Consider the following 57,671-nt stretch of genomic DNA (forward strand, 5'->3'; position numbering starts at 1 on the left):
CGCCGTGCTGATCGAGCTGGCGCTGGACCGCTGGCGCGGCTGGGGTCTGTACCGGCTGAACGACGCCATTGGCAGCCTCGGTGCCGGCATCCTGAGCCGCATCCTGGGGCTGGTGAAAGTCGGCATCCTGATGCTGCTGTATATCCCGCTGTATCAGTGGCTGGAACCCACTTACCAGAGCCTCGGCATCAACTGGTCCCTGGACAATCCCTGGCACCTGCTGCTGGCGGTAATCGCCTATGACTTCTGCTACTACTGGAAGCACCGCATCTGCCACGAGATCAATATCTTCTGGGCGGAACATCTGGTGCACCACCAGAGCGAGGACTACAACCTCACCACCGCCCTGCGCCAGTCCAGCGACCTGGTGCCCCTGGGCTGGATTTTCTATCTGCCGCTGCTGCTGATCGGCATGCCCCCTGAAGTGCTGATTACCGCCGGCGCCATCGACCTGATTTACCAGTTCTGGGTACACACGCAGAAATTCCCCAAGGTCCGCTGGATGGAGTGGATCCTGGTCACCCCCTCCAACCACCGGGTGCACCACGCCCAGAACAAGGTGTACGTGGACCGCAACTACGGCGGTGTGCTGATCATCTGGGACCGGCTGTTCGGCACCTATCAGGAGGAGCTGGACGAGGAACCCTGTATCTACGGCGTGCGCAAACCCCTGAATACCTTCGACCCCCTAGCCGCCAACCTGCAGCACTTCAAACGCATGTGGCTGGACGCGGTGTACACCAAAAGCTGGAAGGATAAGTTCACCCTCTGGTTCCGCGCCACCGGTTACCGCCCGGCGGATGCGGAAGCGGCGATGCCGGTTCCCAGTGGCGACCTCGATAATTTCCACCGCTTCGACCCCCGTATCACCCGCGGCCTGCGCTGGTACGCCCTGGTCCAGCACCTGACCTATTCCGTAGCAACCCTGGCGTTACTGCAATTCAGCAAAGAGCTCGGCTATGGGCTCACCGCTCTGATGGTGCTGATGCTGGTGATCGGCCTGGTCATCAACGGTCGTATCCTCGACGGCGAGCCCCGCACCCGCGGGTGGGAAATCGGCCGGCTGGCACTGCTCGGCGCCACCACGCCCCTATTGCCCGAGGCCATCTGGGCCGCGGTTGCCGGGTACTGTCTGGCAAGCGGAACTGTCTGGTGGGTGTTGGTTTTTACCAACAAAGACGATACAGTCACCTCCGTTAGTCATTAACGCTAGGAATCCGCAGTATCCTCGGGGCTTCCCCAAAGTTCCGCAGGTTGAGATTCCGCAGGCACCCCCGACCGGGTTCGGAAAACCTGCCTCCCCGTGGCAGGCTGACCGGAAAAGCCCAACACTTTGCCCCCAGCACCGGTCGGGGTCGCCTGTATTGCGTTCGCACCCTGCCATCCGCATTCGTTATACTCCCCGCCCAACAAGCCCCACTCCATTCATTTATTTGCAGCAAGGTTCGCCGTGTCCACAGGTACTCTCTATACGGTCTCCGCGCCCTCCGGCGCCGGCAAAACCAGCCTGGTAAAGGCGCTCATCGAGGCCGACACCCAGGTCACCGTATCCGTATCCCACACCACCCGGCCCATGCGCCCCGGTGAAATCGACGGCATCAACTATCATTTTGTGGATCGCGACGGCTTCATCGCCATGCTCGGCGAGAACGCTTTTCTGGAACACGCCCAGGTTTTCGAGAATTTCTACGGCACTTCCAAGGCGTGGGTCGAAGAAACCCTCGCCAGCGGCCGCGATGTGATTCTGGAAATCGACTGGCAGGGCGCGGAACAGGTGCGCAAGCTGATGCCGGAAACGGTGGGCATTTTTATCCTGCCCCCGTCCCAGCAGGCCCTGCTGGAGCGCCTGACCGGCCGCGGCCAGGACGACCAGGCGGTGATCGACAAGCGCATGGCCCAGGCAATCGATGAGATGTCCCACTACGTGGCCACCGATTACCTGGTCATCAACGACGATTTCACCACCGCCCTGAACGAACTGCGATCTATTATGGTGGCGGAGCGCCAGCGGCTGGTGCGACAGCAGGAGCGTCACTCCAGCTTGCTGCAGTCGTTGCTGCGCAGTCAGTAGAGCTCTAAACAGATTTCGTGGCGGTGACGCTGCCGGGTATGGGTTTGCCAGACGCGCCGTGAACCCATCCATGGGGGCTCTTCTGCGAGGTCCCTCTCGCAGAAGGTCTGGCAAACCCATACCCGGCATCGCCACCTTCGCATCGTACTTTTGGTGCACTTACAGGCACTGTTCGATTTGCGTACACCGCGCGGTCCGGTAGAATAGTCAACCCCGTCCGTGCTGGCGCTGACCGCACAGACAACAGAATTCGTCAATTTTGCCCAGCCGGGCGAACTTACACACTGGAACAGAAGATTTATGGCACGTATTACCGTTGAAGATTGCCTCGACCACGTAGACAACCGCTTTGAGCTGGTGATTGTCGGCAGCAAGCGCGCCCGTCAGATCGCCACCGGCGGCCGTGACCCGCATGTGCCGGAAGAAAACGACAAGCCCACCGTAATCGCCCTGCGCGAAATCGAAGAAGGCTTCGTTGACGCCAGCATCCTGGACGAGCCGGAAGAAGAGCCAGTGCAGCACGCCGCGCCGGCGCCGGTCTTCCTGTCCGAGCAGGACCTGTAATCCTATTTACGACGTATTGATGCAGGATTTGCAGGTAATTTAAGAGGCGATCGCGGCTTTGCACACTATCGACAGTCTGGCCCATCGCCTCTCGTCCTATCTACCCCCCGACCAGATCCAGTTCGTCCGCCGCGCCTACTTCTACGCGGAGCAGGCCCATGAGGGCCAGAAGCGACGTTCCGGAGAACCCTACATTACCCACCCCCTCGCGGTAGCCACTATTCTGGCCGGCATGCATATGGATGCCCAGAGCCTGGCGGCGGCGATGCTGCACGATGTCATCGAAGACACCGGCATCCCCAAGGCGGCTCTGGCGGAGCAGTTTGGGGAGGAAATTGCGGATCTGGTGGACGGCGTCTCCAAGCTGACCCAGTTCGAGACCGACAGCCCTGCGGAAAAGCAGGCGGAAAATTTCCAGAAAATGGCCCTGGCCATGGCGCGGGATATCCGCGTGATTCTGGTAAAGCTCGCCGACCGCCTGCACAACATGCGCACCCTCGGCTCGCTCAAGCCGGAAAAGCGCGCGCGCATCGCCCGTGAGACCCTCGAGATCTACGCTCCCATTGCCAACCGCCTGGGCATGAACGATGTGCGGATCGAGTTTGAAGACCGCTCCTTCTTTGCCATCTATCCACTGCGCGCCAGTCGCCTGCGCGCAGCGCTGGTGGCCGCCCGCGGCAACCGCAAAGAGCTGCTGGAAAAAATCCAGAACGCTATCGAGCTGCGCCTGGAGCGGGAGAATATCGACGCGCTGGTGATCGGCCGCGAAAAGCACCTGTACAGCATTTACCAGAAAATGCGCTCGAAGAAGAAGTCGTTCAAGGAAATCATGGACGTCTACGCCTTCCGCATCATCGTCGACAGTGTCGATACCTGTTACCGGACCTTTGGGGTTATCCACAACCTCTACAAGCCGGTGATCAGCGAATTCAAAGACTATATCGCCATCCCCAAATCCAACGGTTACCAGTCGCTGCACACCGTGCTACTCGGTATGCACGGGGTGCCCATCGAGGTGCAGATCCGCACCAAGGAAATGGACGAGATGGCGAACAGCGGTATTGCCGCGCACTGGCTGTACAAGTCCTCTGGCGATGAGGTACTGAATACCGGCGGTACCAGCCAGGTGCGTGCGCGCCGCTGGGTGCAGGGCCTGCTGGAGATGCAGCAGCGCGCCGGCGATTCCCTGGAATTTATCGAAAACGTAAAAATCGATCTGTTCCCGGACGAGGTTTACGTGTTTACCCCGAAGGGCAAGATTATCGATCTGCCGGCCGGTGCCACGGCGGTGGACTTCGCCTATTCGGTGCACACGGATATTGGCAATTCCTGTGTGGCGGTGCGCATCAATCAGCGCCTGGCACCGCTGTCGCAACCGCTGGAGAGTGGGCAGAAGGTCGAGATCCTGACCAGCAAGAATGTGCAGCCGAATCCCAACTGGCTTAACTTTGTGGTAACCGCGAAGGCGCGCAGTGCGATTCGCCACTACCTGAAGCATCAGCGTCACCACGATTCCATTGAGCTGGGGCGCCGCCTGCTGGAGAAGGCGCTGACCAAGTTCCATCTGAAAATTACCGACCTGGAAGAGGAGCAGATCAAGCGCGGGGTGAAAGAGGCCAGGTGCGACACCTTTGACAATCTTCTCGAGGAGATTGGTCTGGGTAACCGCGCGGCGTTTTCTGCAGCAAAACTGCTGGTGCCGCCGGGCACCACGGAGACCGAGGCGAGCAACATTTCCTCGCCGCTGACCATCGATGCCCAGGAGGGCATGCTGATCAGTTTTGCCCGCTGCTGTCGTCCGATTCCGGGGGATACGATCATGGGGCACATCAGTTCCGGTAAGGGAGTGGTGGTGCACCGGGATACGTGCCGCAATGCAGCGGAGTTGCGGGAGCATCCGGAGAATATTATGGCGGTGGCCTGGTCGCCGGATGTGAAGGGTGAGTTCCTGGGGGATGTGCGGGTTGAGGTGGAGTCGGAGCGCGGCATTATTGCCCGTTTGGCGACGCGCATAACCGAGGAGGGTGCGAGTATTGAGCAGATCCATGTGGATGAGAAAGATGCTCAGCACAGTGTGATTGCTTTGACTCTGGAAGTTGCTAACCGGGTGCATCTGGCTCAGGTTATGAAGCGGCTTCGCAACCTGCCTGCGGTTATTAAAATCGCTCGTCCTTAATTCTTGCCTTTTCTTTCACTTCGCCCTGTTCGTCCGTCTGCTCTGAACAGGGCCGGGCCGCCTTCGGTGCTCCTGTCAGGTCCGGCCCAGTGCCGGGGTCTACCCGCCAAACAACCTCATCGGCAATCGTTTGTCGGATAGACCCCGGCACTGGGCCTTCTTGGATGCTGCGGCTTTTTTTGTTCTTGCGGATGGTTGTTGCGACCTTGTTGTGAAAGTTGGTGGGGTTTTGCTCGAAAATTCCTGGAATGTGGACAGGTTCCGCATCTGGGGATTTGGACCTTTCCGCTGCTCCCCAAGGCTTTCAAACCGCGCTATATTCTCCCGCTTTCTTTTTCAGCTAAGTGGCCCCGTTCGGGCCGGGAGAGGTCATCCATGCCCAATCGTGCAGTGATAAAAACGGATAAAGCACCGGCGGCTATCGGCAGTTATTCACAGGCTGTGAAGGTAGATAACACGATCTATCTGTCTGGTCAGATCCCGCTGGTTCCGGAGACGATGGAGCTGGTTTCCGACGATTTCCGTGAGCAGGCGGTGCAGGTGTTCAAGAATCTGCAGGCGGTGTGTGAGGCGGCGAACGGTTCGCTGGATGATCTGGTGAAGTTGAATCTGTATCTCACGGACCTCGCCAATTTTGCCACGGTGAATGAGGTGATGGAGGAGATGTTTACCAAGCCGTTTCCGGCGCGCGCTGCGGTGGGTGTGAGCCAGCTGCCGAAGGGTGCGCAGTTTGAGGCGGAAGGGATTCTGGTTATCTGAGGATATTCTCGGATTTAGTCCGAGGAATTAGCCCGAGAACCGCCATGCGCCGCTCGCGATTGATCGATCAAGGGCGGCGCACTTCGTTTAGGCTTTTCTTTTTGAGCTATTTTGCGGCTCAGTCATTTTCCAGCAGGGTGCGGTAGCCGGCGCGATAGTCGGGATAGAGCATTTCATAGCCGCTATCCAGCATGCGTTTGTTGCTCATTTTCTTGGAGCGCCGTTCGCTGGTGGCCACTTCTTCACGCAGGTGGGCGCTGGTGTAGCCCATGGATTTCGCCAGCCAGCTCTGCAGCTCGTACATGGGGACCGGGGTACAGTCGGCGCCGATGTAGAGTTTTTCCAGCGGCATGCCTTTTTTCTGGCCCTCGATCAGGTGGGCGAGGAAGCCGACGGCGTCGTCCACGTGAATGCGGTTGCTGAACTGGGGTGGTGACGGCGGGGCGCAGCGGCCGGCGCGGACCTGGGACAGGAGTCGGTCGCGACCCGGGCCATAGATGCCGGCAAAGCGCACAACGCAGGTGTCGACGTCACTCTGCTGGGCAATTTTTTCTGCGGCGAGCAGGGCTTCGCCCTGATAGCTGCCGGGCAGGGGCTGTGAGCGCTCGTCGAGCCACTGGTCGCCGCTCTGGCCGTAGACACGGGTGGAGGAGACCCACAGCAGCAGGCGCGGGGGCTTTTCCATATCCGCGAGGGCCTGGCGCAGGCAGGTGGCGGTTTCGACGTAGGCGCGTTGATAGGCTTGCGGGGTGCTGGCGCCGGGGGTGAAGGTGGCGATGACCACGTCGGCACCGTTACTCAGATGGCGGTGGATATCTTCTGCTTTTGTAGCGTCGCCGCGACGCCAGTTGACCACGTCCGCTCGACGCTTGCGGGCCAGCGCCTGCAGCGGATTTCGTCGCACGCCAAATACATCGTAGGCCTTGCGATCCAGCTTCAGTGCCAGACGGGTCCCCAGATCCCCGCAACCGAAGATCCAGACTTTTTCCTTTGCCATAACCGCTCGATTAAACCCCCGGGTATCGAATTCCGACCCCAATAGTTGCCACGCCACATTCTACCGGGCGCCGCTTAGAATAGTTGGTTGAGTGTAATCTGTGAATTACTGTGAGTATGCAGTCTATTGGCTCTTTATAGCCAATTTAGACCGCTAAGTCTGTGAACCGGGCCCACAGTTCACTGCGAGCCCGGCACCGGGGTACTGCCGCGTTGCGGTCAGCCCCGGGATTTCACCAGCCGATAGATAAACAGCAAGATCACGGCACCGACTACCGCGGTAATAATGCTACCCAGTGACAGACCACCGGTGGTGCCCAGGCCGACAAAACTGCCCACCCAGCCGCCAATAAAGGCGCCGACAATACCGATGATCATGGTCACGATCCAACCACCCGGATCTGGGCCGGGCATGATCCATTTGGCCAGCGCACCGGCGATCAGACCAAGAATTATCCAAGACAAGATTCCCATAGCGATTCTCCGCTTTGTGTGTTTCGAACACTTGCCTACCATGTATAGCAAATAAAGCGCCATATCACCGGTTTGCGGCGCTAGTTAATAGCAAAAATTACTAAGTATAAACAATGCTAATAGCATTTTTTTCTAGTTTGTGACATTTACACAGGTGTCTGGCGGTTTTACTGGCCGCCAGGGGGTGTTTATGAATAAACTCTATCGCCAAGATTCATCTGATTGCGTTTGCCATGACACTGAACGAACTTCGTTACATCGTCACCCTGGCACAGGAGCAGCATTTTGGCCGCGCCGCAGAGCGCTGCTTTGTGAGCCAGCCGACCCTGTCCATCGCGGTGAAAAAGCTGGAGAAGGAACTGGGCGTTGCCCTGTTCGAGCGATCCAAGACCCGTGTACAGGCCACGCCCCTGGGAGAGCGTATCGTCGCCCAGGCGCAACTGGTACTGGAGCAATCCGCCGCGATCAAGGACATCGCCAGCGCCGGCAAGGATCAGCTGAGCAGCCCGCTTTCCGTGGGCGCCATCTTTACCATCGGCCCCTATCTGTTCCCGCACTTTATTCCCCAGCTGCAGCAACTGGCACCGCAGATGCCGCTGTATGTGGAGGAGGGCTACACCTCCACATTGCGCGGGCGCCTGCGCAAGGGCGAACTGGACGCGGTGATCATCGCACTGCCATTTACCGAACCGGACGTGGTGACCCAGCCCCTGTACGACGAGCCCTTCGTGGTACTGATGCCATCGGACCACCCGCTGGCAAAATTTGAAGCGCTGAAACCGGAACAGCTGTGCGAAGACAATGTGCTGCTGCTGGGTGAGGGCCACTGCTTCCGCGATCAGGTGCTGGAAGCCTGCCCGCAACTGCAGCAGTCCATCGAGAAAGAAGCGGGCAGTGGTCATATCCGCACCGCCGCCGACGGCAGCTCTCTGGAAACCCTGCGCCATATGGTGGCTTCGCGCCTCGGTATCACCGTACTGCCGCTGTCCGCCGCGGCCGCCTCCCAATACGCCACCGGCGTGCTGGTGACCCGTCCGTTTGTGGCGCCGGCACCGCAGCGCACCGTAGCTCTGGCCTGGCGTGCCAGCTTTCCCCGTCACCGCGCCATCGACATGCTGCGCGACGCGATCAATCAGTGCCAACTGAAGAGTCCGTGAGCCAGAAGCCAAGCAAACAAAAAAAACCGCCAGCGAAACCCTTAGCGGAAATACCGGTTACCGCCCTCAAAGGGGTTGGCGCCAAGCTGGCGGAAACCCTCGCCAAACTGCATATCAGTTCCCTGCAGGACCTGATGTTCCATCTGCCCGCCCGCTATCAGGACCGCACCCGCGTGGTGCCACTGGCGGGCCTGCGCCCGGGGATGGATGCGGTAGTTGAAGGCGAGGTGCGCGCCGCCGATGTGACCTTCGGCCGCCGCCGCAGCCTGGCGGTGCGCCTGCAGGACTCCACCGGCAGTATTACCCTGCGCTTTTTCCACTTCACTGCCGCGCAGAAAAATCGCCTGGCCCCCGGTACCCGGGTGCGCTGCTACGGCGAAGCCCGCCGCGGCAGCGCGGGTGTAGAGCTTTACCATCCGGAAACTGAGGTTCTCGGGGAAGATGTTTCGCCAACCGCACAAACCCTCACCCCCATTTACCCGCTCACTGAAGGCCTGGGCCAGGGGCGCCTGCGCGCGCTGATCGGCCAGGGACTGGACTGGCTCGCCGAGGGGAATGTCACCGAGCTGCTGCCCGCGGACCTGCTGCCGCGTTCACTGCAGATGCCGCTCGCCGGCGCGCTGATGTACCTGCACCAGCCGCCGGCAGATGCCGATCTGTCGCAGCTGGCCGAGGGTCAGCACCCGGCGCAACAGCGCCTCGCGCTGGAAGAGCTGTTGGCCCACCATCTGAGTCTGCTGGAATTGCGCCGCAGTGCCTCGAAGGTCAATGCGCCGGCGCTTTCCGCGAACGCGGCACTGGAGCGGGACTTTCTCGCGCGCCTACCGTTTACCCCCACCAAAGCCCAGCAGCGTGTGGGCCGGGAGATCGCCGAGGATCTCGCCGGCAGCGCGCCAATGATGCGCCTGTTGCAGGGCGATGTGGGCGCGGGCAAGACTCTGGTCGCGGCCCGCGCTGCACTGCAGGCGATCGGCGCCGGCTATCAATGCGCGGTGATGGCGCCCACGGAGATTCTGGCCGAGCAGCACCGGATCAATTTCAGTGGCTGGCTGGAGCCCCTGGGTATTACCGTGGCCTGGCTTACCGGCAGCATGAAAGTATCGGAAAGGCGCGCGCAACTGGCCGCGATCCACAGTGGCGATGCCCAGTTGATAGTGGGTACTCACGCACTGTTTCAGGAAGGCGTCGAGTTTCACCGCCTGGCCCTGGTGATCATCGATGAACAGCACCGCTTCGGCGTGGCCCAGCGGTTGCAGTTGCGCGAGAAAGGTTCGGTTGAAGGTGCTCCCGGTAAACAGCAGCGTACCCAACCCCACCAGCTGATCATGACCGCCACCCCGATTCCACGCACGCTGGCCATGTCCGCCTTCGCCGACCTGGACTGCTCGGTGATCGACGAATTGCCGCCCGGTCGCCAGCCCATCAACACCGTGGCCATCTCCAGCGAGCGCCGTTACGACGTGATGGCGCGGGTGCACAGTGCGGTGCAGGAAGGGCGCCAGGCCTACTGGGTATGCACCCTGATCGAGGAATCCGAAACCCTGCAGGCTCAGGCTGCGGAGTCCACCGCCGAGGAACTGGCAGATACCCTGAACGGGGTGCGCGTGGCACTGGTACACGGGCGCATGAAGCCGGACGCTAAAGATCTCGTGATGAAGGCCTTCAAGGCCGGCGAAGTGGATTTGCTGGTGGCAACCACCGTGATCGAAGTGGGCGTGGATGTGCCCAATGCCAGCCTGATGATTATCGAAAACCCGGAGCGTCTGGGACTCGCCCAGTTGCACCAGTTGAGAGGTCGGGTAGGGCGGGGAAGCATCGCCAGCCACTGCGTGCTGATGTACTCCACTCCGCTCTCGGCCAACGGCCGCGCGCGTCTGCAGGCCCTGCGCGACCATGCGGACGGCTTTGCCATCGCCGAGGAAGACCTGCGTCTGCGCGGACCCGGGGAGATTCTGGGCACGCGCCAGACCGGCGAAATCCAGCATCGCATCGCAGACCTGCAGCGGGATGCCCACCTGCTCCCCCAGGTACAGAAAATCGCCGCGGCAGCGCAACTGACAGCAGAGTCCCGCGCGGCCCTGGTGCGCCGCTGGCTGCACAACAAACCACGCTTTGCCGAAGCCTGAGGTTACGACTTCGCAAAACTTCTGCCGCTTTCAACTCACCCTGATCTCCGTCCCCATACCGCCCGATTGCCCGTTTTGAGAACCGGCGCACGCATTTTTAAACACCGGCTTATTGCCGAGACCACCAAGTCATAGTCGGTCACTAATATTTTTGCGCTCCCGCCGCAGCAGTGGCAGCCTGCCCAAAAGAGCTATGCAGCCAAATAACAGGGTGAATCAAACCACCTCCCGAAGTCCGGCAGGCGTATCGCCGGTCACACACCACAATCAATCGCGTTCATCCGCCCCGCGCCGGTGAACCAAGTGGCTGCAATCCAGTCAGCCTCAGCAATCAGGAAGCTTCCCGGTGATCTATCTGTTACACCCCGGCCAATTAATCCGCCACCTGCCGTCACTCGGCGTACTGTTGTGCGCCGCACTGTCGTACACCTGCGCAAATGCCCAGGGCCTGTTTGGCGGCAGCGACGAACCCATCCCCCATCTCACCCTCGCCCGAACAGAAGTGGCCGCAGAGGTACCCACCCCACTGGTGGGGAATGACTTTGAAAGCATGCTGGCGCAGGCAACGAACAACGGCACCCTCAGCGCCGCCAAAGAGACCGCAAACCAAGAATTTGCTAACTACCTGCGCACCCGTCTGGACGGCGCCCTGCGCGAACTCCTCGCCGATGAAAACATCCCGCTGTACACCGATAATAATTCGTTCATTCTTTACAACTTCTTTGATATTTCCGTAGTAAAGCGATTGAGCGGCCTCAAGAGCGGTGGCGACTACGAAATCGAGAGAGGCAGCCTGAGCGCCAGCGGCGACTACCACCTGCGTCTGCAGGCACCCGGGGAGCGGTTGCTGGTGGAGAGGCGTGTTGACATTGGCGATCTGCGACTGAAGGGTAAGTACCGGATCAAGACTTCCTTGCGCGGCGATGCGGGGGAGGACAACACCACCGAAGAGTTGCGCCAGATGGCGGACCAGCTGGTGAAGCGGGTCATCGATCGTATCGAAGACGATCTGGAAGCCGACGCCCTGCGCGAGCTGAGCAGTCGCGGCTGACAGCGGGCACAACTCCGCGCCACCATCCTGGTGGCGCCCACCCCCTAATTGATCCCCAAATCCTCCGCTGCGACCCACCTCACACAACTGACTACCACTGACGCACAAGTCACCGAAATTTTTTGCTCTCCGCATCGATAAGTGGCAGCCTGTGACGGACGTCTAAAAATTACAGAGCGAAACCATTCGCCGTGGCGCGCCCAATCAAACAGCGCCAAGAAAAATTATCCCGGTATAAAAATCAAAACAGGGAGCGATGCATGAGAACCCAAGGAATCCGTCGGCTACTCGCCGTCGGTGTGTGTAGCCTTGCGCTATCCACCAGTACCATTGCCCAGGACAGCTTCTGGGGGAACGACGACCACACCCCCAGTCTGGTCATTGCCCCGACTGAAATCGAGCTCGATGTACCCATGCCGGTTTCGAGCGGCAATATGCAGCTGATGCTGGCACTCGCCGGCAACGGTGGCGGTCTCGCCGATCTTAAGAAGGAAGCAATCCGCAATTACACCCAACACATTCACAGTGAACTGGCGCGGGTGCTGTTTGAGTACCTCGAGGATGAAGAAGTACCTCTGGTTGCGGAGAATGGCCTGCTGAACCTGCAGAACACGATCAACCTCAAAGTCATCAAGCACCTGAGCGCGATGAAACCCAAAAGCGACCACGACCTGGAACAGGGTAATGTGACCCTGAACGGCGAATTTCGCTACGTCCTGAGCAACCGCAGTGGCACCGCGCTGCGTGAACAACGCATCAGTATCGACAATCTGAAAATCAGTGAGAAATACCGGGTGCGCAGCTATCACGACAATCGCGCCGGCGAAGACACCACCGAAGCAGCCATCAAGGAAGCGCTTACGGAAATGGTTGAAGAACTGGTGGAGGCGATGGAGGACAACCTCGAAGCCGACGAATTGCGGGATATGGCCACGCTGTAATTGCGAAAAGTGCCAGAAATGAAAAAGGGCGAGCCGCGCAACGCGCTCGCCCTTCTTTAGCTGCAGGAAGGCGATCAGGCCGCGGAAGATTTTCCTTTGCCCTTGCCCTCACCCTCACTTACCACACTGTTGTAGTTGTCGTCATTGAAGGTATCCACGTTCAGCGCCCCCTCACTTTTCGCAACAATCGTGCTCACCACTGAATCCCCGGTAATGTTCACCGCCGTGCGCACCATGTCGAGCAAACGATCCACACCCATCACAATGGCAATGCCCTCAACCGGCAGGCCTACCTGGCCCAGCACCATCGCCAGCATAATCAGACCCACACCCGGCACACCAGCGGTGCCGATAGACGCGAGAGTCGCGGTCAGAATCACCGTCAGGTAACCCATCAGACCGATCTCGATCCCATACAACTGGGAGATAAACACCGTCGCCACCCCCTGCATGATCGCCGTACCATCCATATTGATGGTCGCACCCAGGGGAACAGTGAAAGAGGCAATCTTGTTATCCACACCCAGACGCTTCTCCACCGTCTGCAGCGTCACCGGAATCGTCGCCGCGGAAGACGCGGTACTGAAGGCAAACGCCATCGCCGGGCGCATTTTCTTGATCAGCTTCACCGGGTTCAGCCCCGACAGCAATTTCAGCAGCAGCGGATAGACACCGAAGGCGTGGATCATCAGCGCCAGCAGCACCACCCCGAAATACTTCGCCAGAGTCGGAATGGCATCCAGACCCAGCAGCGCAATCTTGTTCACCAACAGCGCAAACACCCCGTAAGGCGCAAACACCATCAGCACACCCACCATGCGCAGAATCACCTCGTTCAGATCATTAAAGAACGCCGCCACCCGCTGGCCCGGCTTGCCGCTGCGGGAAATCGCGTAACCCAGCAGCAGGGCAAACACGATGATCTGCAGCATGTTGCCTTCTGCCATCGCCATTACCGGATTGGTCGGAAAAATATTGACCAGTACATCGGACAGGGGAGGGGAATCTTTCGCTTCGAACTGCGCATCCCCCGCCAGGTACTCCATACCCACACCGGGCTGAATCACCAGCGCCAATAGCAGCGCTAGGGAAATGGCCACGGCCGTCGTGCACAGGTAAAGCAGCAGTGTCTTCCCTGCCAACACCCCAACCCGGCTGCCCTCGGACAGAGCACAGGCACCACATATCAGCGATACCAGCACCAGTGGCACCACCATCAGTTTCAGCGACGCAATGAAAATCCGTCCGATGATGTCGAACAGGCCATTGGTGAGGTAATTGTTGATAAATCCGGTAACCGTCGCACCCAACACCTGGCTGGAATTGAGTACATTGAACAACAGGCCAAGCAAGATCCCCGTGATCATGGCCAGTACGATTTTTTTGGTAAGCCCCATGGTCCGTCCTAGTTATGAACCTGATGGTCATCAGGTTCGATACTTATTTTGTCATTAAGAAATCTGCGGTCCGGGAGAAGGTGTTGATGTTGTGTGCAGCCTTGCGAGACCTTCCGCGAGAGGGACCTCGCGGAAGAGCCCCCATGGATGGGTTCACGGGGGGCCGCCTAGGTCGTGTCTCGCAAGGCTGCACACGGCAGCAACACCGCCACCGAACTGGTTTCTTCCCCGAATCCAGCGCCACTATATCGGCAGCGCTCCAGCCGAGCAAAAACCATAACCATTCACCAAAGCCAGCGGTCAGGTACAATGCGGTTAATTCAAACCAGCAAAACCCCGCGCGGAGTCTGCGTTGTACCACTCCCCCTTTGAGGCCATCGGCGACTGGCACCCACAACCCCTCGAAAGCTTGCACGGCCACACCCCGCCGGACCACCTCCTGCCCTGGCTGCAACACAAAGGGTCCCTCACCGCCGCCCTCAAACACCTGAGCCACGGCGAGTTTAGCGTACAAATACTCAACCAGGGCTGGCACACACCCAACCTCGAAGAGCGCCGCGCCCTCAACCTCAAAGAGCGCAACCGCGCCCTGATCCGCGAAGTCCTGCTCTACGGCAGCGACACCCAGCCCTGGGTTTACGCCCGCAGCGTCCTTCCCGAGCGCACCCTCGCCGGCAAATCCCGCTACCTGCGCAGCCTCGACAACCGCCCCCTCGGCGAACTCCTGTTCAGCCAGCCGGACATCCGCCGTGGCCCCATCGTCCTCAATCAGCTAAAGCGCAATTCCCAGTGCCAGCTGGCGGAACTGGACCAGAGCGAAACCCACGCCTGGGGCCGCCGCTCCACCTTCTGGCTGCACGACAAACCCCTGCTGGTTGCAGAGACCTTCCTCAGCGGGTTCAATCCCCACAAACCGCCAATGACCTAATGATCTGAAGAGACAGGAAAGAATACGGGAACTGCCATGCAAGCCATTCGCCAACAAGTCCAGCAGCGCTTCGCGCAGCACTGGCCCAGTATCCAGCCCTATTGGCAACTGGCCCGGCTGGACAGGCCCATCGGCTCGCTGCTGTTGCTCTGGCCCACCTGGGCCGCGCTGTGGATTGCCGCAAAGGGCTGGCCGGGGCTGCACCTGTTTGTAGTGTTTACCCTGGGTGTGATTCTCACCCGCGCCGCCGGCTGTGCCATCAACGACTTCGCCGACCGCAACATCGACGGCCACGTAAAGCGCACCAACCAGCGCCCCCTCGCCACCGGCGCCGCCACCCCGAAAGGCGCACTGATGCTGTTCGCCGGCCTGATGCTGCTGGCATTTCTACTGGTGCTCACCACCAACAAGCTGACCATTCTGCTGTCGCTGCCGGCGCTGGCGCTGGCCTTCTGTTATCCCTTTGCCAAACGCTACACCCATCTGCCCCAGGTGGTGCTGGGTGCGGCGTTCAGTATGGGAATCCCCATGGCATTTGCCGCGGTCACCGATGAGGTACCGGCGGTGGCCTGGGTGCTGTTTACCGCCAACCTGCTGTGGACCGTGGCCTACGATACCTTTTATGCCATGGTGGACCGGGACGACGACCTGAAGATCGGCGTGAAGTCCACTGCCATCCTGTTCGGCGACATGGACCGGGTGATGACCGGCTGCCTGCAGGGCATGGTGATCCTGGCTCTGTTGATGCTGGGAGGGCGCGCGGATATGGGCCCCCTGTATTACGGCGGTGTTGCGGTAGCTGCCGGGCTGTTTTGCTACCAGCAGTGGCTGATTCGCGCACGGCAACGAGAAGCCTGCTTCAGGGCATTCCTGAACAATAATTGGGTGGGTATGGCGCTGTTTGCAGGCATATTTTCCCACTACCTGTGGAATTAAGCGCAGACACCGACCCGCAAGCCGCGCTTCCCGTACGGCTGTCATATTTTTGTCACTAAAGTGACGTTAAATGGCCACTCTAGAATAGTCAGTTAAATGACAATCACTTCAGTTAGGGTATGGCAGGCAGATGCACAGCAAGACGATCCTCATAGTCGACGACGAAGCCCCGGTGCGGGATATGTTACGGGTAGCACTGGAGATGGCGGATTACCGTTGTCTTGAGGCGGAAAATGCCCAGGCGGCCCACGCGCTGGTCATTGATGAGAAACCGGATCTGATTCTGCTGGACTGGATGCTGCCGGATGTTTCCGGGGTTGAGTTGGCCCGTCGCCTGAAGCGGGATGAGCTGACTTCTTCTCTGCCGATCATCATGCTCACTGCCAAGGGTGAGGAAGATCACAAGATCAAGGGTCTGGAGACCGGTGCGGACGATTACATTACCAAGCCGTTTTCACCGCGCGAGCTGGTTGCACGCCTGAAGGCGGTGTTGCGCCGCGCGGGCCCGAGCACGCCGGAGGAGCCGCTGACGGCGGGTGGCCTGGTGCTGGATCCAATCAGCCACCGGGTGACGATCAATGGCAATCCGGTGGATATGGGTCCGACCGAGTTCCGCCTGCTGACGTTTTTCCTGAGCCATCAGGAGCGCGCTTATACCCGCACCCAGTTGCTGGACCATGTGTGGGGTGGCAACGTGTATGTGGAAGAGCGCACCGTGGATGTTCACATCCGTCGCCTGCGCAAGGCCCTGACGGTGGATGGCCACGAGCGCTACATCCAGACCGTGCGCGGCACCGGCTACCGCTTTTCTGTACAGACCGCGGAAAGGGTGTAACCTACACCCAAGAATTGTAGAGGGCTCCGTAGCGAGTCCTGTGGCGGCCGAGCACCAGGTAAAAGTTTTTGAAAAAATTGTCGGGAACAATTTTCAGCAGCTTTAGCTGCCCGTAGGGCTGAGCACACGGATGTGCTCAGCTAAACCGCTGTGAATACTTCCCTGTACGCTGCGTCGGCGACATCCCTGTCGCCGACGCTTTCAAAAACGCTTACCCGGCACTCGACCTTCGCTTAGAACCTCGGTAGTTTTTCCAATTACCGGGTTTACCTACCTGAAACAAGATGGCCAAACCATCATGCTCGATCGCAGTATTGGCGAGTTTTCCCGCTTTATCATTATCGCCCTCGGCACCACCATTCTCGGTTTTGCCAGCGGCCACTGGTGGCTGGCGCTGTGCGCTGGTCTTGCCGCCTATGTTTTCTGGTTGCTGTGGCAACAAAATCAATTTGACCGCTGGCTCGCCAACGGCCGCCGCGGCCCGGCGCCGACGAATTTTGGTGTGTGGGGGGATATCACCGACGATTTCTACCGCATGCAGCGCCGCCACCGCAAAGAGAAGCAGAAGCTCCACGCGATGCTGCGGCGGGTGCAGGACAGTACCAGTGCATTGCGCGAGGGTATTGTGGCGCTGGAGGACGATGGCAATCTGGCGTGGTGGAACCCTGCCGCCGGGCAAATGTTGCGTTTACAGCCGGACGATGCGGGCCAGCCGTTGGTCAACTTTGTGCGCGACCCGCGTTTTGTCGAGCATATGTACGAGCGAATGAGCGGCGGCAAGCGGGCGAATCAGCAGCCGATTACGCTGCCGGCGCCGGGGGATGATTCGCGGATTCTGCAGGTGGAAGTTACGCGCTTCGGTCAGGATGAAGCGCTGGTGATTGTGCGGGATATTACCCGGCTGCATAACCTGGAGCAGATGCGGCGGGATTTTGTGGCGAATGTTTCTCACGAGCTGCGCACACCGCTGACGGTGATCGCGGGTTACCTGGAGACGCTGCAGATGAGTGGCCAGGCGCCGCGCAATTGGGACAGGCCCCTGGGGCAGATGAGTGAGCAGACGGTGCGTATGACCGGTCTGGTAAACGATCTGCTGTTGCTGGCGCGGCTGGAGACATCCGAGCGCGACAGTGGGCGCGACCGGGTGTCGGTGCGCGAGCTGATGGAACGGGTGGCTGGCGAAGCCCGCTCGCTGAGCGGTGAGCGGCATGAGATTTCTGTGGCCTGCGATGAGGACTGCACGATTACCGGGGACGCCGGTGAGCTGCACAGCGCCTTTGCCAACCTGGCGTTTAATGCGGTGAAGTACAGCCCGGATGGCGGACCGATTGAACTGCGCTGGCGCATGGATGCCAGCGGTGGGCATTTTTCGGTGAAGGATTCCGGTATCGGTATCGACCCGGTGCATATTCCGCGTCTGACGGAGCGCTTTTACCGGGTGGACGCCGGTCGCTCCCGCGAGAGCGGCGGCACCGGTCTGGGTCTGGCGATCGTCAAGCATGTGCTGTTACGCCACAGCGCCAACATGAACGTAACCAGTGTACCCGGCCGCGGCAGTACCTTTACCCTGAATTTCCCCCTGCAGAAGCTCACCCAGGCCAGCACCGCCACTAGCTGACGGCTACAAAACTGACTGCTATAAAAAAAGCCCCGAGAGGGGCTTTTTCGTTTCCAGCATGGAAAGACTTCAACGATTACTCCAGCTCTTGCAGCTGCCGGGACTCTCCCGCGGCGGTGTACTGCACTGGAGCATCCGGGGATACCCCCTCCGATTTGCGCTTTTCCACGGTGATATGCACCAGCTTGCGCGCGCTGTCGCGGATCAGGATATGTTCGCGGCCCTCGTCATCCACCGGCAGATTGCGTTCGCCCAAAAGCCCGTCGCGCAGGGCACGCAGCTGGGGTACATCCCGGTAGCGGTCCAGGTCCTTGGACAGCTTGTGCTTCATGCGCTCGGATTCGTGCAATGCAGCAGCGTATTCGCGATATTTACCGAAGAAAAACACGGCAGCAACAGCGGCGAAGATAGCGAGGGCGGTTTCTAACCATGGGGGCATAGTGATGTTTCCTTGTCCTGCGATTGTTCGTTTTTAACGCCCGCTGTAGGAGCCTCCCTGCAGGGTCCTACAAAGTGCGGTTCTCACTCATTTGCCACACCAACAACTGGTTGTTGGCAGGCAGGTAATTGTTTTCGATTCGCTGCAGCCCCTGGGCTGCCGCCAGCTGATCCAGCCACTCCAGATCGCGAATCCCGCGCAGTGGGTCCTGCTCTTTCAGCCACACATCAAAACCCGCATTGCCGGGACCAATATACTCGCCGGCGATTTTCACCGGGCCGTATACGATTAACTGACCACCGGGCTGCAATACCCGCGGCAGTTTATGGAAAAACGTGTCCACTGCGACGGCCGGCATAATATGCAGTGTATTGGCGGTAAACACCGTGTCCACCCGCAATTCGGGCCAGTCGCCGGTCACATCGAGCGCAACCGGTACCGGCAGGTTGGCCGCGGGGCGGTTGCCGAGCCAGGCCTGCACCTCGTGCAGGTTCTGCGGGCGCTCGGAGGTCTGCCAGGTGAGATGGGGCAGGCGCGGGGCGAAGTACACCGCGTGCTGGCCGGTGCCACTGCCGATTTCCAGCACATGACCGCTTGCGGCCAGCAGGCGTTGCAGCTGGTCGCAAATGGGTTCGCGATTGCGCGCGGTGGAGGGCGCGTCTGGTAGTTCGCTATCCGTCATGCTGTCCTGCCGCCCTCGTCAGGCCGGCTGTTCGTCGCGCAGGAACACCCAGTCGTTGCCATGGGAATGCTCTTCGCTGAAAGTGTAACCGGCAACATCAAAGTCTTTCAGCTGCTCGGCCCTCTTTACCCGGTTGTCGATGGCCCAGCGGCTCATCATGCCGCGGGCTTTTTTGGCGAAGAAACTGATCATCTTGTACTGGCCGTTTTTCCAGTCCTTGAAATGCGGGGTAATAATTTCCCCCTGCAGTTTCTTTTTCTGCACGGATTTGAAGTACTCGTTGGAGGCCAGGTTCACCAGCTCCTTGCTCTTGAGTGCCTGCAGCTGAGTATTCAGCGCCTCGGTAATCTTGCCATCCCAGAATTCATACAGGTTCTTGCCGCCGCTGTTGGCAAACTTAGTGCCCATCTCCAGCCGATAGGGCTGCATCAAGTCCAGGGGGCGCAGCAGGCCGTAGAGGCCGGAAAGCATGCGCAGGTGCTTTTGCGCAAAGGCAAAATCCCGCTTGCCCAGGGTTTCCGCTTCGAGTCCGGTATACACATCGCCCTTGAAAGCGAGCAGGGCAGGGCGGGCATTGTTGTCGGTGAACGGGCGCTTCCAGCTGTGGAAGCGGTCGTAGTTCAGAACCCCCAGCTTGTCCGAGATCTTCATCAGACTCGAGATATCCTGCGGACTCAGGGCCTTCAGCTCCTTGATCAGCGCCGCGGACTCCTTGAGAAAATCCGGCTGGGTGGTGTCCAGTGCGGGGATTTCACTATCAAAATCGAGGGTTTTTGCGGGGGAGATAACGATAAGCATAGGGGAACTCGAAAGCGGTCAATGACTTGCGTCATCCCGGCGCATCATGCCGGGATCCAGAGTCCGGAGTGCTGGATTCCGGCCTACGCCGGAATGACGGTGGTGAGAGGGCGTCGGATTATTCTGGCTTCAAAATGTCCTGCCACCAGTTGAGTGGCGTCTGGCCATCCACCGGATCGTACACATTGCCGTAGTACCAGACACTGTTGGCACCGTCACAGACACTGTTGAGAATTTGCTCGATCTCGGCGAAACCACAGCTTACATGGATGCTGTACACCAGCAGGCGTGGGCTTTCCAGATCCAGCTCACCACCGAGCTTTTCCAGCTGCGGGGTCAGTTGATCGGAGAGCTTGGTGCTGTCTTCGCGGCAGAAGATACGCACCGCCAGGTTGCCGGAGCGCTTGACCAGCTCGAAGCTGGGCTTCTCCGGATCTTCCCGGTTCACCTTGATGGTGTCGCCGCTGGCGATGCCCTTGATAAACGCCGGAGAGCGCACCAGCTGCACGCTGTCGTCCTCATTGACCCGCACCTGCATGCGCTCGACCACCGGCTCCCCGTCAGGGTTGGTACCGGCAAACAATTCGATAATCTGCAGTGCGGTCGTCATAACCTCTCTCTCCGGACTGTGTACAATATTCGGCGATAAAATTTGCGAAGCGCATTATACAGGGAGAGGATCATGTTTCCGCGTTCAATCTCAAACCGCCTGCTGGCCACCGCTATTGCCGCTTCTCTGACCGGCGGTATCGCTGGCTGTGCGGTCAACCCGGTGACCGGCAAGAAAGAGCTGTCACTGATGTCCCAGGGCCAGGAAGTGGCGCTGGGCGAGCAGCAATACCCCAAGGCCCAGCAGACCCAGGGCGGTGAATACCTGGTCGACCCGGCCCTGCAGAGCTATGTCAGCCGTGTAGGCCAGAAGCTGGCGAAGGTTTCCGATCAGCCAAACCTGCCCTACGAGTTTGTGGTGCTGAACAACTCCACTCCCAACGCCTGGGCCCTGCCCGGTGGCAAGATCGCCATCAACCGCGGCCTGCTGGTGTTGCTGGAAGATGAAGCCGAATTGGCCGCGGTCCTCGGCCACGAAATCGTTCACGCCGCCGCCCGCCACTCCGCCGCCGCCATGTCCCAGCAACAGATCCTCGGTGCGGGTATTGCCATTCTCGGTGCCACTACCCAGAACACCGGTTACGGCGATCTGATTTCCCTGGGCAGCCAGTTTGGCGGCTCCGCGTATATCGCCAAGTACGGCCGCGACAACGAGCTGGAGTCAGATGAATACGGTATGAAATATATGGTGGCCGCCGGCTACGACCCGCAGGGTGCGGTGGGGCTACAGAAGAAATTCGTGGAGCTCTCCAAGGGCAAACAGTCCGGCGGCCTCGACGCACTCTTCGCCAGCCACCCGCCGTCACAATCCCGCGTCGATGCGAATATTGAACACGCGAAGAAGCTGGGTGGCGGCGTCACCAACCGCAACGAATACCAGCGCGCCATTGCCCAGTTGAAGAAAGATGCAGACGCGTATAAAAGTTACGACAACGCGGTGGCCGCCGTTCAAAAGAAAGAGTACGACCGCGCCCTGACCCTGACCCGTCAAGCACAGAAGCAACAGCCGAAAGAAGCGGCCTTTTACGCGCTGGAAGGGGATTTGCTCGCGCAGAAAAAGCAGTACCAGTCGGCTCTGCAATCCTACGAAACCGCGGTGCAGAAAAACCCGACGCTGTTTTCCAACTGGCTGATGCGCGGCATGCTCAATGCGCAACTGAAGAACTACACCGCCGCCGAGCGGGATCTGCAGCGTTCCACCAGCTATCTGGACACCCCCCACGCACACTATTACCTGGGCCAGGTATACGAGCAGCAGGGCAATACCAAAAATGCACTGAGCCAGTACCAGATCGCCGCCCAGTCTTCCGGCGATATTGCCACCAAGGCGCAGGCGCGGGTGCAGGCGCTCAGCAACAAGGGCTGATTTTTTACCAGACCCCAGACGCAAAAAAGCGGGCGAATTTCTTCGCCCGCTTTTTTTTGGATAATTTCCGTGAGGAAATTACAGCTGAACGGTTACGCCCAGGCTGAATACATCCAGATCGTCATTATCGCGGCTGGAGCCATAGGAAACTTTGGCCGCAACATTGCGATTGAAGAAGTGGGTAGCGTTAAACTCGTAGTTTTCCGCTTCGTTATAACCCGCGCCGATGGAGGTGTTTTCGTTGAAATAGAATTCAGCCTCACCACCCCAAAACAGGTCTTGACCATCAATATCGATCAGCGAGAGTTCGGTGGTCAAGTACTGGCCGCCCGAAAGAGCGGTGAAATATTTTGCAGATACTGCGCGAGAATCGAACTCATCGTCCACCTGCGCGGTAAAGCCGATGTAATCATTGCCGCTTAGCTGATGGTTGTACTGAGCGCGAGCAAACAGAACTGTATCGGTATCTTCAATTTTTACTGCTTCCACTTCAGCGAGGAAGTTCGGAGTAAACAGGAAGCCCGCACCAGCGCTGTAAGCGTCACGGAATTCGTTATCTTGCACCTCACCGAATACTTTCCACTGGCCGGTGAAGTACTCACCGCCAACATTCAGACTGTCGCTATCACCGCCGTCATAATCTACGTAGTCAAAACCACCGTAAATATTGGAAACCGGCAGAATGTAATTGAATTCCTTGCGCGGGCCCAGAGTCTCCAGCGTGCCGAAGTAATACTTGGAGTCAAAGCTCAGTGTATCAATGTCCGCCACGCCATTATCACGGCTCTCGTATTCAGCGTCGGTAAAAGAATTATATTGCTCCGCGGAAGCAACCGCAGAAACCAGCATCAGAGGAAGTGCTGCAAACTTGAACTTCATAGAAGTGTTCCCTGTTTAATTTACATCTGTACTTTGGTACCCGTTTGATTTGCCCGTTTGATCCCTCTCTCAAAGACCAGCCAATAAGGCACCCGGACAAATTCGGCGCGGATTCTAAGTGCAGGAAAATTTAAGTGCAACGAAAAGAATTAATTGCGACGGACGTCTCAAATACAATTTGAATTCGGTAGTTTAACTACAGCCGCCAGGGTATTTTGTCGCTGGGGAACTGAACCGAAGCTGAATGTATTTCGTTTTAGAAAAATTACGGAATATTGCGTGTTAACGCGAGCTTCGGTAAGGCAGGGGATTAACTCTTTACGCTTTGGCATTACCAAACAAGCGATTAATTCCTGTAAGCGATTCTCAATTAAAAATGGCACTAAAGTTCAGGTGAAAAAAATGGCCGCAATTTCGGCCATTTTTATTCAGGGTGTAATTAAATGTAATCTGGAATTAATACAAGCAATCCGAACTTGCCGTTGATTACAGCGCGCTGTTATCGCATATTTTTTTCATTGCCGTGGCGAATATCGGCACCCTTTACCAGGTAAACCACCTGTTCGCAGATATTCTTTGCGTGATCGCCAATACGTTCCAGCGAACGCAGGGTCCACAGCACATTCATCACCCGGGAAATACTGCGCGGGTCTTCCATCATATAGGTGACCATCTCGCGGATTGCGCTGCGGTAGTCCATATCCACCTGCTCGTCTTTGGCCAGGGTTTCCATGGCGGATTTGACGTCGAAGCGGGTGTAGGCGTCCAGCGCGTCATTGAGCATCTTGCGTACGGCGTTGGCGATATGGCGGATCTCGGTGTAGCCGCGCGGGGCGGTGCCTTCGTCGGTCAGGGCGATGGCCATCTTGGCGATCTTGCTGGCCTCGTCACCGACGCGCTCCAGGTCGCGGGCGATGCGGATTACCGACATCACCATACGCAGGTCAGACGCCGCCGGCTGGCGCTTGGCGATAATCAGGGTCGCGTGCTCGTCCACTTCCATTTCGCAGCGGTCGATTTCCTCTTCCACCTGCAAAACCTTTTCCGCCAGCTCACTGTCGGCGTTTGCGAGGGCTTCTACGGCATCGGCTACCTGACGGGTCACCAGGCCACCCATTTCCAGCATTTCCGTCTTGAGGCTTTCAAGATCTTCGTTGAACTGGCGGGAGATGTGTTGATCGAAATGCATATCCATAGCGTTTTGTGGGCTCCCCCCAACCTTAGCCGAAACGGCCGGTAATGTAGGCTTCGGTGAGATCGTGTTCGGGATTGGTGAACACGGTCTCGGTGTCATTCACTTCCACCAGCTTGCCGAGGTGGAAGTAGGCGGTGCGCTGGCTGACCCGCGCGGCCTGCTGCATGGAGTGGGTGACGATGGCGATGGTGTAGTTCTCGCGCAGTTCGTCGATCAACTCCTCGATGCGGGCGGTGGCAATGGGATCCAGCGCCGAGCAGGGTTCGTCCATCAGGATCACTTCCGGGCTCACGGCAATGGCGCGGGCGATACACAGGCGCTGCTGCTGACCGCCAGAGAGGCCGGTGCCGGGCTTGTCCAGGCGATCCTTCACTTCGTTCCACAGGCCGGCGCGACGCAGGCTGTTTTCCACGATTTCATCCAGTTCCGCGCGGCGGCTGGCGATGCCGTGAATCTTGGGGCCGTAGGCGACGTTGTCGTAAATGGATTTGGGGAAGGGGTTCGGCTTCTGGAACACCATGCCGACACGGGCGCGCAGGGGCACCACGTCCACCTTGGGGCCGTAGATGGCCTCGCCGTCCAGGCTCAGTTCGCCTTCCACGCGACAGCCCTCAATGGTGTCGTTCATGCGGTTGAGGCAGCGCAGGAAAGTGGATTTACCACAGCCGGATGGGCCGATCATGGCCACCACCTGGTTGCGGCCGATATCCAGGCTCACATCGTGAATCGCCTGAGTCTCGCTGTAAAACACATTCACGTTGCGCATGCGCAGCTTGGCGTCGTCGCAAAACGGCGATCCGACGGTACCGTCCACTTGGCTATTGGGATTAGCCGCTCTGCTTTTCACTTCCGGGTTTTTCACTGAAGAGGGCTCCGCTACCGGTTGGGTGGCTTCTTTCTGCGCCGGTACAGCTTCGCCGGCGTTCAGGGTCATGGTACTCATGGCTCTTTCTCGATTCGCTATCTTAGCATTCACAGGTAACGGGGCGCGTTACCAGCGGCGTTCAAGTTTTTTACGCAGCCACACTGCGCAGGTGTTCATGGTGATCAGGACTGCCAGCAGTACCATGATCGCGGCGGAGGTGCGCTCCACAAAGGCGCGCTCGGGACTGTCGGCCCACAGGAAAATCTGTACCGGCAATACGGTGGACGGATCGGTAATGCCGTGGGGCACATCGACGATAAACGCCACCATACCGATCATCAGCAGCGGTGCGGTTTCACCCAGGGCCTGGGCCATACCGATAATCGCACCGGTGAGCATGCCGGGCATGGCCAGCGGCAGTACGTGGTGCAGTACCACCTGCATGCGCGAGGCACCCATGCCCATGGCCGCCTCGCGAATGGAAGGCGGCACGGACTTGAGCGAGGCGCGGCTCGAAATAATGATCGTCGGTAACGTCATCAACGTCAGCACCAGGCCACCCACCAGCGGCGCCGAGCGCGGCAGTTCGAAGAAGTTGATAAAGATCGCCAGGCCCAGCAAACCGAACACGATGGACGGTACCGCGGCGAGGTTGTTGATATTCACCTCGATCAGGTCGGTCCAGCGGTTCTTGGGGGCAAACTCCTCCAGGTAAATAGCTGCGGCAACTCCGATGGGGAAGGACAACGCCAGGGTAACCAGCAGGGTAAACAGCGAGCCGACCAATGCCGCGCGGATACCCGCCTGTTCCGGTTCGCGGGAGTCACCATTGGTAAAGAAGGTGGTGTTGAAGCGCTTTTCCAGCTCACCGCTTTCGCGCAGCGCCAGAATCCATTCCGCTTTCTGCTCGGAGGTGCGGCCGAGGAAACCCTCTTTGGATTTGGACAGACTCTTCACATAGGTGTCCACATCGTCATCGGCGTTAAACCACAGGGTTTCGGTTTTGCCCAGCAGCTGCGGGTTTTCCTGCAGACGCTCGCGCAGTTCAAAGCCGGCACCATTGGATACCAGCGAGTAGAGCTCGCGCTTGTCGCGACGGCCGGTTACTTCCGGGAAGCGCTCGCGCAGGGCATTGCGAATCACCGCATCAAAGTTGGCCCAGGCCAGGCTTTCGTCGTCCACGGTTTCGATGCCGAGGGCGGCCGGGTCGTAGGTCACCTGCAGCTGGATATCCGTCTGCACAAAGGCACTGCTGCCCTTGCTGATGATATCGGTGAACAGCACCAGTACCGCAAGCACGCCAAAGGCGATACTCGCGATGCCAAAACCACGGAAGATTTTTTCCTTGCGGTGACGGCTGGCAAGCCGCGCTTCGATTCGTTCGCGGACCTGCTTCTGGGTCAAGTTGGATTGAGTCAGATCAGTCATACTGTTCCCGGTATTTTTTCACGACGTGCAGGGCGATAAAGTTCAGAATCAGGGTGCTGATAAACAGCATCAGGCCGAGGGCAAACGCGGCGAGTGTTTTTGGACTGTCGAATTCCTGGTCGCCCACCAGCAGGGTCACAATCTGCACCGTTACGGTGGTCACCGATTCCAGCGGGTTGGCGGTGAGATTGGCGGCGAGACCCGCAGCCATCACCACAATCATGGTCTCGCCAATGGCGCGGGAGACCGCCAGCAACACACCGCCGACAATGCCGGGCAGCGCGGCAGGGATCACCACCTTGCGCACGGTTTCAGACTTTGTGGATCCCAGACCGAGTGCGCCGTCGCGCAGGGACTGGGGTACCGCGTTGATCACGTCGTCGGACAGTGACGATACGAACGGAATAATCATTACCCCCATCACCAGGCCGGCGGCGAGGGCACTCTCGCTGGACGCTTCCAGTCCGACGGACTGGGCCACTTCGCGCACGAAGGGTGCCACGGTAAGCGCGGCGAAGAAGCCGTACACCACCGTGGGGACACCAGCGAGAATTTCGATCAATGGCTTGGCAAATGCGCGCACCTTGTTGCCGGCGTATTCCGCCAGATAAATGGCGGACATCAGTCCCACCGGCACCGCCACAAACATGGCGATGGCAGATACCATCAGGGTGCCGGTAAACAGGGGCACCGCACCGAAGGCGCCGCTGGAGCCGACCTGGTCCGAGCGCAGTGCCATCTGCGGGCTCCAGTGCAGGCCGAACAGGAATTCGGTCACCGGTACCGACTGGAAGAAACGCAGCGATTCGAACAGCACCGACATCAGGATGCCGACGGTGGTGAAAATGGCAGCGGAGGCACAGGCCAGCAATATTATGCGCAAGACCTTTTCCACCTTCTCGCGCGCACGCAGTTCCGGTGAAATACGCAGCAGAGTATATGCACCAAGGCCCGCCGCCAGAATCAGGGTAATTGTGGTCTGTAGCCATTGGCCGCGCTCGCGCAGGCTGAGCAGATGATCCGCGGCCGCCTGGATCTGCGGGGTGGTACCCCCAATCAGGTTGCCCGCGGCCAGATTCTGAATCTGCGCGTAGAGCAAATTCTGACCAGAAATGGACTCCGGCTTATCGGCAATACCACCCATCACCAGGGTGCGGATGATGGCGTCGTCAAACAATAGCCAGAACCCCAAAATAACCAGGGCCGGCAGGCCGCACCAGAGTGCGGTATGCACCCCATAGTAATTGGGCAGGGAGGCGAGACTGCGCACACCACCGCGACTGCGGGCGGTGGCGATGGCGCGGCTGAAGCCGGTACCGTAGGCCACCAATACCAGCAACAACAGCAGGGCGAAGAGAGTGGGGGTCTGCATCGATTCGCTCGGTTATCTGTGATGAAGTAAAACGCCGGCCATTATCCGTAGTTGTGGCCGTAATTCCATGAGATTAAGCAATGGCTCATATACGTAAACGGCCAAGCCCCCGCGAAGTGAAGGGACTCGGCCGGTAATTCCGTCTACCTGTCTGGCTTAGCTTTATTTTGCTGCCAGGTTGGTCAGCGCGTTCAGCTTGCGCACATTGGTGGCCACTTGCTGACGCTGTGCATCGGGCAGAGAGATCATACCCTTGTCGGCAAGGTAACCTTCTTCACCCCAGGCGCGCTCGTTGGTGAGCTCAGCCAGGAATTGTTTGATTCCGGGTACCACGTCCACATGTGCCTTTTTCACGTAAACAAACAGCGGGCGAGAAACCGGGTAGCTGTTATCGGCGATGGACTCAAACGTAGGCTCCTGGCCTTCGATCACGGAGCCCTGCACCTTGTCGGCGTTCTGGTCGAGGAAACTGAAACCGAAAATGCCGAGTGCATCAGGGCTGGCAACCAGCTTGTTCACGATCAGGTTGTCGTTCTCACCGGCTTCCACGTAGGCGCCATCTTCGCGCACATTGTGGCAGATCGCTTTATAGGCATTCTTGTCGGAAGACTTCTTGGCCGCGATCCAGTCGAACTTCTTACAGCCACCTTCCATTGCCAGCTCGGCGAAGGCGTCGCGGGTACCGGAAGTCGGGGGCGGACCCAGCACTTCGATTTTGGTCGCCGGCAGGGTCGGATTTACGTCTTTCCAGGTTTTGTAGGGGTTCTCAACCAGTGTTTGAGAGCCATCCGGGTTCGGTACGTCTTTGGCCAGGGCCAGGAAGATGTCCTTGCGGGTCAGTTCAAACGGCTTGGAAGTCTTGGCGTTGGCCAGCACGATGCCGTCGAAGCCGATCTGTACTTCTACCACATCCACGCCGTTATCGTTACACATGTCCAGCTCGGACTGTTTGATGCGACGGGAAGCGCCAGTGATATCCGCGGTGCTCTCGCCCACACCCTGACAGAACAGCTTCATGCCGCCGCCGGTACCGGTGGATTCAACAACCGGGGTCTTGAACTGGGTAGCGCGGCTGAAGCGCTCGGCAACCACGGTAGTGAACGGATAAACAGTGGACGAGCCCACGATGCTGATATGATCGCGCGCCGCCAGGGCAGCGTTGGACGCCGCGATGGTCAGGGCCGCCAGGGCCGAGGCCAGTACTTTTTTGTTCGCAGAACGGTTGTTCATGATTTCTCCAGAAATGGTCGCGAATTGGTCGAGAATTAGTCTGTAGTCTCTGCACGCCGCGCATGCTATTTCGAACTGGTGACGATTCTATGAATGAAAAGTTACAAACAGATTACAGAATGCAGCGCAGTTTATGACCAGAAAACCTCACGCGGTCAGCTCATTCCGAGCATCGCAACTGGCGCAATTTCTGACCAGCAGGTACGCTCCCCCCATTGATAACAGAACAATAAAGATGGTTTGAGAGACCTCCCATGAAGTTTCTACTACGCACCGCCGGTGCCCTGGACCGCTTTGCCAGCAACTGCGGGCGGCTACTCGGCTGGTTTACCCTGGCCATGGTGCTGATCCAGAGTCTTGTCGTGGCCCTGCGCTACGGATTCGACGGCGGCTCCCTGGCCCTGCAGGACACGGTGGCCTATCTGCACGGCGCCGCGTTTATGCTCGGTCTCGCCTACGCCCTGCAGGCCAACGCCCACGTGCGGGTGGATGTAATCTATCGTACGCTCAGCGCACGGGGGAAAGCCTGGGTCGATGCGGTGGGCTGCCTGATCTTTCTGCTGCCGCTGTGTGTTTTTATCGGCTACGGCAGCTGGCAGTTTGCCGCCAGCAGCTGGGCGGTGAGCGAGACCAGTAACAGCGCCGATGGCCTCGGCGGCGTCTACCTGCTGAAAAGTCTGATTCCCCTGGCCGCCGCTACCCTCGCCGTGCAGGGATTGAGCCAGTTTGCGCGGGCACTGAATACCCTGATGCAGGTGGAAGCCGGCAGCGACGGGAGCCTATCCTCTCAACCCTCCACTCACGCACCTGTTCGCAAGGGGGCCGAGACACAACCCCACCCGCTGGTGCGGGAAGCGGCCCCGGGCTCGGCGACGGAGGTGGGCGCATGATCGAGCTGATCCCCCTGCTGATGTTCCTCGCGGTCTGCGGAGCGCTGATGCTCGGCTACCCGGTGGCCTTTACCCTGGGCGGCACCGCGCTGCTCGCCGCTGGCCTCGGCATTGTCGGCGGCATCTTCGACGCGGAACTGCTGAAGGCGTTCCCGGACCGGCTCTACGGCATTATGCAGAACGGCACCCTGATGGCGGTGCCGCTGTTCGTTTTGATGGGCGTGATGCTGGAGAGAGCGCGGATCGCCGAGGAGCTGCTGGTCAATCTGGCGCGGGTCTTTTCCGGAATCCCCGCGGGCATGGCGGTCTCCGTGGTGGTGGTTGGCGCGCTGCTCGCCGCCAGCACCGGTATTGTCGGCGCCACCGTGGTAACCATGGGCCTGATGTCCCTGCCCACCATGCTAAACCGCGGCTATTCCCCCAAACTGGCCACCGGCACCATCTGTGCGACGGGTACCCTGGGCCAGATTATTCCGCCGTCGATTGCCCTGGTGCTGCTGGGGGATACCCTGTCCAACGCCTACCAGCAGGCCCAGCTGAGCCAGGGGATTTTCAATCCCAAACCAGTGAGTGTGGGCGACCTTTTTATGGGCGCGATTATTCCCGGGCTGCTGCTGGTGGCGGCCTATATCCTCTATCTGCTGTTTATCGCCCGTCGCCAACCCGCTACCGCCCAAACCGGCAAGGAAGAGGTGGAGCTGCTGCAGACCCTCAAGAGTCTGGCGCCGCCCATCGCGCTGATGCTGCTGGTTCTCGGCTCCATCATCACCGGCGCCGCCACCCCGACGGAAGCGGCGGCAGTGGGGGCCCTGGGGGCCGGTATCCTAGCCTGGGGCCGCGGTGCGCTGAACTGGGCCCGGGCCGGCGAGGTCGGGCAGAGCACCCTGCAGGTCACCGCCATGGTGTTCGCCATTTTGATCGGCGCCTCGCTATTCTCACTGGTATTCCGCGGGTTTGGCGGTGAGGAAGTGGTCACGCACTTTTTCGAGACCCTTCCCGGAGGCATAGTGGGGGCGACCCTGCTGGTGATGCTGGTGATTTTCCTGCTGGGCTTTATCCTCGACTTTATCGAGATCACCTTTGTGGTGGTGCCCATTGTCGGACCGGTACTACTGGCCATGGGGCTGGACCCGGTGTGGCTAGGTGTGATGATTGCGCTGAATCTGCAGACCTCGTTCCTCACCCCGCCCTTCGGTTTTGCGCTGTTCTACCTGCGCGGCGTGGCACCAGCGGAGGTGGCCACCGGCGCCATCTATCGCGGTGTAGTGCCATTTATCGCCATTCAGCTGCTGGTGATGTGTCTGCTGGCCCTGTGGCCGGCGCTGGCGACCTGGCTCCCAGGCTACCTGACGTCGTAGTGACATCCGGCTCGGGTAGACTCAACTAGTAGAAAATACCGTCAGCGGCGCAGAATTTGCCCTATACGCCCTGGCTAATTAGTACCCAGATTGTGCTAGAATGCGCCACCCGGCCAAGGTGACACTGAATGCACCGCCGGGCCAATAAATCTAAGAATTTGTGAGCACCCGCGATGTCCGCCATTGATGAAGAACCGCAACCCAGCGGTACCCTGACCCTCCAAACCCAGTCCATGCCCCGGGACACCAACCCCCAGGGTGATGTTTTTGCTGGCTGGCTGATGTCGCAGATGGATGTGGCCGGTGCCATCCTCGCCCAGAGCATCGCCCGAGGTCGCGTGACTACCGTCGCCGTTGGCAGCATGGTTTTCCTGCGCCCGGTAACCGTTGGCTCCACCGTGAGCTGCTACGCGGAAGCAGTAGAAGTAGGACGATCGTCCATTAAAACCATGGTGGAAGTCTGGCTGACCCGGGTGGATACCGGTGAACAGGTGAAAGTCACCGAGGGTGAATTCGTCTTTGTTGCCATCGACGATCGCGGGCGCACCCGGCCGCTGCCCTGATAGGGTAGCTTATTCGCCTAGAATTGAGGCCGTGATCGGCCTCAATGCATCCCTCCCACCTCCGGCAGCACCACACCCAATCTGCGCAACTGCGCCGCCAGTTGCGGATCGTTGGTTTCCCGCCAGCGCTGGAACAACTGCAGAATATCCGTCGCATCCATCTCCCGGGCGCGCCCGCACACTCTCGCCACCAGCTCCAGTAAGCGCGCAAAGCGCTCGGCCAGTTCGCTGAATACCCGCCGGTTGTTGCGGGCATTCTCCCCGAGGTAGTCGTAAGCACCACCGCCCATGCCGATAAAATAGTCCCGACTAATCCCCCGTCTGGAATAGTTGTCCGGGAAGAGGGCCCCCATAAACAGGGCCAGATCGCCGAGCTGGCGCAGGATCAGGCAGCGGTGGTAATGACTGTCCACCTCAATTGCGTCGCGATACAACAGTGCCAGTGGTCGCACCGACATTTCGCCGCTGTCGTAACTGAACACCTGGCCACTGTCGCCGAAGCGCGCCAGCAGGCTGCCCAGGTACCAGAGGGTTTCTTCCTGGGGGCGCGGATCCAGATCGTCGGCCCCGTCCTGCAGGCGCTGGCGAAAAAATTCTGCAAGTGTCTGCTCAAAGGTGGTTTGCGATACGGATGGCATCAGCTCCTCCTTTTTCTATTCTTCACTGTAAATATAAATCTGCCGTTATCCCGCTTCTATTTTTTTACCTCGTTTTTTTATAAAAATTTTTTATAAAAAATTCGTTTTTGGCCCCCTTGAAAAACCTTTCAACGCTCCTATTTTCGGCTTTGTCGGAAGGGCACTCCCTTCCCGGCAACCAACCATTAACCATTGAAACATCCAAATGCTTATTGGGAGGAAATCCGATGAGTATCAAACCGCTCTACGACCGGGTGGTTGTGAAACGCCTTGCCGCAGAAACCACCACCAAAGGTGGCATCGTTATTCCGGACAAGGCTGCCGAAAAGCCCACCCAGGGAGAAGTGATTGCCGCTGGTGACGGAGCACCGTTGGACAACGGTGAGCTACGCCCCTTGGCCGTTAAAGTGGGAGACCGTGTCCTGTTCGGCCAGTACGCTGGCACCGAAATCAAACACGACGGCGAGACCTATTTAATCGTGAAAGAATCCGACATTCTCGCTGTACTGCAACAAGTGGAAGATAAACAACAGGAGAAAGCCGCATGAGCGCCAAGGTAGTCAAGTTTTCTGACGATGCCCGCGAACGCATGCTGGCGGGCGTAAACATTCTCGCCGACGCGGTAAAAGCCACACTGGGTCCCAAGGGCCGCAACGTGGTGCTGAGCAAAAGCTTCGGCGCACCGCGCGTGACCAAAGATGGTGTGTCTGTAGCCAAAGAAATTGAGCTCAAGGACAAGTTCCAGAATATGGGCGCACAAATGGTGAAGGAGGTGGCCTCAAAAACTGCCGACGTGGCCGGTGACGGCACCACCACTGCAACCGTGCTGGCCCAGGCACTAGTGCGCGAGGGGCACAAGTCCATCGCCGCCGGCATGAACCCCATGGACCTGAAACGCGGTATCGACACCGCGGTGAAGGCCGCCGTGGAAGAGCTAGCGAAACTGGCCAAACCTTGTGACGACACCAAGTCCATTGGCCAGGTGGGCACCGTGTCCGCCAACTGGAACGAGGACATCGGCCAGATCATCGCCGAGGCCATGGAAAAAGTCGGCCGCGACGGTGTGATTACCGTGGAAGAGGGCAAGTCCCTGCAGAACGAACTGGAAGTCGTGGAGGGTATGCAATTCGATCGCGGCTACCTGTCTCCGTACTTCGTCACCAACCAGGAAAAGATGCAGGCGGAACTGGATAATCCGTACATCCTGCTGTTCGACAAAAAGATCAGCAATATCCGCGACCTGGTACCGCTGCTGGAGTCTGTGGCCAAGGCCGGCCGCCCACTGGTGCTGATTGCCGAAGACATCGAAGGCGAAGCCCTGGCCACCCTGGTGGTCAACAGCCTGCGCGGCACCATCAAGGTGGCTGCGGTAAAAGCGCCGGGCTTCGGTGACCGCCGCAAGGCCATGCTGGAGGATATCGCCATCCTTACCGGCGGTACGGTGATCTCCGAAGAAGTCGGCCTCACCCTCGAGAAGGTCGAACTGGAGCAACTGGGTAGCGCCAAACGCGTGGTGATCAGTAAAGACAACACCGTAGTGGTGGACGGCGCGGGAGAAAAATCCGCAATCGATGGCCGCGTGAAACAGATCCGCGCGGAAATCGAAAACTCCACGTCCGACTACGACAAGGAAAAACTGCAGGAGCGCGTGGCCAAGCTGGCCGGCGGTGTTGCGGTGATCAAGGTCGGCGCCGCCACCGAAGTGGAAATGAAGGAGAAGAAAGACCTGGTGGACGACGCCTTCCACGCGACCCGCGCAGCAGTGGAAGAGGGCATTGTTGCCGGTGGTGGACTGACCCTGGTGCGTGTGGCCGACAGCCTGCGCAAGAGCGGTTTGAAAGGTGCCAATGACGATCAACAGGTGGGGATCAATATCGCTCTGCGCGCAATGGAAGAGCCCTTCCGCCAGATCGTCGCCAACGCTGGTGTCGAAGGCAGTGTGGTGTTGAACAATGTCCGTGACAGCTCCAGATCCGGAGACAGCGCCAACTACGGCTACAACGCCCAGACCGGCGACTACGGCGATATGCTGGAGTTCGGCATCATCGACCCCGCCAAGGTTACCCGCTCTGCGCTGCAGAATGCGGGCTCCATCGCAGGCCTGATGCTCACCACCGAAGTGATGGTGGCTGACAAGCCGGAAGAGAAAAAATCAGAGGCCGCGGCGGACGCCTACGACTACTGATTTTTCCAAAGACCCATCCCCAGTGCTTTTCTTTTCGGGGCCGCAAGGCCCCTTTTTTGTTTGGCGCGGTGCACCCCTAATCGCTAAATACCGCGCCCTTCAGCCAGCGTCGCACTCAGGGCCTGCTTACTGATTTCGTTAACCCGGGATGATAGCTTTAACAGTAGGTTACGCAGAAAGTCGTGTGTGATACTGGCGGATTCAAGAATGGGCTTGAGGCCAAGGAACTGCATGATTTTCTTGACTAGCAGCGCCACCAGGCTCACCGAGCCGACGAGCAGTTTTACGCCGCTATTCAGCACCATGGCCAACTGGTCCATTAGAGTGAAATAGGTGGTGGCAGTAAAATTGATTACGCGCCCTGCGAACTCCATGCACTTTTTCACCACGTAGATAATGGCATCGTTCAACCATTCAATTGCAGACATCGTCTGTCCGATTGCGGCCTTGGATCGCAGCCAGGCTTCGACGCCGCTATCGGTACGGGCAGCCGGACGCATTGCATGAATTTCAGACCAGCTTTTTTTGCTTACCGAATCCACATACAGATCCATATCGTGATATGTCGCCCACGGAATCAACCCTGGAGATGGTAGGAAATATTCCCTGTCAGTACTCGGGGTATGTACAAAGGGCCATATCGGGATACATGGGACAATATCCGTACGATGATAGGCTCGGTACATATTCTTGTCGTTGAGCAACTGAGTACAGTTTTCTGAGAAACCGATCAAGCCCACTCTTGGGCTGCCGAAGGTATACAGCTTCGGTTGGTGTATGGTGTTGGCTTTAATCCATTCAGCAGCAAGTGTTGCCAGTGCGCCCCCGAGGCTATGTCCCAGGCAATGCACAAAAGTGCCGGAAGGTAGTGTGGCAACAAAGTCTTGTATCTGCGGCAACATCGACTGAAATGACTTTTTGAAGCCATCATGAACCGGTTGGCCCCTTGCGGAAGAGGACAAGGTTATATTTAGATTTGTCAGCCAGTCAGCGAGATATTGTGTGCCGCGAAACAAAATAAAAGCATGCCCCTGGAATGCTTCTTGGCCGACGAGCAAAAACCCGAACGCTGTTCTTACTTTGATAAAACCTGGCCCGCCGGTCTTGCCTTTCAGCATATTGGTTTCGAAAAACCGGATTTGATTTTTATACCTTACATTCAAAACCTCTATCGCACGATCCAGCCTGTCAATCTTGCTTAAGGCGTAAACATCTCTAGATAAACTAGCAGACTGTTGAGGTGTAAGTTCCATTTTTAAAATCCATTATCAATGACATCGGGTTCAACATCCCAAATGCACCGGGTAAAAAAAGGCTGATTGTTTACGTTGATAAGTTTTGTTTCACTCTCTAATTCACAGGTGACTGATATAGGAACACCGCGCGCTTCCGAATTTTCAGCTTTCTTTCTCTTTACGCCGGACCAAATTTCTATCTCTTCTTCGCCCACTGCCACGGTAATTTTCTGACCGACTACAAATTCTTGAGGCAAGATATTGACAATATTCCGCTCGAATCGAGCGGAAAACTCGAAGTAACCCTTATCATCCGTAATGGTTTCATCCTGCTTTTTTTTCTGAAAGTCTGTAGTTCTTGTTACTTTAGCACCAGCTACCGGTACTCCATTTTGTAAAATTACGCCAGAAACCCCAGAAAACGTACAAGCTTTACCAGTATCAAATATCGACATAGCGTGCAGAGAACCTGAAAATATTAATGCAATTAAAGAAACAGTGAATCGATACAATATTGTGTTGATATCCACGTATTGAAGCCCGGATCAAAAAACGAAGTGCAACGCACGGCGGAACTTACCGGCACCTGAAGTTATACTAAAGGGCGCGATACCTTTGTCAAAAATATAAAATGGTGTCAGAGTCAATTTACGAAATGCGCACGATCGTACCAATTTTTGCGATCGCGGGAGTCAATAAAATAGAGGGAATAACGTGCCAACGATGGATGCGGAATTCTGTCGGCACGTATATAGATGAAGTGGCGGACTACTCCTGCTCGGGTACTACGTCACGGGTATCGTAATAGGCTTCTTCACTGATTCGGTGATAGGGAATTACCTGCGACTCGAATTCCTGGAAGGCCTTGTATACACGATTGAACTGCGGATCATTGGCCGCGGTTTCCTGCATGATACCCTGATTTATCTTTTTCAGGTGGGCGATGACATCGTCCGGCAGTTTTCTCAGCTCAACCCCATGCTCATCCACCAGTTCTTTCAGCGCACGATTGTTGCGCGCGGTGTACTCGTCGAGCATATCCTGGTTGGCGTCGCGGGCGGCGGTTCGGACGATGGCCTGCAGATCTTTCGGCAATTTTTCGAACGCAGTTTTATTGATGATGATTTCGAGGATTGAACCCGGCTCGTGCCAGCCGGGGTAGTAGTAGTATTGGGCGATCTGGTGGAAGCCGAACGCGAGATCGTTGTACGGTCCGACCCATTCGGTGGCGTCGATCACGCCGGTCTGCAGTGCGGTGTAAAGTTCGCCACCGGGGATGGTGACGGCAGTGCCGCCGGCGCGGTTGAGGACCTCACCGCCGAGGCCGGGGATGCGCATCTTGAGACCTTTGAGGTCGTCGACAGAATTAATTTCCTTATTGAACCAGCCCGCCATCTGCACACCGGTGGATCCGCCGGCCATAGGGATCAGATCAAACGGCGCGTAGAGCTCTTCCCACAATTCACGACCACCACCGTAGTGCAGCCAGCCATTCATTTCCTGAGCGTTTAATCCAAAGGGTACCGCGGTAAAAAACTGCGCGGCGGGTACCTTACCTTTCCAGTAATAGGCCGCGCCGTGGCCTACCTGCGCAGCACCGTTTGAAACAGCACCAAAGACTCCCATAGCCGGGACAAGTTCACCAGCGCCGAAGACTTTGATCTTCAGGCGGCCATTGGACATTGTTGCCACGTTTTTGGCGAAACGCTCCGGCGCGCTGCCGAGGCCGGGGAAGTTCTTTGGCCAGGTGGTGACGAGCTTCCATTCAAAAGTTTGCTGGCCAGCGTTTTCGATCGAAGTGACGGTCTGAACCTGATCGGAGCGGGAGATCACCAGGGTGCCAAAGGTGAGCACCAGCAGGGCGAGCAGGCCGAGGATAACGGGGGGATACCAGTTTATTTTTTTCATGTCCGTTTGATTTTTATTTTTCGTTTTATTGCGTCATCCCGGTACCGGATCGCGTCCGGCATGACAAAAGTATCTGGGATCCAGTGAGTGTGGCAGGGTATTTGAGGTTGCTGCCGGTTCTGTGGTATCTGGATCCCGGATCAAGTCCGGGATGACGTTGTTGCTAAAATATGATGATGTCGATCGTGATTACAGCGGCTGTAGTTTGGCCATGGATACTACCAGCCATTTGGCTCCGGCGTCGTCGAAGTTGACCTGTACTCGGGCGCGTGGGCCGCTGCCTTCGAACTGCACCACGGTGCCTTCACCGAATTTGGCGTGGTCGACGCGGCCGCCCAGCGCCAGCGGTGGCAGGTCGTCGTCGAACTGCGGGGCCGGGTCGGAGAACTGGCCTGCTCGTCCGTAATTGGGTTGAAACAGGGGCTTGGAGACTTCGGTTTTCAGGCGAACCTCGTGGATGTATTCCACCGGGATTTCGCTCACAAACCGCGACGGTTTGTTGTAAGTCTCACTGCCAAACAGGCGGCGGCTTTCCGCGTAGGTGATATACAGCTTCTGCATGGCGCGGGTGATACCCACGTAGCAGAGGCGTCGCTCCTCCTCCATACGCCCGGGTTCCTGGGCGGACATCTTGTGCGGGAACAGGTTTTCCTCCACACCGGCCATAAACACCAGTGGGAATTCCAGACCCTTGGCGGAGTGCAGGGTCATCAGCTGCACGGCGTCTTCAAACTCATCTGCCTGGCCTTCGCCGGCGTCCAGCGCGGCGCTGTCGAGGAACTGGTTGATCAGTGGAATCTCTTCCTCGTCCACCGCCTCGCCATCAGCGTCCACGGTGGGCAGGCCGTCGAAGCCGCGACAGGCGCTCACCAATTCCTGCAAGTTCTCCACCCGGGTCTGACCCTTCTCACCCTTCTCCTTGCCGTGGAATTCGATCAGGCCAGTCTGTTCGATGGCCAGCTCGGCGATATGGTCGAGGGTTTTGTCGGTGCTCTCTTCGTCCAGCGCGTCGATCAGGCTCAAGAAGTTGGCCAGGGCATTGCCCGCGCGTGCGGCGAGGACTTTCTGTTGCAGCATCTTGGCGGCGGCGTCCCACAGGGAGCAGCCGTGTTCGCGGGCGAACTGGCGCACCATATCCACGGTGCGCGCGCCGATGCCGCGAGTGGGGGTATTCACCACCCGCTCGAAGGAAGTGTCGTCGTGGCGGTTGGTGATCAGGCGCATATAGGACAGCGCGTTCTTGATTTCCATGCGCTCGTAGAAGCGCTGGCCGCCGTAGATGCGGTAGGGCACCTGTTCCCGCAGCAGGCCTTCTTCCAGCACTCGTGACTGGGCGTTGGACCGGTAAAGGATGGCGATGCTGTCGCGGCGGTTACCATCGCGCACCCAGTCCTGGATGCGCTCGACAATAAAGCGCGCCTCATCCTGTTCGTTGTAGGCGGAGTAGAGCGCGATGGGCTCGCCCTTGTCACCCTCGGTCCACAGCTCCTTGCCGAGGCGACCGGTGTTGTGGGCGATCACCGCGTTGGCGGCGTTCAGGATGGTGCTGGTGGAGCGGTAGTTCTGCTCCAGGCGCACCGTCTGCACGTCTTTCAGATCCGCCTCGAAGTGCTGGATATTCTCGATTTTGGCCCCGCGCCAGCCGTAAATGGACTGGTCGTCGTCACCCACCGCGGTGATCGTGCACTGGTCGCCGGCCAGCAGGCGCAGCCAAGCGTATTGGATGGTGTTGGTATCCTGAAACTCGTCGACCAGGATATGGGGGAAACGGCGGCGGTAATGGGCGAGTATGCCGTCGTTATCCCGCAACAGTTCGTGGGCGCGCAGCAGCAGCTCGCCAAAGTCGACTACACCGGCGCGCTGACAGGCCGCTTCATAGGCGCTGTAAATTTGCACCATGGTCTGCAGCCAGGGATCGCCGGTGAGCTGGATATACTGCGGGCGAATCCCCTCATCTTTCTGTGCACCGATCCACCACTGGGTTTCCCGCGGCGACCACTTCTTGTCATCCAGCCCCAGCTCGTTCTGCACCCGCTTGATCAGGCGCAGCTGGTCATCAGAATCGAGAATCTGGAAGTTCTGCGGCAGCTTGGCTTCCTGCCAGTGGGCGCGCAGCAGGCGGTGGGCGAGGCCGTGAAAGGTGCCCACCCACATGCCGAAGGTGTTCACCCCCAGCAGTTCCTCGATACGCCCGCGCATCTCGCGCGCGGCCTTGTTGGTAAAGGTCACTGCCATAATGGAGTAGGGCGATGCCCCCTCCACCTGCATCAGCCAGGCGATACGGTGCACCAGCACACGGGTCTTGCCCGAGCCGGCACCGGCCAGAACCAGTTGATTGCCCGGCGGCGCCGCGACGGCTTCGCGCTGGGGGTCGTTGAGGGGGTCTAAGAGTTCAGATACGTCCATGGGGGCGGATTGTATCAGGGGTGGGGGGAGAACTGGGTATATAAACAGGGGTTTTTGTGGGCGGATGGGACGGCGGATGCGCTGCGCTTATCCACCCTACGGTTTGGTGGAGCGGCGCTGTAGGAGCCTGCCCTGCAGGCGAACATTATTGGGGCACGATTCGGTTCGCCTGCAGGGCAGGCTCCTACAGTAGGGGGGTGACAATAACGGCGTGGCGGGCTGCGGGGCTCGCCAGCACCGGGCCATGCCGCTAAACTGCACAGCTTGAACCAGAGAAGGTGTTGTCGTGAAGCCAGCGGAAGTCACGCAGAAGATCAGCGAACAGCTGAGTTCGATGCGCAAATCAGAGCGCAAGGTTGCGGAATATATCCTCGCCAATCCCGGCGAAATCATTCATATGCGGATCGTCGATCTCGCCACCGAAGCCCAGGTGAGCGAACCTACCGTGGTGCGCTTCTGTCGCGCGGTGGGCTGTTCCGGCTTCCAGGAATTCAAGCTGAACCTGGCCCAGCAGCTCGCCTCCAGCCCCAGCTTCGGCCAGATCGCCGTCACCGAAACCGACACCATCGCTGAATACAAACGCAAGGTATTCGACTCCACCGTCGATACCCTGCTGAATGTGCGCGACAAGATCGACGGCCGCGCCCTAGAAGCCGCTGTCGCCGCCATCGCTGCTTCCAAACGGGTTGAATTCTTCGGCTTCGGCGCCTCCGGTGCCGTCGCCGCCGACGCCCAGCACAAATTCTTCCGCCTGCAGATGGCCACCGCCGCCCACTCCGACCACCACATGCAGAGCATGTCGGCCATGAGCATGAAGCCCGGTGATGTGGTGGTCGCCATCTCCCAGAGCGGCCGCACCTCCTCGCTGCTGCGCTCCATGGAAATGGCCAAGGCGCAGGGCGCCACGGTGATCGGCCTCGGCCCCAGCGGCTCTCCCATGACACGCCAGTCCAGCATCCCGCTGGAAGTGGATGTGGAAGAAGATATCGAACTGTACACACCGCTTTCGTCGCGCATCGCCCACCTGGTGGTGATCGATGTCCTCGCGATCGGCGTCGCCCAGCGCAAGGGTCCACAGCTGCAGGAGCACCTGCTGAAGCTGAAGAAAGGCCTCTACAATCTGCGGGAAGAGAAACACTGACACGGACTGATCGTTCGGTCAGCGCCGCGCTTCGACCCCGGCTCCCCTGTCCCTGACCGCAAATTCCCGAACTGTCATGGAAACTGGCCTTGGCCCCCGTTACCATGCCGGCGCCCGCCGGTGTCTCGGTTTTAGCCGTAACAGCCGATGCCGGCCACCTCAACCGAGTACTTGCAACAAGTACTCGAGATTCTCTTCAATTGAGTTGTTATGCCCCCGAATTTCTTCGACGCCGAAGGCAAGCCGCCGCGTTGGCTCGCCCCCTGTCTCGCCGCACTGGTGGCACTGACGCCATTTGCCATTGATACCTACCTGCCGGCAATTCCCGCCATGGCCATGGCGCTGGGTGTGGAGGTGGCGCAGGTACAGCACTCGGTTTCCAGCTATCTGCTGGGGTTCGCCGTGGGCCAATTGATTGGTGGGCCACTGTCGGACCGTTGGGGTCGCATTGTCACCGGCACCATCGGGCTCGCCATCTTTATCGTCAGCTCGGCACTGATCCTATTTACCAACACCGTGGAACTGCTGGTGGCGCTGCGCTTCTGCCAGGCGCTGGGTGGCGGCTTTGCCACGGTGATCTGCGGGGCGATCGTGCGCGACCTGTACCACGGGCGGGACGCGGCGCGGATCATGTCGATGATTGCCACCATGATGCTGATAGCCCCCATGGCGGCGCCGGCGATTGGCGCGACCCTGCTGACCTTCGGCGACTGGCACGCGATCTTTATCTTCCTGCTGGTGTACGGTCTGCTGATGATGGTACTGGTGCGCGGGGTGCTACCGGAGACGGTATCCAAGTTCCGCCGCGCACGCCGCCAGCGGGAGTCCCGCCGCAGCATGCTAAAAGGCTATGCGCAGATCTTCCGCACCCCCCGTGCACTGGGCTTTCTGTTCGGGCAGGCGTTGATCAGTGGCAGCATGTTTATCTACATCACCACCGCGCCTTTCGTGTTTATGGAGCATTTCGGGGTTTCTTCCGCCACCTTCCCCATGCTGTTTGGCAGCTGTGTGCTGGGACTGGTGTTGATGGTGCAGCTGAATATCCGTCTGCTGAAGGTATTTGAACCGCGCCAGATACTGCTGGCGGGTATGGGGCTGCAGTTGTTTTCCTGCGCGCTGTTGCTGGCGAGCACCCTGTATTTCGGACAGGACCAGGTGTTGCTGGCGTGGATGGTTCCGCTGGTGATGGCGATGGGTGCCATCGGCATCATCACCCCCAACTCGGCCGCCTGTTATCTCGAATTCTTCCCCAGGATCAGCGGTACTGCGAATGCCCTGTACGGAGCCTCGCTGTTTATTTTTGGTGGGGTCCTGGGTGGAGCAGTGAACGCGGTGCACACCGGCACTCTGGTGCCGATCGCACTGGGGATGCTGTGTTGTTCCGCCGCCGCCCTGTGCATGGCGCTGTTTGTAGCGCGGGCGCGCCGGCCGATCGAAATTGAGGAGCAGACGCTGCGGGTATGACCCGCAGCCGTGGCTCTGCAGGCCTTTAAATCAGGCCTTCCGCCTTCAGTGCCTTCTGCACCCCTTCCCGCTGGCCCATGCGCTCGGCAAACGCCTTGAGCCTGGGCCAACTGCCGGTATCCACACCCACCTTGCTGCACCAGTTGTACACGGTAAACAGATAGGCATCGGCGATGCTGAAGTCGTCACCCATCAGGTAGTCTCCGGCCATCTGGTCTTCCACATACTGGAAGCGCTTCGCCAGTTTTTCTTTGGCTGCCGCCTGTTCATCATCGCTTCCATCCCAGAACAGGGGCAGGAAGGATTTGTGCACCTCGGTGGAAATGTAATTCAGCCACTCCAGCACCCGGTAGTGATCCAGTGAGCCGTATTCCGGGGCCAGTTTTTTCTCCGGTTTCTGCTCCGCCAGAAACTGCACAATGGCCGGTCCCTCGGTGAGCAGCTCGCCGCCCTCCAGCTGCAGCGCCGGCACATAGCCTTTCGGATTCACCTCCGTGTAGTCGCCGCCGCTTTCGGTCTCCTTGGTTTTCAGGTTCACCTTGCACAGGTCGAGATCAATGCCCGCCTCGCAGGCGACGATATGCGGTGACAGGGAACAGGCACCGGGGGCGTAAAACAGCTTCATGGTTTTCTCCGTGTCGTAGCGTTATCCGCGGCCGTGGGGCGCGCTGTAGTCCAGTTCCGGTCCCACAGGCACGATGCCAGTGGGATTGATGTTTTTGTGGCTGGCGTAGTAATGGGTCTTGATATGGTGGAAGTCCACCGTGTCCGCCACGCCCTCCCACTGGTACAGCTCGCGCACATAACCCCACAAATTGGGGTAATCCGCCAGGCGCTGCTTGTTACATTTGAAGTGGCCGTGGTACACGGCGTCGAACCGGATCAGTGTAGTAAACAGCCGCCAGTCCGCCTCGGTAATCCGTTCGCCGGTGAGGTAGCGGTTGCTCTGCAGGCGCTGCTCCAGTTGTTCCAACACCTCGAACAGCCGGTGATAGGCGGCCTCGTAAGCCTCTTTGCTGGTGGCGAAACCCGCACGATACACGCCGTTGTTGACGTTTTCGTAAACCAGCGCATTGGTGGCGTCGATATCGCCGTGCAGATCCTGTGGATAAAAATCCTGCTCGTCGCCGGTGAGGTCGTTGAACGCGGTGTTGAACATGCGGATGATTTCCGCGGACTCGTTGCTGACGATCTGCTCGCGCTGTTTGTCCCACAGTACCGGTACCGTCACCCGCCCGGAATAGTCCGCGCGGTTGCGGGTGTACACCTGGTGCAGAAAATCGCTGCCGAACAGCTTGTCGCCGCTGCTGCCTTCGTCTTTATCGAAGGTCCAGCCGTTTTCCATCATGTAGGGGCTGACCACCGAAACGTCGATGTAGTCCTCCAGCCCCTTGAGCTTGCGGAAAATCAGCGTGCGGTGGGCCCAGGGGCAGGCGAGGGAGACATAGAGGTGGTAGCGCCCTTTCTCCGCCTCGAAGCCACCCTCGCCACTGGGGCCGGCGCTGCCATCGGCGGTGACCCAGTTGCGCAGCTGCGCCGCCTCGCGCTCGAATTCACCGCCGCTTTTGTCCGTGTCGTACCACTTGTCTTTCCACTCGCCGTTTACCAGCAGTCCCATTCTTCACTCCTGTTACCGGATCCGCACCGGGCTTCACACTGTTCCACACACCACTCCCCACGAAAGTGTAAGAAGCTGTCATGCAGTTCAGTGTAATTCGGAGATTCGAAACTAAAATCGCAGTTATTCGGCGGGAAACACCGTTTTTTTAGCAAGAAAAGAGAAAGGGCAGGGGGCTCACTATCGAAACCCCGCCAGAATCTGGTCCATCACCCGCGAGGCCTTGCCGCCCTCGGCGCCGGCGACCGGGTGCGCACCCGCGCCGTTCAGGTGTTTGACCATATTCTCGATATGAAAGAACTGGATATTCTCCGGGTGGGCAATATCGGCCGTTTCGCGGTCATCGCCCGCTTCGAGCTGCAGTGGATTCTCCGCAAACACGGAAAAGCGGATTGTGCCTTTGGCGCCGCAGATTACCACCTCGTCACAGTAGTCACTGGCGCCGAAATTCCAGAAACCCGCACCGGTGGCGCCATTTTCAAATACCCAGCAGGCGGAAACCGCATCTTCAGCGTCATACAGATTCTGCTGATTGACCGCGATACCGCGGGCATCGGTAATGTCACCGGCCAGGTGGATAAACAGGTCGAGGCCGTGGCAGGCCAGGTCGACAAAATGTCCGCCGCCGGATACCGCCGGGTCGGTGCGCCAGTCGTACTCCGGTGACAGATCCGCGGCGGAAGGGGTGCGCGCATAGCTCCAGTTGATATGGCGCACAGCGCCGATACGACCGCTGTCGATCCACTCTTTGACTTTATTGAAGCGGGGCAGGGAGCGGCGGTAATAGGCGACAAACAGCTGCGCATCCAGCCCCTCAAACGCCCCGATGATTTCCTCGCACTCGGCAAAATTGAGCGCCATGGGCTTTTCCAGGCAGCAGTGTTTGTTAGCGCTCGCTATCTTCAGGGCGTACTCGCGGTGGCTGCCCGGCGGGGTGGCCACATAGATGGCATCGATTTCCGGGTCGTTGATCAGCTCGTCGGCGCTGGCGTAGGTTTTGGGTACCCCGTGGCGCGCGGCGTAGTCCGCGAGCTTTTCCCGGTCCCGGCGCATCACCGCCAGCAACTTCGAACCCGCCACCTTGTTAAATGCCGGGCCACTTTTCAGCTCGGTGACATTGCCGCAACCAATAATGCCCCAGCGGATTTTGTCGCTCTCACCAGTCATCTGTTAGATCCCAATTTAAATAATGCTAAGGCCTCGCGAGGCGCCAACCGCGATCATTCGATCGGCGGCAAACCCTCGCGCAGTGCGCGCAACAGCAGACAGGCGGCGGGGCCGGCGCGATCCTGGTCGGCGTACACCAGATACACTGTGGCTTCCCGCTCCCAGGGTTCCTCGGTGCGCAGGGGTAGCAAGCGATCGGCAGACAGGGAATCGCGGATGCGGGTCTGCGGCAGCCAGGCAAAACCCAGGCCCCGTTCAATCAGCTCGATGGAAGTGTGCACGTTGGTGACGGTGATGCGCTGGTCGGAACCGAGCCAGCCGGCATCCTGGCGATTCTTCAAAGCGGAATCGCGCATCACAATCTGCCGCGCCGCTTTCAGGTCCTCGCGGTTTACCGGCCGGCCCAGCTGATGCAACGGGTGGTCCGGGTGTGCCACCGGCACGAACTTTACCCGCGAGACGGGCTCACCCACAAACCCCTGGGGCACCCGCGCGGTAAGAATGAAGTCCACTTCCTGTTGCAACAGCAGCTCCTCGCCGCCAGAGAGCACCGTTTCGCGAATTTCCAGCCGGGTGTGCGGGTATTCACTGGCAAAGCGCTCCACCGCGTTGAACAGCGCCTCGTAGTCGAACAGCACATCCACCGCCAGACGCAACTGCGCCTCGGTACCCTCCGCAAGACTGGCGGCAACGGATTCCAGCGCCTCGGCCTCGTCCAGCAGGCCGCCGGCCCGATTCAACAACACGCGCCCGGCATCGGTCAGCTCCGCCTTGCGCCCGCGCACTTCCAGCAGCGAAACCCCCAAACTTTCCTGGAGCTTGTGCACCGCGTGATTGATGGAAGACTGGCTTTTGTGCACCGCATCTGCGGCCTGGGAGAAGCCCCCGTGCTCTACCACCGCCTGAAACATGCGCCACTGTTCCAGTGTTACCTTGGCCATAGACTGTCCTTCGTCTGAATTCGAAAACTGATTCCGCCTCGCACCACCGGGTAAAACGGAATTCCGATTAATCTATCGAGCTTGTCGAAACTTAGCTGCGATTATTTGCCATTTTCTGGCGATTTTATCGGCCTATACTGCCGGAAATGGAGGAACAGAACCATGTCTAAAGTCACATCAAATAGCGCAAACAGCGCCAGCATCCGCCCCGCTGCGCGGGTTGTGGCGGGCCATCCCTCTGCCGATGGCGCCGGGGTGAAGATTCACCGGGTGGCGGGTTTCCAGTCCCGGGACTTCAGTCCCTTCCTGATGATCGATGAGATTCGCTCGGAAAATCCTGATGACTATATCGCCGGCTTCCCGCCGCACCCACACCGCGGGATAGAAACCCTCACCTATATGCTGAGCGGCGAGTTCGAGCACCAGGATCACCTGGGCAACCGCGGCGCCATCAATCAGGGCGGTGCCCAGTGGATGCGCGCCGGCCGCGGCATTATCCATTCGGAAATGCCGTCCCAGGGTGAGGGCGGCATGCACGGCTTCCAGCTGTGGATAAACATGGCGGCGAAAGACAAGATGAGTAAGCCGGACTGGCGCGATATCCAGCCGCATCAGGTACGGGAGATTTCCCTGGACGAGAGCGGCTCGCTGATCCGCCTGATCTCCGGGCAATGGCAGATTGCCGGAGAACCGGAATGTGGTCCGCTGCTGGAAGCGGCCGCGGATGCGGCGGTGGCCGATGTGCGCCTGGCACCCGGCGCAGAAATTAACTTACCGGTGCCTCCGCAGCACTCAGTGCTGGTTTACCTATATCGCGGTGCGCTGGACACCGGCCGCGGTGTGGTGGAGCGCGGCAATCTGGTGTTGTTTGGCGATGGTGAATCGCTACAATTGCGCGCGCCGCAAGGTGCACCAGAGGAGGGCGTTGGACTGTTGCTGTTACACGGCACTCCATTGGACGAACCCGTCGCCCACTACGGTCCCTTTGTTATGAATACCCGCGAACAGATCGAACAGGCGGTGCGCGACTACAATAACGGCACGCTTACGGATTGAGTTTCGCGCACGCCGGGTAACCCGCCCGGCGTGCCGCCTATCTACTTGAGGTAATCCCCCGGGCATGGACGTCTATTACATCTTTTGCTTTCTCGCCGCCGTTTCCGTGTTCCTCGGGTTTATCAATCAGTATGTGCTGCGCACGCAGACCACCATCGCCATTACCGCGGGTTCCCTTGCACTCTCTCTGATCGTCACCGGTCTCGGCAAACTGGAAGTTGTCGAGCTGCGCGACTGGGTGGCGCAACTGCTGCCGCTGATGAACCTCCCGGACCTGCTGCTGAAGGGCATGCTCGGCTTCCTGCTGTTTGCGGGCTCACTGCATATCGACCTGCTGATGCTGCGCAACCAGAAGGTGGAGATTACGCTGCTGGCGATTGTCGGCACTTTGATTTCAACCTTCGCCGTCGGTTACATGCTGTACTTCTTTTTCGGCCTGATCGGTATGCCGGTTGAACTGGTGTACTGCCTGCTGTTTGGCGCACTGATTTCCCCCACCGACCCCATTGCGGTGCTCGCCATCATCAAAAGCCTGAAGGCTCCGGAACAGGTGTCGATTCAGGTGGAGGGGGAATCTCTGTTCAACGACGGCTTCGGCATGGTGGTGTTCGCGGTGATTTATGCACTGGCGTTCCAGGGCACCGAGCCTACCGTCGCCGCCATCAGCCATCTGTTTATGGTGGAGGCCCTCGGTGGTATCGCGCTGGGTCTGGCCATCGGTGGCCTGTTCCACTGGCTGATTTGCTCCACCAACGATCACAGCCTGGAATTGTTGCTGACCCTGGTGATACCCACGGCAGGTTTTGCGGCGGCCAATATGCTCGGTGTTTCCGGCGCACTGGCCATGGTGGTGGCGGGGATCATCATCGGCAACTTCACCCGTGAGAAAGGTTTCTCGCGCATGAGTCAGCACGAGCTGGATAACTTCTGGTCCATTACCGAGGAGTTCCTGAACGGGATTTTGTTCCTGCTGGTGGGACTGTTCCTGATCACCATCGACTTCAAGCCCATCGACTATGTGCTGATCGCCGCCGCCATCGTGATCGTGCTGCTGGGGCGGGTGCTTGCGGTCGGCTTGCCGTTCCTGTTCCTGAAGCGCCACCGCCGCTACCACCCCTACACCGAGCGTATTTTGATCTGGGGCGGCCTGCGCGGCGGCCTTGCGCTGGCGTTGGCAATGTCGATACCCGCCGGCTATGTGGTGGACGGTGTGTTTGAAGACGCCACTCACGATCTGCGCCACCTGTGGGTGGTGATGACCTACGGCGTGGTACTCTTCTCGATCGTGGTACAGGGCTCTACCATCGCGCCGCTGATCCGCCGCAGTCGCGAGGCCAGCTTTTCCGAAAACGAGCCGCCGACGCCGCAACCCGACTGATACTGCCGCGCTGCGGCCCCGATATAACGCTTACGATTTTTCATGCCGCACGACAATTTTCTAATTCAGACCGTTATCTTTCTCGCCGCTGCAGTGGTGTCCGTACCGCTCGCCAAGCGGCTGGGCTTTGGCTCGGTGCTCGGTTATCTGGTGGCCGGGGTGTTAATTGGCCCCCACACCTTTGGCCTGGTGGGGGATACCAGCGAAGAGCTGCACTTTGCCGAGTTTGGCGTGGCGCTGATGCTGTTTCTGATCGGCCTGGAACTGCAACCGCGGAAACTCTGGGCGCTGCGCGGCGCCATTTTCGGCACCGGTGGCGCCCAGGTTCTGCTGACCGCGCTTGCGATCTGTGGCCTGGCCATGGCGCTGTTCGACTTCAACTGGCGCACCGCGACCGCGGTCGGGCTGGTGCTCGCACTTTCCTCCACCGCTATCGTATTGCAGTCGCTGTCGGAGAAAGACCTGCTCAAAACCGAAGGCGGGCGCAATGCGTTCAGCGTACTGCTGTTCCAGGACATCGCCGTCATCCCCATTCTTGCGTTGCTGCCGCTGCTGGCCACCGTGGAAATTGCCAGCGATCCGGACGACCTGCAGGGGTGGACCTACGCTCTGGCGGTATTGGGTGCGGTAACCGGCCTGATTCTGGCCGGGCGCTTTCTGCTTACGCCGCTGCTGCGCATTGTGGTGGGCACCCGCACCCGGGAACTGTTTACCGCCTGTGCGCTGCTAATCGTTTTGAGTGCCGCGGCGCTCATGTCGGCGCTGAATCTGTCGCCGGCTCTCGGCACCTTTATCGCGGGTGTGGTACTTGCGGACAGCGAGTTTCGCCACGAGCTGGAAGCGGACATCGAGCCCTTCAAGGGTCTGCTGCTGGGGCTGTTTTTCCTCGCTGTCGGCGCCAATCTGGATCTGGCACTGGTGATGCAGCAGCCGCTGCTACTGCTCGGCCTGCTGGCGCTGCTGGTACTGGTGAAATTTGCCATTCTTTTTGCTCTCGCGCGGGTGCGCGGAATGGCGCGAGGAGAAGACTGGCTGTTTGCGCTATCGCTGGCACAGGCGGGGGAGTTCGGTTTCGTGTTGCTGGCCTATGCCAGCCAGAACCACGTACTGCCGACGGATGTGAGCAGCGTGCTGATCGCACTGATCGCCCTGTCGATGGCATTTACGCCGCTGTTGCTGATGGCCTACGAACGGCTCATCCAGCCGCGCTTTTTCAGTGGCCCGCGCCAGCCGGATGTCGCGGACAGCGCGCCCCACGACGATGGCTCGCCGGTTATCATCATCGGTTACGGTCGCTACGGGCAGATTGCCGGGCGCCTGCTGAACGCCTGCGGGTTCGATACCACGCTGTTGGAACACAATGCCGAGCAACTCGAACTGGTGCGCCGCTACGGTATCAAGGCCTATTACGGCGACGCATCCCGGGAGGACCTGCTGCACGCGGCGGGGGCGGACAACGCGAAGATCGTGATCCTTACCCTCAGCGACCAGGCCGCATCGCTGGAGATCGTCAGCCGCATCCAGAAGCACTTCCCACACCTCACTATTCTCGCGCGCGCGCGCAACCGCATGCATCAGTACGCGCTTATGGAGGCGGGGGTGAAATACATCTACCGGGAGACGGTGGACAGCGCCCTGGAAATTGGCGCCGGCGCGCTGCAGCTGCTGGGTCTGTCCAGACACCAGGCCCAGCGCTCCGCACGCAAATTCAAACAGCACGACCAGCGCATGCTGGAATCCCTGTTCCCCTACTGGCGCGATGAATCCCAGCACGTGGCTAAGACCAAGATCTATCGCGAGCAGTTGCTGCAGGCACTGCAGGAGGATCGCCGCGATCCCGACCTGCACCTGGATCACCACTGGGGCGACAGGGATACAAGTGCGGGAAAGGGTAAACGTGACAAGGTTAGAAAGGTGCAACCGGGTCTTTAACCGGCGCTACCCGCTTCTCGGTCACTATTTTTATCCGGGGTGGCAAACTGCTTGCGCAGATAAGTCATTAGCCGCTCGAGTTGTTCGTCGTTCAACTCACTGGCAAACCCCGGCATCATGATTTCTTCACCATCCACCGTCCGGCGTATGCCCTGCAGTATTGCCTGGCGCAGATTGTGGTCGCTTTCGGCACCCACGGTAGAGTTGTGCACCAGGGACGGGTAGTAGCCGTCTTTGCTGCCGGTGCCATCCACGCCGTGGCAGGTGGCACACAGCCCCAGATACAGGCGCGCGCCATCTGCACTCAACCTCGGATTCAGCTCGTGTACCAGGGGGTTGCCGCGCTCGATGATCACATCCGTCGCGGCGGTGCCGCGCCGCTGACGGGGAACCCGCGCCTTACCTTTTACCGGTGGGATGGCGCGCAGGTAGGTGACCATTGCGCGGATATCCGCGTCAGTCATCCGGGAAAGGCTGAACTCGATCGCCTCCGCCATAGGGCCACCGGCCTGCGCGAGGCGATTGACGTGGCCGGTTTTGAGATATTGGGTAAGTTGCTCGGTGCTCCAGTCCCCAATGCCGCTATCGCGGTCCGGGGTAATGTTGTAGGCCTCCCAACCATCCAGCACCGGTCCTCCCCCGAGAAACCCTTTTTCGGATTCATCGTACGCCTTTTGCTGAAATGCCAGGCCGCGGGGCGTGTGGCACTCGCCGCAATGGGCCAGCGCCTGAACCAGATAGGCGCCGCGGTTCCAGGACTCACTCTGCTGCGGATCGGGCTTAAACGGGCCGCTGGGTGTGAACAGGTAGTTCCAGATTTTCAGTGGCCAACGGGCGCTCAGTGCGCGGGTGATTTTATTCGGCGGCGGCGTGTCGTGGACCGGCGCCACACCAAACAGGAAATAGGCATACAGCGCCTGAATATCCGCATCGGTAATTTTCGCGTAAGACTCGTAGGGCATCGCAGGATAGAGGTTGCGCCCCCCCTTGCCGATCCCCCGGCGCAGTGCGCGGTCAAACTCCTCCAGTGTCCAGGTACCGATGCCGGTGTTGATATCCGGGGTGATATTGCTGCTGTATAGCGTACCGAGCATCGGAATGGGCATGGCGCGGCCGCCCGCAAACGGCGTGCCGCCGGCACGGGTGTGGCAGGCCTGACAATCCCCGGCAACGGCCAGGTAGCGCCCCCTCTCGATCAATTCTGGCCGGTTCAGCTCGGTATTCACTTCCGATTCCGCCGCCTGGTCCCAGACCTCCTGCGCCAACAACAGCGCCGCCGGCAACAGGGCGCCGACAGCCACCAGCCATATCCCTCGCACCCCCATCATCACACCTCCTTGAGTAGTGTGTCCGCCAGGCGCAGGGCGAGGGCAGCGATGGTGAGGGTGACATTGACGGTGCCCACCGTGGGCATTACCGAGCTGCCGGCAATAAACAGATTGGGGTGGTCGAAGGTGCGGCAGTCCTTGTCCACCACCGAGTCCGTCGCTTCAAACCCCATGATGGTGGTGCCGGTAATGTGGTTGTTGGGCGCGAAATCATCGCTGAAGGTGACGTCGGTGCCGCCCATCACCCTGGCGATTTCCCCGTAGGTTTCCCGGGTGTGCGCGGCACTCTTCGCCACGTAATCGTCAATACTGTAAGTGATTTCCGGGCGCGGTATACCGCTCGCGTCCTTTTCCGAAGTACTGGGGCGAATGCGGTTTTGCGGCTGCGGCAATATTTCGTGGAAGCTGTTGAACTCCACGTAGCGCGCCGCGCGCTCGCGGATACGCTCGGTGAGCTCGGGGATATTGATCGGATCCCGTTGCTCCAGTACCCCGCGGGTTGCCTTGTGCACCGCAGACATATTCGACAGGTGCAACTTCTTGCCCGCATAGTCCGCGCGAAACTCGCCATCCCGGAAACCGACCAACGAGGTCATTTCCTGGGGGCCCCGGCCTGGCCACAGAGGCTCGTCAGCGTAAAAATGCACACCTGTACCCGGGTGATCCATCAGGTTGCGGCCCACCATATCCGAGCGATTGCCGACCCCGGTGGGGTGCTTGCGGCCGTAGGAGATCAGCATCAGTTTCGGCGTTTCGATCCCGTTGGCGGCGAGGATGAAGTGCTTGCCAGAAACCCGGTGATCCATGCCCATGGGGTCCTTGTACTCTGCGGCAACAATGCGATCGCCCTCACTCACTAACCGGTTCACCACCGCGCTGTGGATCAGTTCGGCGCCGTGCGCCTCCGCCTTGTCCACGTGCACGATACCGTTGTACATGGCGCCAATGGGGCAGATGGGCATGCAGTTGTTATTCCCGCAACAGGTAGGGCGACCATCGTAGGGCCGGCTGTTGCGTGCCACCGGCTCGGTCACCACTTTCCAGGCGGGATTGTGGCTATTCATACGCGTTTTTACGCGGGCTTCATTGAAAGACAGCGGCAACGGCTGCATCGGGTAGCCAGTACTGCGGGGCGAACCCAGGTCTTCATCCTTTGGCCCCCAGACCCCCAGCTCCTGCTCTGCGCGGTGGTACCAGGGCTCCAGGTCGCTGTACTCGATGGGCCAGTCGCGGCCGACTCCGTAGAGGCTTTTCAGTTTGAAGTCGCTCGGCAGAAAGCGCCAACAGGACGCCGCCCAGTGCCAGGTAGTGCCGCCCACAGCGCGAATATACTGGGAGTTGAACGCATGGCTGCCCTTGAAGATCAGGTAATCATTGGCAAACTCGCCGTATTCCGGGTGCGGTGCCCAGGGCGGTGAGCGATAGGCCGCCATAAAGTCGGACTTGTCTGGCTGGTTGCGAAATCGCTCCACCGTCTGCCAGCGGGGTACTCGCGGCCCCGCCTCCAGAATAATGACCGATTTGCCCGCTTTGGCGAGCGTGTTCGCCACCAGGGCGCCCGCCACCCCAGAGCCTATCACCACAAATTCGGCTTCCTTGCCTGGCAAAATCTAGCCCCCCCGAATTTCAGTTTGGGTGCGCTGGCCCAGTCGCCCGGCTTACCGGTGCAGTAACTGGGTATCGGGAGTACATCTGCGGTGAGGCGATACATCAGTGCGCGTTCAAACGTCACCAGAGTCTTACCCACCGTTCCCAAGTACCAGGCAGAAACGATCAATTGCGCCACCGGCGAGTGACGATCCACAGGGCCCGGATCTTCCGGCAATACATCCAGTTGCTGGGCGAACGACGGATACTCACTGTTCAGGGCCGCCAACAGGCGCACCGCAACACGCCGATCGAGCTGAGTATCGACCGGCAGTGGATGAAGGAGTTTTTGCGACACCGAGAAAAATTTACTGAGCCGGTGGCCCGCCTCTTTGCTGCTGTCCGGTAGCTTGTCCGCCCGCACCCTGGGCAGCGCGCCGGTCCCCGCCAGCAATCCACAGCCGAGGTAGAGTTGCGTGCGAATAAAGCGGCGCCGACCAGTTGCCGGAAGTTCATCGGCGCGCACACCGCCATTGGGTCTCGCGCCGCGATCTGAAATGCCTGCGCCCACACCGCCTCCCGCCCACAAAAAATTTCGCTACTGGGAGTATAGAAAAGGCTGCTGTGACCGCATTTTGAAGAAATTCAGCCCCCGTTACCGGCGCGGGCCGAAATCTCTTTGCGCTGGCACCGGTTTATTCCTGAGGCTCCTGGGTCACCATTATCAGTGCCTCCGTATCGAAGCCGAGCTCACTCGCCCGGCGCACATACCGCTGCATCACTGCGTCCGGCACCGTGGGCGTGCGCGACAGCAACCAAAGATAGGAACGGTCCGGCCCGGACACCATGGAGTAGCGATAGTCCTCATCCAGCTCAAACACGATATAGGCGCCATAAAAAGGCCCGAAGAATGAGACCTTCAGGTGCCCCACATTCGGAGCATCGACAAAGTAGGCTTTGCCTTCCGCCTCCTGCCATTTGGCGTTCTCGGCATCAAACCCGCGATTCACTACCTTCACACCGCCGTCTTCACGCAGGCTGTATTGCGCGGTTACCTTGCTGAGGCCCCGCTCGAAGGAGTGATCCAGGCGTGCGATTTCATACCAGGTACCCAGGTAGCGGTTGATCTCGAAATCCTCCACCGGTTCCACGCCATCGGGAACACCGGTACAGGCGGACATCGGCACAATTGCGGCAATCAACAGATACCGTATCAGGTTGCGCACTTCAGGATCCTTTTGCTGTTTACGTTTTCCAGGGGTTACTGTCGGTAAAGGTCGCGATATACAGCGCCTCGACCTTCTCTCTGGCCCAGGGGGTTTTACGCAGAAACTTCAGACTGGATTTCACCGAGGGATCATTGCGGAAGCAATTTACCGGCACACGGTCTGCAAGCCCCTGCCAGCCGTAGTGCTGCTCGAGCTGCAACACGATGGTTTCCAGCGTCACACCGTGCAGAGGGTTATTGGGTTGTTGATGATGCATGTTCATTGGCGCCACTCGGTGAGGTTGGGGGCGGAGTCTACGCGGGTGTGAGTGAAAAGAAACGGGCATCGAGCGCCGGCTTCATGGCGCCAGCCACCACTTCAGAATGAGTGACACACTGCCAAGCGCCATCACACTCATCAACCAGATTGCCAGCATCCAGCCCAGCCGCTTCCAGGTGGCACCTTCCTGCTTCATCAGTGATACCCCTCGGTGCCGACTTTGCCGCGGAACACCCAGTAGGCCCAACCGGTATACGCCAGGATCACCGGAATGATAAATGCCGCGCCCACCAGTAAAAACAACTGGCTATCGCGCGGCGCCGCGGCCTCCCAGAGGGTGATCGACGGCGGAATCATGTTGGGGAAAATACTGATACACAACCCGATAAAGCCCAGCAGGAACAGCGCCAGCGCCATCAGGAACGGCAGCAGTTCATGCCCCTTTTTCAGGCTCCAGAAAAATACGCCGGTGCAGATAATCACCAGTAAAGGAACCTGTGCGGTGAGCAGGACCTGGGGCATTTCAAACCAGCGGCGCCAGTAGTCATTACTCAGAAACGGGGTTGCCAGGCTTACCGCAACCAGTGCCCCTACGGTGGCTACCCCCAACCCGTAGGCGAGACGGTGTGCATGACGCTGGCATCCACCCTCGGTTTTTCGAATCAACCAGGTGGCACCCAGCAGCGCATAACCAATTACCACAGCAATACCGGTAAGCACGCTGAACGGACTCAGCCAGTCGAGCCAACCGCCAGCATAGGCGTTGTTCTCCACCTCAATACCCTGCAGGATGGCGCCGATGGTGATGCCCTGTGCCAGCGCGGCCACGGTGGAACCCACGGTAATTACCAGATCCCACAGTGGCTGGTGGGCGGGATCCCGCCAGCGGAATTCAAATGCCGCGCCGCGAAACACCAGCCCCAGCAGCATGGCAATCATCAACGGATAGGTCGCCGGCAGGATGATCGCGTAGGCGAGGGGGAAAACCGCCAGCAGTCCGCCGCCACCCATGACCAGCCAGGTTTCGTTGCCATCCCAGAAGGGTGCAATGGAGTTGATCGCCTGATCGCGCTCCTCTCCTGGGGCGAGTACAGGCGAGAGAATACCGACACCCAGATCAAAGCCATCCAGCACCACATAGGCAAAGACAGAAAAGCAGATCAGCCCCGCCCAGATCAGTGGCAGATCAAGACTTTCCATGGGTACCTCCTGCATGGCCTGATGACGCCGGTGCCAGACTGGACGCCGGTGTAATGCCGGCAGCATGGGCCGGCGCCTTGTCGGGTTCCGATTCACCGCGATTGGGTGGATGCGCCATCAAGCGCAGCAGATAGTAAATTCCCATGCCGAACACCGCGGTGTAGACCACAACAAAGGCTATCAGCGACGCCGCCACCGCCGGCGCATCCAGCGGCGAGGCGGAATCCACCGTTCGCATCAGCCCGTATACAGTAAAGGGCTGGCGGCCAACCTCCGTGGTAATCCAGCCCGCGATTACCGCGACAAACCCCGCAGGCCCCATACACACCGCAGCCCGGTGCAATGCGCGGGACGCATACAGGCGTTGTCGGCGCCGCGCGATCAGACTCCAGACCCCCAGCGCCAACATGGCGAAACCAATCGCGACCATTACACGGAAAGACCAGAACACCACCGCGACCGGCGGCCAGTCCTCCCGCGGAAAGTCCGTCAGCCCGGGCAGCGGTGCGTTCGGGTCGTGTTTGAGAATCAGAGAACCCAGCTTGGGAACCTCAATCTTGAAATGCACCTTGGCCGCTTCTTCATCCGGAATCCCGAACAGGATCAGGGGCGCACCGTTGGGACTGGGATCGAAATCCCCCTCCATCGCCAGCACCTTGACCGGCTGATGCTCCAGGGTATTCAGCCCATGCATATCCCCCGCGAGGATCTGCACCGGGGTTACAATGACCGCCATCCACATAGCCATGGAGAACATTTTGCGGGCGCCGACGTTATTGCGGTCTCTGAGCAGGTGCCAGGCACCAACGCCCCCCACCGCAAACGCCGTGGTGAGATAGGCGGCGATCACCGTATGTACCAGCCGGTAGGGGAAGCTCGGATTGAAAATCACATCCCACCAGGATTTGCCGACAATAAACTGACCCTGGTCATTGATTTCAAAGCCCGCCGGCGTCTGCATCCAGGAATTCACCGACAGAATCCAGAAAGCGGACACCACAGTACCCAGCGCCACCATACAGGTCGCGAAAAAGTGCAGGCGTTTCCCCACTTTATTGATGCCAAATAACATGACACCGAGAAACCCCGCCTCGAGGAAGAAGGCAGTAATCACCTCATACCCCATCAGCGGACCGATCACCGGACCGGCCTTGTGGGAAAACTCAGACCAGTTGGTACCGAACTGGTAGGAAAGCACGATGCCAGACACCACACCCATACCAAATCCCACCGCAAAGATTTTCAGCCAGTAGCGATACAGGTTTGCGTAGACGCCGCGGCCGGTTTTCAGCCACAG

54 protein-coding genes (2 of these 54 running past the window's edge) are annotated in these 57,671 nt (G+C 59.0%); 24 read left to right on the top strand and 30 right to left on the bottom strand.

Annotated features, from left to right (window positions below):
* The 5 genes from ACXAG1_RS13420 to ACXAG1_RS13440 form a co-directional block, all read left to right on the top strand.
* Positions 1-1,207 carry the 3' portion of a sterol desaturase family protein gene (locus ACXAG1_RS13420; RefSeq protein ID WP_475119960.1) on the top strand. 38 nt of this gene lie to the left of the window's left edge, so the window shows 1,207 of its 1,245 coding nt (coding positions 39-1,245); its start codon lies off the left edge, out of view; its stop codon occupies positions 1,205-1,207.
* A 243-nt stretch (positions 1,208-1,450) separates the two neighbouring features.
* On the top strand, positions 1,451-2,071 hold the full coding sequence (gmk, locus tag ACXAG1_RS13425; RefSeq protein WP_475119961.1) for a guanylate kinase: 621 nt from the start codon (positions 1,451-1,453) through the stop codon (positions 2,069-2,071).
* Positions 2,072-2,371: 300 nt separating this feature from the next.
* Positions 2,372-2,635, top strand: coding sequence for a DNA-directed RNA polymerase subunit omega (gene rpoZ, locus ACXAG1_RS13430; protein ID WP_231759024.1), 264 nt, complete (start codon positions 2,372-2,374; stop codon positions 2,633-2,635).
* Positions 2,636-2,693: 58 nt separating this feature from the next.
* Positions 2,694-4,811, top strand: coding sequence for a bifunctional GTP diphosphokinase/guanosine-3',5'-bis pyrophosphate 3'-pyrophosphohydrolase (gene spoT, locus ACXAG1_RS13435; RefSeq protein WP_475119962.1), 2,118 nt, complete (start codon positions 2,694-2,696; stop codon positions 4,809-4,811).
* A gap of 375 nt (positions 4,812-5,186) precedes the next feature.
* Positions 5,187-5,570 (top strand): RidA family protein, encoded by a 384-nt coding sequence (locus tag ACXAG1_RS13440; protein ID WP_475091240.1) that lies wholly within the window; start codon positions 5,187-5,189, stop codon positions 5,568-5,570.
* A 118-nt stretch (positions 5,571-5,688) separates the two neighbouring features.
* Here the strand turns inward: ACXAG1_RS13440 and ACXAG1_RS13445 are convergent, their stop codons facing one another.
* Positions 5,689-6,567, bottom strand: coding sequence for an NAD-dependent epimerase/dehydratase family protein (locus ACXAG1_RS13445; protein WP_475091241.1), 879 nt, complete (start codon positions 6,565-6,567; stop codon positions 5,689-5,691).
* 218 nt (positions 6,568-6,785) lie between these two features.
* Positions 6,786-7,040 carry a GlsB/YeaQ/YmgE family stress response membrane protein gene (locus ACXAG1_RS13450; RefSeq protein WP_043319923.1) on the bottom strand — a complete coding sequence of 85 codons (255 nt, stop codon included), beginning with the start codon at positions 7,038-7,040 and terminating at the stop codon, positions 6,786-6,788.
* Between the two features lie 233 nt (positions 7,041-7,273).
* Here ACXAG1_RS13450 and ACXAG1_RS13455 point away from each other — a divergent pair, with 233 nt between their 5' ends.
* The 4 genes from ACXAG1_RS13455 (at position 7,274) to ACXAG1_RS13470 (ending at position 12,315) form a co-directional block, all read left to right on the top strand.
* On the top strand, positions 7,274-8,197 hold the full coding sequence (locus ACXAG1_RS13455) for a LysR substrate-binding domain-containing protein (RefSeq protein WP_475091242.1): 924 nt from the start codon (positions 7,274-7,276) through the stop codon (positions 8,195-8,197).
* Positions 8,194-10,323, top strand: coding sequence for an ATP-dependent DNA helicase RecG (gene recG, locus ACXAG1_RS13460; RefSeq protein ID WP_475091243.1), 2,130 nt, complete (start codon positions 8,194-8,196; stop codon positions 10,321-10,323). The genes ACXAG1_RS13455 and recG overlap by 4 nt, the downstream gene beginning before the upstream one ends.
* A gap of 346 nt (positions 10,324-10,669) precedes the next feature.
* Positions 10,670-11,374: a hypothetical protein gene (locus ACXAG1_RS13465; RefSeq protein WP_475091244.1), complete on the top strand. Its 705-nt coding sequence runs from the start codon at positions 10,670-10,672 to the stop codon at positions 11,372-11,374.
* 260 nt (positions 11,375-11,634) lie between these two features.
* Positions 11,635-12,315 (top strand): hypothetical protein, encoded by a 681-nt coding sequence (locus ACXAG1_RS13470; protein ID WP_475091245.1) that lies wholly within the window; start codon positions 11,635-11,637, stop codon positions 12,313-12,315.
* A gap of 74 nt (positions 12,316-12,389) precedes the next feature.
* Here ACXAG1_RS13470 and ACXAG1_RS13475 read toward each other — a convergent pair whose 3' ends face one another.
* Positions 12,390-13,712, bottom strand: a complete 1,323-nt coding sequence (locus ACXAG1_RS13475; protein WP_475119963.1) for a dicarboxylate/amino acid:cation symporter — start codon at positions 13,710-13,712, stop codon at positions 12,390-12,392.
* 352 nt (positions 13,713-14,064) lie between these two features.
* On the opposite strand from ACXAG1_RS13475, the gene ACXAG1_RS13480 reads away from it, so the two are divergent.
* The 4 genes from ACXAG1_RS13480 (at position 14,065) to phoR (ending at position 18,029) form a co-directional block, all read left to right on the top strand.
* On the top strand, positions 14,065-14,640 hold the full coding sequence (locus ACXAG1_RS13480) for a chorismate--pyruvate lyase family protein (protein WP_475119964.1): 576 nt from the start codon (positions 14,065-14,067) through the stop codon (positions 14,638-14,640).
* Between the two features lie 36 nt (positions 14,641-14,676).
* Complete coding sequence (gene ubiA, locus ACXAG1_RS13485; protein ID WP_475091248.1) at positions 14,677-15,576, top strand: 4-hydroxybenzoate octaprenyltransferase; 900 nt, start codon at positions 14,677-14,679, stop codon at positions 15,574-15,576.
* Positions 15,577-15,706: 130 nt separating this feature from the next.
* Positions 15,707-16,411 (top strand): phosphate regulon transcriptional regulator PhoB, encoded by a 705-nt coding sequence (gene phoB, locus ACXAG1_RS13490; protein WP_043319916.1) that lies wholly within the window; start codon positions 15,707-15,709, stop codon positions 16,409-16,411.
* A 298-nt stretch (positions 16,412-16,709) separates the two neighbouring features.
* On the top strand, positions 16,710-18,029 hold the full coding sequence (gene phoR, locus ACXAG1_RS13495) for a phosphate regulon sensor histidine kinase PhoR (protein WP_475119965.1): 1,320 nt from the start codon (positions 16,710-16,712) through the stop codon (positions 18,027-18,029).
* Positions 18,030-18,105: 76 nt separating this feature from the next.
* Here the strand turns inward: phoR and ACXAG1_RS13500 are convergent, their stop codons facing one another.
* From ACXAG1_RS13500 to ACXAG1_RS13515, 4 genes are all read right to left on the bottom strand, one after another.
* Positions 18,106-18,468, bottom strand: coding sequence for a hypothetical protein (locus ACXAG1_RS13500; protein ID WP_475091250.1), 363 nt, complete (start codon positions 18,466-18,468; stop codon positions 18,106-18,108).
* 67 nt (positions 18,469-18,535) lie between these two features.
* Positions 18,536-19,150: a DUF938 domain-containing protein gene (locus tag ACXAG1_RS13505; protein WP_475091251.1), complete on the bottom strand. Its 615-nt coding sequence runs from the start codon at positions 19,148-19,150 to the stop codon at positions 18,536-18,538.
* Positions 19,151-19,168: 18 nt separating this feature from the next.
* Positions 19,169-19,948, bottom strand: coding sequence for a peroxide stress protein YaaA (gene yaaA, locus ACXAG1_RS13510; RefSeq protein WP_475091252.1), 780 nt, complete (start codon positions 19,946-19,948; stop codon positions 19,169-19,171).
* 118 nt (positions 19,949-20,066) lie between these two features.
* Positions 20,067-20,558: a DUF4265 domain-containing protein gene (locus ACXAG1_RS13515; RefSeq protein WP_475091253.1), complete on the bottom strand. Its 492-nt coding sequence runs from the start codon at positions 20,556-20,558 to the stop codon at positions 20,067-20,069.
* Between the two features lie 72 nt (positions 20,559-20,630).
* On the opposite strand from ACXAG1_RS13515, the gene ACXAG1_RS13520 reads away from it, so the two are divergent.
* Positions 20,631-21,923: a M48 family metalloprotease gene (locus ACXAG1_RS13520; protein ID WP_475091254.1), complete on the top strand. Its 1,293-nt coding sequence runs from the start codon at positions 20,631-20,633 to the stop codon at positions 21,921-21,923.
* Between the two features lie 78 nt (positions 21,924-22,001).
* Here ACXAG1_RS13520 and ACXAG1_RS13525 read toward each other — a convergent pair whose 3' ends face one another.
* The 6 genes from ACXAG1_RS13525 to ACXAG1_RS13550 all read right to left on the bottom strand — a co-directional run bounded on the left by ACXAG1_RS13525 (position 22,002) and on the right by ACXAG1_RS13550 (position 28,892).
* Positions 22,002-22,802 (bottom strand): putative porin, encoded by an 801-nt coding sequence (locus ACXAG1_RS13525; protein ID WP_475091255.1) that lies wholly within the window; start codon positions 22,800-22,802, stop codon positions 22,002-22,004.
* A gap of 499 nt (positions 22,803-23,301) precedes the next feature.
* On the bottom strand, positions 23,302-23,997 hold the full coding sequence (gene phoU / locus ACXAG1_RS13530) for a phosphate signaling complex protein PhoU (RefSeq protein WP_475091256.1): 696 nt from the start codon (positions 23,995-23,997) through the stop codon (positions 23,302-23,304).
* Between the two features lie 25 nt (positions 23,998-24,022).
* Positions 24,023-24,763: a phosphate ABC transporter ATP-binding protein PstB gene (gene pstB, locus ACXAG1_RS13535; protein WP_475093904.1), complete on the bottom strand. Its 741-nt coding sequence runs from the start codon at positions 24,761-24,763 to the stop codon at positions 24,023-24,025.
* 225 nt (positions 24,764-24,988) lie between these two features.
* Positions 24,989-26,290 carry a phosphate ABC transporter permease PstA gene (gene pstA / locus ACXAG1_RS13540; RefSeq protein WP_475091257.1) on the bottom strand — a complete coding sequence of 434 codons (1,302 nt, stop codon included), beginning with the start codon at positions 26,288-26,290 and terminating at the stop codon, positions 24,989-24,991.
* Positions 26,283-27,662 carry a phosphate ABC transporter permease subunit PstC gene (gene pstC, locus ACXAG1_RS13545; RefSeq protein ID WP_475119966.1) on the bottom strand — a complete coding sequence of 460 codons (1,380 nt, stop codon included), beginning with the start codon at positions 27,660-27,662 and terminating at the stop codon, positions 26,283-26,285. Before pstC ends, pstA begins: the two co-directional genes overlap by 8 nt.
* Before the next feature lie 162 nt (positions 27,663-27,824).
* Positions 27,825-28,892: a PstS family phosphate ABC transporter substrate-binding protein gene (locus tag ACXAG1_RS13550; protein ID WP_475119967.1), complete on the bottom strand. Its 1,068-nt coding sequence runs from the start codon at positions 28,890-28,892 to the stop codon at positions 27,825-27,827.
* Positions 28,893-29,146: 254 nt separating this feature from the next.
* Between ACXAG1_RS13550 and ACXAG1_RS13555 the strand changes: the two genes are divergently transcribed.
* The 3 genes from ACXAG1_RS13555 to ACXAG1_RS13565 all read left to right on the top strand — a co-directional run bounded on the left by ACXAG1_RS13555 (position 29,147) and on the right by ACXAG1_RS13565 (position 31,703).
* Entirely contained in the window at positions 29,147-29,782 is a 636-nt protein-coding gene (locus ACXAG1_RS13555; RefSeq protein WP_475119968.1) for a TRAP transporter small permease subunit, read from the top strand.
* Positions 29,779-31,140, top strand: a complete 1,362-nt coding sequence (locus tag ACXAG1_RS13560) for a TRAP transporter large permease (protein WP_475119969.1) — start codon at positions 29,779-29,781, stop codon at positions 31,138-31,140. The genes ACXAG1_RS13555 and ACXAG1_RS13560 overlap by 4 nt, the downstream gene beginning before the upstream one ends.
* Before the next feature lie 173 nt (positions 31,141-31,313).
* Positions 31,314-31,703 carry an acyl-CoA thioesterase gene (locus ACXAG1_RS13565; RefSeq protein WP_230436990.1) on the top strand — a complete coding sequence of 130 codons (390 nt, stop codon included), beginning with the start codon at positions 31,314-31,316 and terminating at the stop codon, positions 31,701-31,703.
* Between the two features lie 41 nt (positions 31,704-31,744).
* Here ACXAG1_RS13565 and ACXAG1_RS13570 read toward each other — a convergent pair whose 3' ends face one another.
* Entirely contained in the window at positions 31,745-32,341 is a 597-nt protein-coding gene (locus tag ACXAG1_RS13570; RefSeq protein ID WP_475091263.1) for a hypothetical protein, read from the bottom strand.
* A 227-nt stretch (positions 32,342-32,568) separates the two neighbouring features.
* Here ACXAG1_RS13570 and groES point away from each other — a divergent pair, with 227 nt between their 5' ends.
* Entirely contained in the window at positions 32,569-32,889 is a 321-nt protein-coding gene (gene groES / locus ACXAG1_RS13575; protein WP_475091264.1) for a co-chaperone GroES, read from the top strand.
* Positions 32,886-34,526, top strand: coding sequence for a chaperonin GroEL (gene groL / locus ACXAG1_RS13580; protein WP_475119970.1), 1,641 nt, complete (start codon positions 32,886-32,888; stop codon positions 34,524-34,526). Before groES ends, groL begins: the two co-directional genes overlap by 4 nt.
* 83 nt (positions 34,527-34,609) lie before the next feature.
* Here groL and ACXAG1_RS13585 read toward each other — a convergent pair whose 3' ends face one another.
* The 4 genes from ACXAG1_RS13585 to uvrD all read right to left on the bottom strand — a co-directional run bounded on the left by ACXAG1_RS13585 (position 34,610) and on the right by uvrD (position 40,075).
* A complete protein-coding gene (locus tag ACXAG1_RS13585; protein WP_475091266.1) occupies positions 34,610-35,779 on the bottom strand; it encodes a lipase family protein in 1,170 nt (389 codons plus the stop codon).
* Between the two features lie 2 nt (positions 35,780-35,781).
* Positions 35,782-36,291, bottom strand: a complete 510-nt coding sequence (locus ACXAG1_RS13590) for a DUF6795 domain-containing protein (RefSeq protein WP_475091267.1) — start codon at positions 36,289-36,291, stop codon at positions 35,782-35,784.
* Positions 36,292-36,529: 238 nt separating this feature from the next.
* Positions 36,530-37,669 carry a TRAP transporter substrate-binding protein gene (locus tag ACXAG1_RS13595; RefSeq protein WP_475119971.1) on the bottom strand — a complete coding sequence of 380 codons (1,140 nt, stop codon included), beginning with the start codon at positions 37,667-37,669 and terminating at the stop codon, positions 36,530-36,532.
* A 189-nt stretch (positions 37,670-37,858) separates the two neighbouring features.
* On the bottom strand, positions 37,859-40,075 hold the full coding sequence (gene uvrD / locus ACXAG1_RS13600) for a DNA helicase II (protein WP_475119972.1): 2,217 nt from the start codon (positions 40,073-40,075) through the stop codon (positions 37,859-37,861).
* Between the two features lie 286 nt (positions 40,076-40,361).
* Between uvrD and hexR the strand changes: the two genes are divergently transcribed.
* The gene (gene hexR / locus ACXAG1_RS13605; protein WP_299598300.1) at positions 40,362-41,216 is read left to right on the top strand and encodes a transcriptional regulator HexR; all 855 of its coding nucleotides are present in this window, start codon (positions 40,362-40,364) and stop codon (positions 41,214-41,216) included.
* 210 nt (positions 41,217-41,426) lie between these two features.
* Positions 41,427-42,680 carry a multidrug effflux MFS transporter gene (locus ACXAG1_RS13610; RefSeq protein WP_475119973.1) on the top strand — a complete coding sequence of 418 codons (1,254 nt, stop codon included), beginning with the start codon at positions 41,427-41,429 and terminating at the stop codon, positions 42,678-42,680.
* A gap of 25 nt (positions 42,681-42,705) precedes the next feature.
* Here the strand turns inward: ACXAG1_RS13610 and gstA are convergent, their stop codons facing one another.
* From gstA to ACXAG1_RS13630, 4 genes are all read right to left on the bottom strand, one after another.
* On the bottom strand, positions 42,706-43,305 hold the full coding sequence (gene gstA / locus ACXAG1_RS13615; RefSeq protein WP_475119974.1) for a glutathione transferase GstA: 600 nt from the start codon (positions 43,303-43,305) through the stop codon (positions 42,706-42,708).
* A gap of 21 nt (positions 43,306-43,326) precedes the next feature.
* Positions 43,327-44,298, bottom strand: a complete 972-nt coding sequence (locus ACXAG1_RS13620) for a glutathione S-transferase family protein (protein ID WP_475119975.1) — start codon at positions 44,296-44,298, stop codon at positions 43,327-43,329.
* 180 nt (positions 44,299-44,478) lie between these two features.
* The gene (locus tag ACXAG1_RS13625; RefSeq protein WP_475119976.1) at positions 44,479-45,465 is read right to left on the bottom strand and encodes a Gfo/Idh/MocA family protein; all 987 of its coding nucleotides are present in this window, start codon (positions 45,463-45,465) and stop codon (positions 44,479-44,481) included.
* A gap of 53 nt (positions 45,466-45,518) precedes the next feature.
* The gene (locus tag ACXAG1_RS13630) at positions 45,519-46,406 is read right to left on the bottom strand and encodes a LysR family transcriptional regulator (protein WP_475091275.1); all 888 of its coding nucleotides are present in this window, start codon (positions 46,404-46,406) and stop codon (positions 45,519-45,521) included.
* Between the two features lie 162 nt (positions 46,407-46,568).
* Here ACXAG1_RS13630 and ACXAG1_RS13635 point away from each other — a divergent pair, with 162 nt between their 5' ends.
* The 3 genes from ACXAG1_RS13635 to ACXAG1_RS13645 all read left to right on the top strand — a co-directional run bounded on the left by ACXAG1_RS13635 (position 46,569) and on the right by ACXAG1_RS13645 (position 50,772).
* A complete protein-coding gene (locus ACXAG1_RS13635; protein WP_475119977.1) occupies positions 46,569-47,462 on the top strand; it encodes a pirin family protein in 894 nt (297 codons plus the stop codon).
* 64 nt (positions 47,463-47,526) lie between these two features.
* Positions 47,527-48,840, top strand: a complete 1,314-nt coding sequence (locus ACXAG1_RS13640; protein WP_475091277.1) for a cation:proton antiporter — start codon at positions 47,527-47,529, stop codon at positions 48,838-48,840.
* A 42-nt stretch (positions 48,841-48,882) separates the two neighbouring features.
* Positions 48,883-50,772: a monovalent cation:proton antiporter-2 (CPA2) family protein gene (locus ACXAG1_RS13645; protein ID WP_475119978.1), complete on the top strand. Its 1,890-nt coding sequence runs from the start codon at positions 48,883-48,885 to the stop codon at positions 50,770-50,772.
* Here ACXAG1_RS13645 and ACXAG1_RS13650 read toward each other — a convergent pair.
* The 8 genes from ACXAG1_RS13650 to ACXAG1_RS13685 form a co-directional block, all read right to left on the bottom strand.
* Positions 50,769-52,100: a c-type cytochrome gene (locus ACXAG1_RS13650; RefSeq protein ID WP_475119979.1), complete on the bottom strand. Its 1,332-nt coding sequence runs from the start codon at positions 52,098-52,100 to the stop codon at positions 50,769-50,771. The genes ACXAG1_RS13645 and ACXAG1_RS13650 overlap by 4 nt on opposite strands.
* Entirely contained in the window at positions 52,100-53,707 is a 1,608-nt protein-coding gene (locus ACXAG1_RS13655) for a GMC family oxidoreductase (RefSeq protein WP_475119980.1), read from the bottom strand. Before ACXAG1_RS13655 ends, ACXAG1_RS13650 begins: the two co-directional genes overlap by 1 nt.
* Complete coding sequence (locus tag ACXAG1_RS13660; protein WP_475119981.1) at positions 53,677-54,258, bottom strand: sugar dehydrogenase complex small subunit; 582 nt, start codon at positions 54,256-54,258, stop codon at positions 53,677-53,679. Before ACXAG1_RS13660 ends, ACXAG1_RS13655 begins: the two co-directional genes overlap by 31 nt.
* A gap of 124 nt (positions 54,259-54,382) precedes the next feature.
* Positions 54,383-54,913 (bottom strand): lipocalin family protein, encoded by a 531-nt coding sequence (locus tag ACXAG1_RS13665; protein ID WP_475119982.1) that lies wholly within the window; start codon positions 54,911-54,913, stop codon positions 54,383-54,385.
* Between the two features lie 19 nt (positions 54,914-54,932).
* The gene (locus ACXAG1_RS13670) at positions 54,933-55,178 is read right to left on the bottom strand and encodes a VF530 family protein (protein WP_475119983.1); all 246 of its coding nucleotides are present in this window, start codon (positions 55,176-55,178) and stop codon (positions 54,933-54,935) included.
* Between the two features lie 75 nt (positions 55,179-55,253).
* Entirely contained in the window at positions 55,254-55,370 is a 117-nt protein-coding gene (locus ACXAG1_RS13675) for a DUF2474 family protein (RefSeq protein ID WP_475091284.1), read from the bottom strand.
* Positions 55,370-56,374: a cytochrome d ubiquinol oxidase subunit II gene (gene cydB, locus ACXAG1_RS13680; protein ID WP_475119984.1), complete on the bottom strand. Its 1,005-nt coding sequence runs from the start codon at positions 56,372-56,374 to the stop codon at positions 55,370-55,372. Before cydB ends, ACXAG1_RS13675 begins: the two co-directional genes overlap by 1 nt.
* On the bottom strand, positions 56,361-57,671 hold the 3' portion of the coding sequence (locus tag ACXAG1_RS13685; protein WP_475119985.1) for a cytochrome ubiquinol oxidase subunit I. 123 nt of this gene lie beyond the right edge of the window; only the last 1,311 of its 1,434 coding nucleotides appear in the window; its start codon lies beyond the right edge, outside the window — the gene reads right to left on this strand; it ends in the stop codon at positions 56,361-56,363. The genes cydB and ACXAG1_RS13685 overlap by 14 nt, the downstream gene beginning before the upstream one ends.

It is taken from the genome of Microbulbifer sp. ABE4_465, from assembly GCF_056160765.1.

Coding starts and splice junctions, on each gene's coding strand:
- ACXAG1_RS13505 (WP_475091251.1), bottom strand. CDS start 19,150: ATGACGGATAGCGAACTACCAGACGCGCCCTCCACCGCGCGCAATCGC.
- ACXAG1_RS13635 (WP_475119977.1), top strand. CDS start 46,569: ATGTCTAAAGTCACATCAAATAGCGCAAACAGCGCCAGCATCCGCCCC.
- ACXAG1_RS13475 (WP_475119963.1), bottom strand. CDS start 13,712: ATGGGGCTTACCAAAAAAATCGTACTGGCCATGATCACGGGGATCTTG.
- ACXAG1_RS13620 (WP_475119975.1), bottom strand. CDS start 44,298: ATGGGACTGCTGGTAAACGGCGAGTGGAAAGACAAGTGGTACGACACG.
- groL (WP_475119970.1), top strand. CDS start 32,886: ATGAGCGCCAAGGTAGTCAAGTTTTCTGACGATGCCCGCGAACGCATG.
- pstA (WP_475091257.1), bottom strand. CDS start 26,290: ATGACTGATCTGACTCAATCCAACTTGACCCAGAAGCAGGTCCGCGAA.
- uvrD (WP_475119972.1), bottom strand. CDS start 40,075: ATGGACGTATCTGAACTCTTAGACCCCCTCAACGACCCCCAGCGCGAA.
- ACXAG1_RS13550 (WP_475119967.1), bottom strand. CDS start 28,892: ATGAACAACCGTTCTGCGAACAAAAAAGTACTGGCCTCGGCCCTGGCG.
- ACXAG1_RS13595 (WP_475119971.1), bottom strand. CDS start 37,669: ATGAAAAAAATAAACTGGTATCCCCCCGTTATCCTCGGCCTGCTCGCC.
- ACXAG1_RS13470 (WP_475091245.1), top strand. CDS start 11,635: ATGAGAACCCAAGGAATCCGTCGGCTACTCGCCGTCGGTGTGTGTAGC.
- ACXAG1_RS13640 (WP_475091277.1), top strand. CDS start 47,527: ATGGACGTCTATTACATCTTTTGCTTTCTCGCCGCCGTTTCCGTGTTC.
- ACXAG1_RS13630 (WP_475091275.1), bottom strand. CDS start 46,406: ATGGCCAAGGTAACACTGGAACAGTGGCGCATGTTTCAGGCGGTGGTA.
- pstB (WP_475093904.1), bottom strand. CDS start 24,763: ATGCGCAACGTGAATGTGTTTTACAGCGAGACTCAGGCGATTCACGAT.
- ACXAG1_RS13450 (WP_043319923.1), bottom strand. CDS start 7,040: ATGGGAATCTTGTCTTGGATAATTCTTGGTCTGATCGCCGGTGCGCTG.
- ACXAG1_RS13650 (WP_475119979.1), bottom strand. CDS start 52,100: ATGATGGGGGTGCGAGGGATATGGCTGGTGGCTGTCGGCGCCCTGTTG.
- ACXAG1_RS13675 (WP_475091284.1), bottom strand. CDS start 55,370: ATGAAGCAGGAAGGTGCCACCTGGAAGCGGCTGGGCTGGATGCTGGCA.
- ACXAG1_RS13560 (WP_475119969.1), top strand. CDS start 29,779: ATGATCGAGCTGATCCCCCTGCTGATGTTCCTCGCGGTCTGCGGAGCG.
- ACXAG1_RS13555 (WP_475119968.1), top strand. CDS start 29,147: ATGAAGTTTCTACTACGCACCGCCGGTGCCCTGGACCGCTTTGCCAGC.
- ACXAG1_RS13570 (WP_475091263.1), bottom strand. CDS start 32,341: ATGCCATCCGTATCGCAAACCACCTTTGAGCAGACACTTGCAGAATTT.
- ACXAG1_RS13515 (WP_475091253.1), bottom strand. CDS start 20,558: ATGACGACCGCACTGCAGATTATCGAATTGTTTGCCGGTACCAACCCT.
- gstA (WP_475119974.1), bottom strand. CDS start 43,305: ATGAAGCTGTTTTACGCCCCCGGTGCCTGTTCCCTGTCACCGCATATC.
- phoB (WP_043319916.1), top strand. CDS start 15,707: ATGCACAGCAAGACGATCCTCATAGTCGACGACGAAGCCCCGGTGCGG.
- ACXAG1_RS13525 (WP_475091255.1), bottom strand. CDS start 22,802: ATGAAGTTCAAGTTTGCAGCACTTCCTCTGATGCTGGTTTCTGCGGTT.
- ACXAG1_RS13565 (WP_230436990.1), top strand. CDS start 31,314: ATGTCCGCCATTGATGAAGAACCGCAACCCAGCGGTACCCTGACCCTC.
- ACXAG1_RS13520 (WP_475091254.1), top strand. CDS start 20,631: ATGTTTCCGCGTTCAATCTCAAACCGCCTGCTGGCCACCGCTATTGCC.
- ACXAG1_RS13500 (WP_475091250.1), bottom strand. CDS start 18,468: ATGCCCCCATGGTTAGAAACCGCCCTCGCTATCTTCGCCGCTGTTGCT.
- pstC (WP_475119966.1), bottom strand. CDS start 27,662: ATGCAGACCCCCACTCTCTTCGCCCTGCTGTTGTTGCTGGTATTGGTG.
- ACXAG1_RS13670 (WP_475119983.1), bottom strand. CDS start 55,178: ATGAACATGCATCATCAACAACCCAATAACCCTCTGCACGGTGTGACG.
- ACXAG1_RS13445 (WP_475091241.1), bottom strand. CDS start 6,567: ATGGCAAAGGAAAAAGTCTGGATCTTCGGTTGCGGGGATCTGGGGACC.
- ACXAG1_RS13625 (WP_475119976.1), bottom strand. CDS start 45,465: ATGACTGGTGAGAGCGACAAAATCCGCTGGGGCATTATTGGTTGCGGC.
- ACXAG1_RS13455 (WP_475091242.1), top strand. CDS start 7,274: ATGACACTGAACGAACTTCGTTACATCGTCACCCTGGCACAGGAGCAG.
- phoR (WP_475119965.1), top strand. CDS start 16,710: ATGCTCGATCGCAGTATTGGCGAGTTTTCCCGCTTTATCATTATCGCC.
- ACXAG1_RS13645 (WP_475119978.1), top strand. CDS start 48,883: ATGCCGCACGACAATTTTCTAATTCAGACCGTTATCTTTCTCGCCGCT.
- cydB (WP_475119984.1), bottom strand. CDS start 56,374: ATGGAAAGTCTTGATCTGCCACTGATCTGGGCGGGGCTGATCTGCTTT.
- ACXAG1_RS13585 (WP_475091266.1), bottom strand. CDS start 35,779: ATGGAACTTACACCTCAACAGTCTGCTAGTTTATCTAGAGATGTTTAC.
- ubiA (WP_475091248.1), top strand. CDS start 14,677: ATGCAAGCCATTCGCCAACAAGTCCAGCAGCGCTTCGCGCAGCACTGG.
- ACXAG1_RS13610 (WP_475119973.1), top strand. CDS start 41,427: ATGCCCCCGAATTTCTTCGACGCCGAAGGCAAGCCGCCGCGTTGGCTC.
- groES (WP_475091264.1), top strand. CDS start 32,569: ATGAGTATCAAACCGCTCTACGACCGGGTGGTTGTGAAACGCCTTGCC.
- phoU (WP_475091256.1), bottom strand. CDS start 23,997: ATGGATATGCATTTCGATCAACACATCTCCCGCCAGTTCAACGAAGAT.
- ACXAG1_RS13440 (WP_475091240.1), top strand. CDS start 5,187: ATGCCCAATCGTGCAGTGATAAAAACGGATAAAGCACCGGCGGCTATC.
- rpoZ (WP_231759024.1), top strand. CDS start 2,372: ATGGCACGTATTACCGTTGAAGATTGCCTCGACCACGTAGACAACCGC.
- yaaA (WP_475091252.1), bottom strand. CDS start 19,948: ATGCTTATCGTTATCTCCCCCGCAAAAACCCTCGATTTTGATAGTGAA.